This window comes from Mammaliicoccus sp. K-M42 (assembly GCF_022386375.1).
GTDB lineage: Bacteria > Bacillota > Bacilli > Staphylococcales > Staphylococcaceae > Mammaliicoccus > Mammaliicoccus fleurettii.
This window is the reverse complement of record NZ_JAJNIS010000012.1, coordinates 1-57,671: the sequence shown is the minus strand read 5'-3', so window position 1 is coordinate 57,671 and position 57,671 is coordinate 1. Positions and strand designations below refer to the sequence as shown.

Annotated in this window: 50 protein-coding genes, 2 pseudogenes and 1 riboswitch (1 of these 53 running past the window's edge); of the genes and pseudogenes, 32 read left to right on the top strand and 20 right to left on the bottom strand. The window is 32.7% G+C overall.

The window, feature by feature from the left end; translation table 11 throughout:
- Together LQ668_RS08070 and LQ668_RS08065 are read left to right on the top strand one after the other, a co-directional pair.
- Positions 1-962 carry the 3' portion of a DUF2075 domain-containing protein gene (locus LQ668_RS08070; RefSeq protein WP_239775965.1) on the top strand. 766 nt of this gene lie to the left of the window's left edge, so only the last 962 of its 1,728 coding nucleotides appear in the window; its start codon lies beyond the left edge, outside the window; the stop codon is at positions 960-962.
- A 5-nt stretch (positions 963-967) separates the two neighbouring features.
- Positions 968-1,306: a nucleotide pyrophosphohydrolase gene (locus LQ668_RS08065; protein ID WP_208143482.1), complete on the top strand. Its 339-nt coding sequence runs from the start codon at positions 968-970 to the stop codon at positions 1,304-1,306.
- Between the two features lie 162 nt (positions 1,307-1,468).
- On the opposite strand, the gene LQ668_RS08060 is transcribed toward LQ668_RS08065, so the two are convergent.
- Complete coding sequence (locus tag LQ668_RS08060) at positions 1,469-1,573, bottom strand: type I toxin-antitoxin system Fst family toxin (RefSeq protein ID WP_142242930.1); 105 nt, start codon at positions 1,571-1,573, stop codon at positions 1,469-1,471.
- A 328-nt stretch (positions 1,574-1,901) separates the two neighbouring features.
- Between LQ668_RS08060 and LQ668_RS08055 the strand changes: the two genes are divergently transcribed.
- The 18 genes from LQ668_RS08055 (at position 1,902) to LQ668_RS07970 (ending at position 19,096) form a co-directional block, all read left to right on the top strand.
- A complete protein-coding gene (locus tag LQ668_RS08055) occupies positions 1,902-2,423 on the top strand; it encodes a hypothetical protein (RefSeq protein ID WP_239775964.1) in 522 nt (173 codons plus the stop codon).
- A 16-nt stretch (positions 2,424-2,439) separates the two neighbouring features.
- Positions 2,440-5,028 carry an AAA family ATPase gene (locus LQ668_RS12445; protein WP_239775963.1) on the top strand — a complete coding sequence of 863 codons (2,589 nt, stop codon included), beginning with the start codon at positions 2,440-2,442 and terminating at the stop codon, positions 5,026-5,028.
- Between the two features lie 123 nt (positions 5,029-5,151).
- Entirely contained in the window at positions 5,152-5,805 is a 654-nt protein-coding gene (locus LQ668_RS08045) for a DUF2848 family protein (protein ID WP_107509313.1), read from the top strand.
- Positions 5,805-6,587 carry a carbon-nitrogen family hydrolase gene (locus tag LQ668_RS08040; RefSeq protein ID WP_107509324.1) on the top strand — a complete coding sequence of 261 codons (783 nt, stop codon included), beginning with the start codon at positions 5,805-5,807 and terminating at the stop codon, positions 6,585-6,587. Before LQ668_RS08045 ends, LQ668_RS08040 begins: the two co-directional genes overlap by 1 nt.
- Positions 6,588-6,618: 31 nt before the next feature.
- The gene (locus LQ668_RS08035) at positions 6,619-7,605 is read left to right on the top strand and encodes a TRAP transporter substrate-binding protein (protein ID WP_119634499.1); all 987 of its coding nucleotides are present in this window, start codon (positions 6,619-6,621) and stop codon (positions 7,603-7,605) included.
- A gap of 11 nt (positions 7,606-7,616) precedes the next feature.
- Complete coding sequence (locus LQ668_RS08030; RefSeq protein WP_237687710.1) at positions 7,617-8,081, top strand: TRAP transporter small permease; 465 nt, start codon at positions 7,617-7,619, stop codon at positions 8,079-8,081.
- Positions 8,078-9,355: a TRAP transporter large permease gene (locus tag LQ668_RS08025; RefSeq protein ID WP_239732776.1), complete on the top strand. Its 1,278-nt coding sequence runs from the start codon at positions 8,078-8,080 to the stop codon at positions 9,353-9,355. Before LQ668_RS08030 ends, LQ668_RS08025 begins: the two co-directional genes overlap by 4 nt.
- 21 nt (positions 9,356-9,376) lie before the next feature.
- Positions 9,377-10,030 carry a GntR family transcriptional regulator gene (locus LQ668_RS08020; RefSeq protein ID WP_107509310.1) on the top strand — a complete coding sequence of 218 codons (654 nt, stop codon included), beginning with the start codon at positions 9,377-9,379 and terminating at the stop codon, positions 10,028-10,030.
- Between the two features lie 304 nt (positions 10,031-10,334).
- On the top strand, positions 10,335-11,090 hold the full coding sequence (locus tag LQ668_RS08015; protein WP_107509309.1) for a DeoR/GlpR family DNA-binding transcription regulator: 756 nt from the start codon (positions 10,335-10,337) through the stop codon (positions 11,088-11,090).
- 186 nt (positions 11,091-11,276) lie between these two features.
- On the top strand, positions 11,277-11,705 hold the full coding sequence (gene lacA, locus LQ668_RS08010) for a galactose-6-phosphate isomerase subunit LacA (RefSeq protein ID WP_119634498.1): 429 nt from the start codon (positions 11,277-11,279) through the stop codon (positions 11,703-11,705).
- Between the two features lie 17 nt (positions 11,706-11,722).
- On the top strand, positions 11,723-12,238 hold the full coding sequence (lacB, locus tag LQ668_RS08005; RefSeq protein WP_107509307.1) for a galactose-6-phosphate isomerase subunit LacB: 516 nt from the start codon (positions 11,723-11,725) through the stop codon (positions 12,236-12,238).
- A 12-nt stretch (positions 12,239-12,250) separates the two neighbouring features.
- Positions 12,251-13,183 (top strand): tagatose-6-phosphate kinase, encoded by a 933-nt coding sequence (locus tag LQ668_RS08000; RefSeq protein WP_107509306.1) that lies wholly within the window; start codon positions 12,251-12,253, stop codon positions 13,181-13,183.
- Between the two features lie 4 nt (positions 13,184-13,187).
- Positions 13,188-14,168, top strand: a complete 981-nt coding sequence (gene lacD, locus LQ668_RS07995) for a tagatose-bisphosphate aldolase (protein WP_107509305.1) — start codon at positions 13,188-13,190, stop codon at positions 14,166-14,168.
- Between the two features lie 24 nt (positions 14,169-14,192).
- The gene (locus LQ668_RS07990) at positions 14,193-14,507 is read left to right on the top strand and encodes a PTS lactose/cellobiose transporter subunit IIA (protein ID WP_107509304.1); all 315 of its coding nucleotides are present in this window, start codon (positions 14,193-14,195) and stop codon (positions 14,505-14,507) included.
- Between the two features lie 2 nt (positions 14,508-14,509).
- The gene (locus LQ668_RS07985; protein WP_107509303.1) at positions 14,510-16,243 is read left to right on the top strand and encodes a lactose-specific PTS transporter subunit EIIC; all 1,734 of its coding nucleotides are present in this window, start codon (positions 14,510-14,512) and stop codon (positions 16,241-16,243) included.
- 18 nt (positions 16,244-16,261) lie between these two features.
- Entirely contained in the window at positions 16,262-17,665 is a 1,404-nt protein-coding gene (lacG, locus tag LQ668_RS07980) for a 6-phospho-beta-galactosidase (protein ID WP_107509302.1), read from the top strand.
- Positions 17,666-17,918: 253 nt separating this feature from the next.
- On the top strand, positions 17,919-18,344 hold the full coding sequence (locus LQ668_RS07975; protein ID WP_239775962.1) for a MarR family winged helix-turn-helix transcriptional regulator: 426 nt from the start codon (positions 17,919-17,921) through the stop codon (positions 18,342-18,344).
- Positions 18,345-18,361: 17 nt separating this feature from the next.
- Positions 18,362-19,096: an SDR family NAD(P)-dependent oxidoreductase gene (locus LQ668_RS07970; protein ID WP_107509301.1), complete on the top strand. Its 735-nt coding sequence runs from the start codon at positions 18,362-18,364 to the stop codon at positions 19,094-19,096.
- A gap of 168 nt (positions 19,097-19,264) precedes the next feature.
- On the opposite strand, the gene trhO is transcribed toward LQ668_RS07970, so the two are convergent.
- The 4 genes from trhO to LQ668_RS07950 all read right to left on the bottom strand — a co-directional run bounded on the left by trhO (position 19,265) and on the right by LQ668_RS07950 (position 21,974).
- The gene (gene trhO / locus LQ668_RS07965; RefSeq protein ID WP_078357453.1) at positions 19,265-20,212 is read right to left on the bottom strand and encodes an oxygen-dependent tRNA uridine(34) hydroxylase TrhO; all 948 of its coding nucleotides are present in this window, start codon (positions 20,210-20,212) and stop codon (positions 19,265-19,267) included.
- 215 nt (positions 20,213-20,427) lie between these two features.
- Positions 20,428-20,889, bottom strand: a complete 462-nt coding sequence (locus tag LQ668_RS07960) for a MarR family winged helix-turn-helix transcriptional regulator (RefSeq protein ID WP_107509300.1) — start codon at positions 20,887-20,889, stop codon at positions 20,428-20,430.
- Positions 20,890-21,031: 142 nt separating this feature from the next.
- Positions 21,032-21,364: an SPIN family peroxidase inhibitor gene (gene spn / locus LQ668_RS07955; protein ID WP_107509299.1), complete on the bottom strand. Its 333-nt coding sequence runs from the start codon at positions 21,362-21,364 to the stop codon at positions 21,032-21,034.
- 133 nt (positions 21,365-21,497) lie between these two features.
- Positions 21,498-21,974 carry a GNAT family N-acetyltransferase gene (locus tag LQ668_RS07950; RefSeq protein WP_157946488.1) on the bottom strand — a complete coding sequence of 159 codons (477 nt, stop codon included), beginning with the start codon at positions 21,972-21,974 and terminating at the stop codon, positions 21,498-21,500.
- Positions 21,975-22,116: 142 nt separating this feature from the next.
- Between LQ668_RS07950 and LQ668_RS07945 the strand changes: the two genes are divergently transcribed.
- A complete protein-coding gene (locus LQ668_RS07945) occupies positions 22,117-22,587 on the top strand; it encodes a peptide-methionine (S)-S-oxide reductase (protein ID WP_107509297.1) in 471 nt (156 codons plus the stop codon).
- Positions 22,588-22,736: 149 nt separating this feature from the next.
- Here LQ668_RS07945 and LQ668_RS07940 read toward each other — a convergent pair whose 3' ends face one another.
- From LQ668_RS07940 to fni, 5 genes are all read right to left on the bottom strand, one after another.
- Complete coding sequence (locus LQ668_RS07940; protein WP_107509296.1) at positions 22,737-23,813, bottom strand: phosphomevalonate kinase; 1,077 nt, start codon at positions 23,811-23,813, stop codon at positions 22,737-22,739.
- Between the two features lie 12 nt (positions 23,814-23,825).
- Positions 23,826-24,809, bottom strand: a complete 984-nt coding sequence (gene mvaD, locus LQ668_RS07935) for a diphosphomevalonate decarboxylase (protein WP_107509295.1) — start codon at positions 24,807-24,809, stop codon at positions 23,826-23,828.
- A 5-nt stretch (positions 24,810-24,814) separates the two neighbouring features.
- Positions 24,815-25,738: a mevalonate kinase gene (mvk, locus tag LQ668_RS07930; RefSeq protein WP_107509294.1), complete on the bottom strand. Its 924-nt coding sequence runs from the start codon at positions 25,736-25,738 to the stop codon at positions 24,815-24,817.
- 119 nt (positions 25,739-25,857) lie between these two features.
- Positions 25,858-26,832 carry an SMP-30/gluconolactonase/LRE family protein gene (locus LQ668_RS07925; RefSeq protein WP_107509293.1) on the bottom strand — a complete coding sequence of 325 codons (975 nt, stop codon included), beginning with the start codon at positions 26,830-26,832 and terminating at the stop codon, positions 25,858-25,860.
- A gap of 553 nt (positions 26,833-27,385) precedes the next feature.
- On the bottom strand, positions 27,386-28,426 hold the full coding sequence (fni, locus tag LQ668_RS07920; protein WP_107509292.1) for a type 2 isopentenyl-diphosphate Delta-isomerase: 1,041 nt from the start codon (positions 28,424-28,426) through the stop codon (positions 27,386-27,388).
- Positions 28,427-28,618: 192 nt separating this feature from the next.
- On the opposite strand from fni, the gene LQ668_RS07915 reads away from it, so the two are divergent.
- Positions 28,619-29,545, top strand: a complete 927-nt coding sequence (locus LQ668_RS07915; protein WP_170167702.1) for an osmoprotectant ABC transporter substrate-binding protein — start codon at positions 28,619-28,621, stop codon at positions 29,543-29,545.
- A gap of 108 nt (positions 29,546-29,653) precedes the next feature.
- Here the strand turns inward: LQ668_RS07915 and LQ668_RS07910 are convergent, their stop codons facing one another.
- The gene (locus LQ668_RS07910; RefSeq protein WP_107509291.1) at positions 29,654-30,898 is read right to left on the bottom strand and encodes a Glu/Leu/Phe/Val family dehydrogenase; all 1,245 of its coding nucleotides are present in this window, start codon (positions 30,896-30,898) and stop codon (positions 29,654-29,656) included.
- Between the two features lie 400 nt (positions 30,899-31,298).
- On the opposite strand from LQ668_RS07910, the gene LQ668_RS07905 reads away from it, so the two are divergent.
- Complete coding sequence (locus tag LQ668_RS07905; RefSeq protein ID WP_107509290.1) at positions 31,299-32,222, top strand: AEC family transporter; 924 nt, start codon at positions 31,299-31,301, stop codon at positions 32,220-32,222.
- Here LQ668_RS07905 and LQ668_RS07900 read toward each other — a convergent pair.
- From LQ668_RS07900 to LQ668_RS07885, 5 genes and pseudogenes are all read right to left on the bottom strand, one after another.
- Positions 32,219-33,526 (bottom strand): NtaA/DmoA family FMN-dependent monooxygenase, encoded by a 1,308-nt coding sequence (locus LQ668_RS07900; RefSeq protein ID WP_239775961.1) that lies wholly within the window; start codon positions 33,524-33,526, stop codon positions 32,219-32,221. The genes LQ668_RS07905 and LQ668_RS07900 overlap by 4 nt on opposite strands.
- Positions 33,527-33,556: 30 nt before the next feature.
- Positions 33,557-34,309 carry a 3-oxoacyl-ACP reductase gene (locus LQ668_RS07895; RefSeq protein ID WP_107509288.1) on the bottom strand — a complete coding sequence of 251 codons (753 nt, stop codon included), beginning with the start codon at positions 34,307-34,309 and terminating at the stop codon, positions 33,557-33,559.
- A gap of 109 nt (positions 34,310-34,418) precedes the next feature.
- Positions 34,419-34,518, bottom strand: a riboswitch (TPP riboswitch).
- An 83-nt stretch (positions 34,519-34,601) separates the two neighbouring features.
- A pseudogene (locus tag LQ668_RS12485) lies at positions 34,602-35,039 on the bottom strand (PTS sugar transporter subunit IIA); the annotation flags it as partial.
- Between the two features lie 138 nt (positions 35,040-35,177).
- A pseudogene (locus tag LQ668_RS07890) lies at positions 35,178-36,566 on the bottom strand (PTS fructose transporter subunit IIC); the annotation flags it as partial.
- A gap of 79 nt (positions 36,567-36,645) precedes the next feature.
- Entirely contained in the window at positions 36,646-38,517 is a 1,872-nt protein-coding gene (locus LQ668_RS07885) for a BglG family transcription antiterminator (protein ID WP_239775970.1), read from the bottom strand.
- 180 nt (positions 38,518-38,697) lie between these two features.
- On the opposite strand from LQ668_RS07885, the gene LQ668_RS07880 reads away from it, so the two are divergent.
- A complete protein-coding gene (locus LQ668_RS07880; RefSeq protein WP_025907599.1) occupies positions 38,698-38,994 on the top strand; it encodes a DUF3219 family protein in 297 nt (98 codons plus the stop codon).
- A gap of 5 nt (positions 38,995-38,999) precedes the next feature.
- Positions 39,000-39,965, top strand: coding sequence for an LLM class flavin-dependent oxidoreductase (locus tag LQ668_RS07875; protein ID WP_107509322.1), 966 nt, complete (start codon positions 39,000-39,002; stop codon positions 39,963-39,965).
- Between the two features lie 185 nt (positions 39,966-40,150).
- Here LQ668_RS07875 and LQ668_RS07870 read toward each other — a convergent pair whose 3' ends face one another.
- Both LQ668_RS07870 and LQ668_RS07865 read right to left on the bottom strand, forming a co-directional pair.
- A complete protein-coding gene (locus tag LQ668_RS07870; RefSeq protein WP_107509285.1) occupies positions 40,151-41,953 on the bottom strand; it encodes an acyltransferase family protein in 1,803 nt (600 codons plus the stop codon).
- 197 nt (positions 41,954-42,150) lie between these two features.
- Positions 42,151-42,453 (bottom strand): hypothetical protein, encoded by a 303-nt coding sequence (locus LQ668_RS07865; protein WP_025907628.1) that lies wholly within the window; start codon positions 42,451-42,453, stop codon positions 42,151-42,153.
- Positions 42,454-42,770: 317 nt separating this feature from the next.
- On the opposite strand from LQ668_RS07865, the gene mqo reads away from it, so the two are divergent.
- The 6 genes from mqo to LQ668_RS07835 all read left to right on the top strand — a co-directional run bounded on the left by mqo (position 42,771) and on the right by LQ668_RS07835 (position 52,748).
- A complete protein-coding gene (gene mqo / locus LQ668_RS07860) occupies positions 42,771-44,255 on the top strand; it encodes a malate dehydrogenase (quinone) (protein WP_107509283.1) in 1,485 nt (494 codons plus the stop codon).
- Between the two features lie 583 nt (positions 44,256-44,838).
- Positions 44,839-46,416, top strand: coding sequence for a fatty acid degradation protein FadX (gene fadX / locus LQ668_RS07855; protein WP_107509282.1), 1,578 nt, complete (start codon positions 44,839-44,841; stop codon positions 46,414-46,416).
- A gap of 14 nt (positions 46,417-46,430) precedes the next feature.
- Positions 46,431-47,930 carry a long-chain-fatty-acid--CoA ligase FadD gene (gene fadD, locus LQ668_RS07850; protein ID WP_107509281.1) on the top strand — a complete coding sequence of 500 codons (1,500 nt, stop codon included), beginning with the start codon at positions 46,431-46,433 and terminating at the stop codon, positions 47,928-47,930.
- An 80-nt stretch (positions 47,931-48,010) separates the two neighbouring features.
- A complete protein-coding gene (fadE, locus tag LQ668_RS07845; protein WP_025907634.1) occupies positions 48,011-49,216 on the top strand; it encodes an acyl-CoA dehydrogenase FadE in 1,206 nt (401 codons plus the stop codon).
- A 54-nt stretch (positions 49,217-49,270) separates the two neighbouring features.
- On the top strand, positions 49,271-51,529 hold the full coding sequence (fadB, locus tag LQ668_RS07840; RefSeq protein ID WP_239775960.1) for a 3-hydroxyacyl-CoA dehydrogenase/crotonase FadB: 2,259 nt from the start codon (positions 49,271-49,273) through the stop codon (positions 51,527-51,529).
- Between the two features lie 31 nt (positions 51,530-51,560).
- The gene (locus tag LQ668_RS07835; protein WP_107509279.1) at positions 51,561-52,748 is read left to right on the top strand and encodes a thiolase family protein; all 1,188 of its coding nucleotides are present in this window, start codon (positions 51,561-51,563) and stop codon (positions 52,746-52,748) included.
- Between the two features lie 585 nt (positions 52,749-53,333).
- Here LQ668_RS07835 and mbcS read toward each other — a convergent pair.
- Positions 53,334-54,914, bottom strand: a complete 1,581-nt coding sequence (gene mbcS, locus LQ668_RS07830) for an acyl-CoA synthetase MbcS (protein ID WP_078357422.1) — start codon at positions 54,912-54,914, stop codon at positions 53,334-53,336.
- A 232-nt stretch (positions 54,915-55,146) separates the two neighbouring features.
- Here mbcS and LQ668_RS07825 point away from each other — a divergent pair, with 232 nt between their 5' ends.
- On the top strand, positions 55,147-56,799 hold the full coding sequence (locus tag LQ668_RS07825; protein ID WP_119634085.1) for a Na/Pi cotransporter family protein: 1,653 nt from the start codon (positions 55,147-55,149) through the stop codon (positions 56,797-56,799).
- A 158-nt stretch (positions 56,800-56,957) separates the two neighbouring features.
- Here the strand turns inward: LQ668_RS07825 and LQ668_RS07820 are convergent.
- On the bottom strand, positions 56,958-57,671 hold a 714-nt coding region (locus LQ668_RS07820), incomplete at its 5' end, for a transposase (RefSeq protein ID WP_239775959.1).

Here is a 57,671-nt window from a genome sequence, read left to right as displayed (position 1 = left end):
ATCAACAAATTGCTTTAAAGTTAGGATTAACTAATAAGAAGAATAGCATCATCAAAAAACCAACTAGTTTTATTTTAAATAATGAACCTAGTAATAAGGCAGATATTGTCATTGTGGACGAGGCTCATTTACTATTAACACAAGGTAAAATGTCTTATAAAGGTGAAGGTCATTTAAAGGATTTAATAGAAAGAGCAAAAGTTGTTGTAGCTGTTTTTGATAAGAAACAAATATTAAGTAGAGAACAAGTTTGGGAATTTGATACGTTAGATAAACTAATAACTAGTGCAAGAGAAAAAGATAATCATATTAAATTAAAAAACCAATTAAGAATTAATAGTGGTATAGAGACAATTAATTGGATAAGAACTATAATAGACAAGCAAATTGTTAACCCAATACCTATAGATAGTAAAGGTTATGAAATAAAAATATTTGATAGTCCCAATGATTTACAAAATAAAATACGCAATAAAGCAACCAAAACTGATTCAGGAATCTCTAGAATGATTGCAACTTTCGATTGGAAATACAATGGAACTAAAAAACCTGAGAATAAACCTTATTGGGATGTAGTCATTGGAGACTGGTCTATGCCATGGAATAAACAAATCAAAGCTGAAAAAGGTGAAAAAGATTTACCATGGGTAGAGCGAGAAAATACTATAAATGAAGTTGGTTCCACATATACAATACAAGGATTAGATTTAAATTACGCAGGTCTAATTATAGGTCCATCAGTAAAATATAGAAATGGAAAAATTATTTTTGATAAAAATAGTAGTGAAAATAAGAAAGCTATTCAAAATAGAAAGTTATCAGATGACACATTACAGAATTTTGCGGAAGAATTATTAAAGAATGAATTAAATGTATTAATGACTCGTGGTGTTAATGGTTTATACATATATGCTGTAGACGATGAGCTAAGAGAAGCACTCAAAAATGCTGCAAAAGGATGATAAATATGGAAGACAATAATAAGATACTAGATAAGGTAAATAAATTCAGAGATGAACGTAATTGGAGACAGTTTCACAATGAAAAGGATTTAGCATTATCAATCTCTTTAGAAGCTTCAGAACTATTAGAACTTTTTCAATGGAAGACATCAGAAGAAGTTATAGCTAATAAACCTGAGCGCTTAGCAGAAGAATTAGCTGATGTATTAATATATAGTTACATGTTGGCTGATAATTTGAATTTCGATATAAATGATATTATTGAACAGAAATTAGAAAAGAATGCACAAAAATATCCAATAGAAAAAAGTAAGAATAGCAATTCTAAATATGATGAAATTTGAAGATATCTTATAAATAAAAAATCAATAAAAACTTAATTAGAAACTTAAATATTATTTACATTTTCTAGGAGATTTTGTATAATAACTATAGAGCATAATTTCCGAGACATACATCAAACCCCCTTACTATTTGTGGTAGTAAGGGGGTTTATTTGATGCTGGTTATTTGTCGTCTTTTGTCTTACGTTTATCTAACCAGTATGATAATAGCATAAGTGTCGCACCTACGATTATAGGTGAGACTATGTTAGAAAGCATAATCTCCATAGACATCACCTCCTCCACAGAAATCTGTGTCTATGAAGTGTGATTGACGACATTTATATTTTAGTTTAATTGTTGTTTAGAGAATACTTTATTTTTGATTTTTTATATTAGATTTATGCAAGTGAGGATAGGTAAACGATTGGGTAATGGTTAGGTTATTAAAGTAAGCTAATTTACTCTCAAAATTGCAAAGTGTTGAAATTTGACACAAAAAGGGATTTTGGACTTTTTATAGATTCTTATTTAGTATATAATTAACAGTAATAGTATTTTAAAAATTATAAATATATATTTGTTATTATTTATTAAAAATGTTTGGAGTGTAACTATGTCTGAAGGAAATCATAAGAGACAATTTGGTGCTAAAAGTAGTGGTAAGGCTAAAAAGATAAATAATGAAGAGGCATTTCATAATAGTGACGATAAGAACGAGGGTTCTCAGAGTCAAAGAACGCATCATGAATTTGGTGCTTCTGATAAGAATAAGAGTTCGTTTATTGAGAATTTCAAAAAAATGTTTTTATTGTATGACAAGAATGAATGGATTAAAAGGTACTTAATTTCGTTAATTATTACTCTGTTATTTATTACGATGATGGGGGATAGTCTTTGGATTGTGGTGCTACTTAATTTTCTACTATTTCCTTTTATTATTAGTGTTGTTGATGATTTTATAGGAAAACTCACTCAAAAAACAAGCTTTGCTGAACAATTACAAAGCTCTGGTTGTTTTGTTGCTATTATTAGAGTGGTTATAAAATATGTCTTTTTATATTTTGTATGGGGATATTCGTTTATTTTAGGTTTGGTTTCATTAGTTTATATGTATTTTACAGCAAGAAAAATGTAATAAAGGAGTTTTATTAGTGAAAAAACCTATTTTAGTTGGAAAAGGCTTTTTTAAAAAATCGATTGAAGAATTTGCTGAGCTACCGATAGGCAATGAGGCTGTTATTGTATTTGATGCTATGAAAGACTCTTATTATTTCCCGAGTGGGCTTGGTTTTAAGAACGGTAAGTATAAACTTAAAAGCAATGCTGCTCCTGAAGAAGTAACTTTAGAGGTACCGATTAGTCTAGAAAATGCGATTGTTACGATTGAGAACATGACAATTGATGTTAGCCATCTTGTGGAAGTAGTTGCTGTAAATTCTTTCAACAGTCAACTTATCTTAAACAATGTCATTATCAAACCTAATAATGATTGCAATGGTCTAGTATTGGAAGGTTTAAGAAGTGGAAGTATTTTTCAGAATGTGACAATTACAAAAGCTAATAACAACTTATTTAGTGCAGTAATCAAAAATGGTGCATCTGTTAATATTTCAGATTCATTAATTGAGAATTTTGCTGTTATAGGCGGAAATGCAATAGTTAATAATACATTATTAGTGGATACTGCATCGGTATATGAGAAGGGCGTGTTACGTTCTGGAAATCTATTTATCGAAAATGAAATTGAAGATACATATGAAATAATCGCTCAAGATAAAAGTAAAGTATTTCTTGATCAATTAACTGTCATTAAAGGAAATGGGTTTGTAAAGTTAGACGATAGTACTTTTGAATTAAAGGCTGTTGATTTAGAAGTAGAGTTTGAGAATGGTAGAGAGCTGATTGTTCATAGTGACAATACCTCTCAAGTTCAAGGTTCTGATTTTGAAGTGTTAAATTTAGATGAACAGAAACAAGCAAACGTTAGACAAATGGATGGAGAGGCTCAAGAATCTTATTATGAAGATGATGAGGAGTTAGAAAGAGCATTTGAATTAGATCCTGAAGATGAAGAATATGAAGAAGTACAGTTTGATAGTGAGGAAATAATATCTGCTTTGGAAGAACTAGAAAGTTTAATTGGTCTGGAAAATGTAAAGAAAACGACTGAAAAATTCATCAATGTTGCTAAAATAAATAAAATTAAACAAGAAAAAAACATTGCGACAAGTATGCCATCATTACATTCTATCTTTATAGGAAATCCAGGAACAGGTAAAACTACTGTAGCAAGATTGATTGCGAGAGCATTGTATGAAGAAGGCGTTGTGCTATCTGAAAACTATGTAGAAGTGAGTAAGCAAGATCTAGTATCTGAATTCGTTGGCAAAACGACCCAACAAACTTTAGAAGTGTTAGAAAGTGCTGAAAATGGGGTCTTGTTTATAGATGAAGCATACACATTAAGTCAGAATAGTGGTAGTAACCAAGTTGGACAAGAAGCTATCGATACAATATTGAAGTACATGGAAGATCATCGTGACAGTATTATGATTATATTTGCAGGCTATACCAATGAAATGAATTTATTCTTAAAATCTAATCCAGGTTTAGAATCAAGAATCCCAAATGTATTTGACTTTGAAAATTACAGTTTAGATGCATTATTGGACATAGGTGTATTGGATTTGAGAAATAAAAGTTATGAATTTAATGAAGAAGAATATCGTCGTGTACTAAGAAATGAATATAGACGATCTTTTGATGATAGTAATGCTAGATGGGTACGTAACTTTAATGAAAAATTAACAACGTCACAGATGCATCGACTTTCTATTGAAAGTAACTTTGATGATGATAGTTTAATGACAATTGAAAGTGATGATTATAAAATATTTAATCAAGCTGATGATGAAACAAAACAAAATAATCTCGAAAAGTATTTAGAAGAATTAGACAATCTTGTTGGTTTGAATGCTGTTAAAGAAAAAGTAAAATCGATAATAAATGATGTTAAATTTGATCAATTGTTAGAAGAACGTGGTAGTAAAGTTGAAAAATCTAATAACCATATGATTTTTACAGGTGCACCTGGGACAGGCAAGACAACAGTTGCAAGATTGATTGCTCAAATTTTTAAAGAGTTAGGTTTATTAAGTAAAGGACACTTAGTAGAAACTGAACGTAGTAAACTTATCGGAAGTTATATAGGACAAACTGAAGAGAAGACAACCCAAGTTGTAGACAGTTCAATGGGTGGTGTACTATTTATAGATGAAGCGTATCAATTATTGCCTAAAGACGGAAGTAGTAATGACTTTGGTGTATTAGCAATTGAAACTCTAATAACAGAATTAGAAAATAAACGAGATAAATTCTTAGCTATTTTTGCAGGTTATGAAGGAGATATGAAACGATTCTTAGATGCGAATGAAGGATTGAAGTCTCGTGTACCAACTAAAATTCATTTTGAAGATTATACAGGTGAAGAAGTTGCAGAAATTGTTTATAGAAGGTTAAGTTCAGAGTGGAAGTTTAACGATCAAATATTAAGCGTACAAGTTGAACAAAAATATAATCAATTAGAACAGTCACAAAAATCAAATGGCAGATGGGCACGAAACTTTGTTGAAAAGTTATTAAGTGTACATAAAAGCGATTTCTTAAACGACTCAGATAGCCATAAGGACATACACACAATTAAAGACTCTACAATAATTAAGACGATAGATCAATTTTGATAATGAGTCCCTTACTTTTCCAATAGTAAGGGGCTTTTTTTATAAGTTTTTTTAACCTAAAGTTGTAAATATATACCCTAATATGTATACTGTATAATGTATACATTAAAAAGGGGTGTTAATATGGAATTTAAATTAGGTGCGCAAGGTATAGATTTATCTTTCGATCATGCATATTGTATTGGTTATTCTGGTAGGGATGTTGAGAAGACAAAGGCACATATTAATGAGCTGAAAGAACTTGGTGTTCCTGAACCGGATTCGATTCCTGAGATTTATCATTTAGATCCTTATTTATTTAGACAAGATAATGATATTTCTATTATTGGTGATCGTTCGAGTGGTGAAGCGGAAATTGTTGTCATTTTTGATGGGGATAAACGATATGTAACTTTAGGTAGTGACCATACTGATAGAGAGTTAGAGACTGTGAGTATTCATAAGTCTAAGCAATTATGTGCAAAGCCTATTGCTGATAGTGTATGGGAATTTGAAGATGTTGAGGGGCATTGGGATGATTTAGAGTTGAGGTCTTATGTTTATGATGATGATAAATGGACTTTGTACCAAGAGGATAAAGTGAGTGGTATTTTACCTTATGACAAGTTAATGGATGCTTTGAATGAATTTGGTGTTCATTTAAATAGCACAGTTGTTTATTGTGGGACTGTTCCTTTAGTTGATGGTTTCAAATATCCTGATAAATTTAAAGCTGAACTTGTTGATGCTAATCGGAATAAGTCTATTCAATTGGAATATGGGGTGAGTAAATTATGATGAATATTCAACTTTATCAATTTGAGGTTGTGCTTGGCGATGTTGAAAAGAATGAAGCTAAAATTGAACATTTTTTCAAAAATGATTTAAGAAGTGATACGGATATTGTTGTATTACCTGAAATGTGGAACAACGGTTATGATTTAGAACATTTAAATGAAAAAGCTGATCATAACCTGGGAAATACGACGAAATTCATATCGAATTTAGCGAGAGCATTTAACGTTAATGTTGTAGCTGGCTCGGTTTCAAATAAGAAGGATGAAGGGGTTTATAATACGCTAATTGTATTTAACAATCAAGGTGATTTAATTTATGACTACGATAAGATTCATTTAGTTCCGATGCTTGATGAACCTAAGTATTTAGCACCAGGAAAATTGTTGCCTGAAACATTTGAATTATGTCAGAACAAAATGAGTGGCATTATTTGCTACGATTTAAGATTTCCAGAGCCTATACGACAATTAGCTATTGAAGGCAGTAAAGTGGTTTTTGTAGTAGCTGAGTGGCCCGAGTCTAGGTTATATCATTGGAGACATTTAAATATTGCTAGAGCAATTGAAAATGAATCATATATTGTGGCGTGTAACTCATGTGGAAATGATGGTAACACGGAATATGCTGGTCATTCTATGGTGATTGCTCCAAATGGTGATGTATTATCAGAAGCTGATAATCAAGAAACAACGTTTAATGTAGAAATCGATTTAGATAAAGTTGATGAAATGCGCAATCAAATACCTGTATTTAAAAATAGAAGAACTGATTTATATTCGTAAACGGAGACAGATTATAAGGGGATGACGTTTAATGAAAAAGTTTATTTCACTATCCTTATTGCTTCTTCTAATCTTAAGTGGTTGTCAAAATTCTACTGAAAAAGTGAATGGAAGTGAACAAAAAACCATAAGATTAGCACATACAGGATCTGATACTCATCAATATAATATTGCTTCTCAAAAGTTTAAAGAGTTAGTAGAAGAGAAGTCTGATGGGAAAATGAAAGTGAATGTATATGGGAATGGAAGCTTAGGAAACGAAGATGAGTTAGTAGATCAAACGATGACTGGTACTATACAAATGACAACAGTTGCAGCGGATAGTAGTTTATCCAATACAATGCCTGAAATGAATTTGTTTGGTATTCCTTATTTATTTGATAGTAAAAAGGATGTTTATTCGAAACTAGACGGTAAGCCGGGTAAAGATTTATTAGCATTAGCTAAAAAGAAAGACATGAAAGGGCTTGGTTATTGGGAAGTTGGTTTTAGACATTTTACTAATAAAAAGCGAGAAATCAAACATCCAGAAGATATGAAAAATCTGAAACTAAGAGTCCAATCTGCAAAAGTATGGAATGAACATTTAAAAACACTTGATGCTATTCCAACACCAATCAGTTTTAGTGAACTGTACTCAGCATTAGATCAAGGGGTGGTAGATGGACAAGAAAATCCTTTACCGACGATTTATTCTCAGAAATTATTTGAAGTACAAAAATATATATCTTTAACAAATCATACTTATACACCTGCTGTTGTGCTTATGAATGACGATTATTATAACCAACTATCTAAAAAAGAGAAAAAGATAGTGGACGAAAGTGTGAAAGAAGCAACTGATTATCAAAGAAAATATATTGCAAGTCAAGAGAAGAAAATTAAGAAGCAATTGAAGGATGAAGGTATGATTATTACGAATGTTAATAGGGATGAATTTAAAAATAAAACTAAAAATGTAGATTCTCAAATTACAGACCAAGTACCTAAATCCATAGTTCGTCAATTTAGCAAATAAGGGGGCTAATTATGAATAAACTGGATATACTAGAGAAGAAGTTTATAAATATTTTGACACATATCATGACGTTTTTCATGATTTTATCAATTGCTATGATTTTGTTGCAAGTACTAACTCGATTCATATTTAAGACTTCTATATTTTGGTCACAAGAAGTGTTAATGCTATTTTTTGTTTATAGTATTTTGTTTGGGGCAGTAATCTTAATGTATAAACAAGAGCATTTACAAGTAGATTTATTTGAAGAAATGCCAGCTAAAATTAATAACATACTTAGCTATTTTGTGAAAACAGTGATTACATTAGTGCTATTAATATTAGTTTATTACAGCATTTTACAAGTATATTTGAGTATAGATGCTAATCAAGTAATGACATCAATACCAATAGGTAGATGGATTATGTATATTCCGATGCCTTTATGTTTTCTACTCATGATTTATTTCACATGGAAGACAGGTGATGAATCATGATACTATTTTTAATTATTTTGCTATTTGTACTCATACTTTTAAGAACGCCTATTGCCTTCTCATTAATGGCTGTTTCAATAATTGGTATAGGCTGGACAGGTATTGAGTTTCTAGAAATTATACCGAGAAAAATGTACTTCGGGATTAATAACTTTTCACTGTTAGCTATCCCTCTATTTGTACTAGCTGGAGAGATTATGTCTAAAGGGGGCATGTCCCAAAGAATTGTGAATTTTTCTAAGTTGTTAATTGGCCCATTACCTGGTGGATTAGCGATGGTAGTTATTATTTCGAGTGTATTCTTTGCTGCTTTAACAGGTACAGCGATTGCTGCAGCAGCTGCAATTGGTGGAATGCTTTTACCTTTAATGAAGAAGGAAGGATATGATGAAGGATTTTCTTCTGCATTAGTTGCATCAGCTTCTACAGTAGGGCCGATTATACCACCAAGTATTATATTTATTTTATTTGGTGTAATGGCTAATCAATCTATAAGTGATTTATTTATAGGCGGAATAGTTCCAGGAATTTTAATGGGTGTAGGATTAATGATTTATAGTTATTTTGTAGGTAAAAAGAATAACTACAAATCTATGGATAGCTTTCCACCTATTAAAGATATTCTTCTAGGATTTAAAGATGCGATTTTAGCATTATTAATGCCTGCAATTATAATTGGCGGTATTATTAGTGGCTTGTTTACAGCTACTGAATCTGGCGTAATAGCGGTCCTATATGCCATACTTATAAGTACATTAGTTTATAAAGAGCTTACTTTTAAAAAATTATATGATGCTTTGGTTAGCAGTACAAAGACATCAATTGGTATAATATTCTTAATAGGAAGTGCAGCAGTATTTATTTGGTTTGTATCATTTAACAATGTGCCAGAACAGATACAAAACATGCTAGGAATATTTGCTGAGAATCCATTATTGCTCTTACTTGTTATTAATATAGTATTGTTAATTGCTGGTACATTTATAGATACGATAAGTGCAGTAACCATCTTCACACCAATATTCTTGCCGTTAATATTAGCTACGAATATTGATCCGATTCATTTTGGAGTGGTTATGGCAGTGAATCTATCAATTGGAATGATTACACCGCCAGTAGGTGTCTGTCTATTTGTTGTTTCATCTATAGGTAAAGTGGATATTAAGAAAATTATTAAATCTATTATTCCACAATTAGCTATTTTAATCGTTGTACTTGTAATTATCACGTATGTGCCATGGCTAATTACTTATCCAGTTTCATTATTTAAATAAATTTTCTAAGGAGGTGTATGTATGTATAATTCACTAAAAAAAGTTAATAGAAATTCAATTAAACAAGAAATCTACGATCAAGTTAAATACTCCTTATTCAATAATGAATTGCCACTAAATGAGTTCATTACTGAAGTTGAATTATCTAATTTACTTGATGTGTCTCGTACACCTGTTAGAGAAGCAATGAATGAATTGGTGTTGGAACAACTCTTGATATTTAAGCCTAGAAAAGGTTATAAAGTAAACACATTTACAAATCATGAAATTGATCAAATATTTTTATTGAGAGAATCTTTGGAAATCGCATGTGTACCTTTTTTAGTAAAAGTAATTACTGATAAACACATACTTGATATGCAAACCATTATAGAACATCAATCAATAGCAGCAGAAAAGAATGATTATTATACTTTCATGTTATTAGATAAAGAATTCCACACATATTTAATGGAAATAATAGAATTTAAATTATTTCTAAAAAGTTATAACGTTCAACATGACTTATCTATATTGATTGGGACACAAGGATTGAAAAGCCAGGGAAGAATGTTAGATGTCCTCGATGAACATAATGAAATACTTAAAGCACTCTCAACAAAAAATACTGACGCTATTATAACTTCAATGAAATCACATCTAGAGAAATCAATGAGAGCATTTAAAGTGAAATAAATTTATAAGTTCAACTAAATCATAACCGTTCCAGTGATATTGATATTTTAAAATTAAAAGAGCAGAAATTCATTGTTAAATTTCTGCTCTTTTTTTCATTCACAATTATATATTTACCCTCCCATATTGAGGTGTTTTTCTTTAATACCGTCGTTCTATTTAACTTTTGAAATTGTTTTATAAAAGTAATTAATTTATTAAAAATTAACATAATCAAACAAAGCCTGATATATTAGTATGTAAATGTTTCTTTTTCAAACAATTTTATTGTAAAATCAACAATATTATAAGGGGGCTATATGCATTGAATAAATATGATAGATTAGATGAAATAACGGATTTAGTAAATAGAAAAGGATCAATAAGAATTGCTGAAATAGTTGAAGAGCTCAATGTTTCTGATATGACAATAAGACGAGATTTAGCTGAATTAGATGGACAGGGTATACTAACCAAAATACATGGCGGTGCAAGAAGTAATTCGGCTTTTCAATTTAAAGAAATGTCACATAAAGAGAAGCATACACAATATATTGAAGAGAAAAAACAAATAGCTAAGAAGGCAGCCACAATTATTGAAGAAGGAAACACAGTATTTCTAGGACCAGGTACTACTGTAGAATTTTTAGCAGAAGAAATTTATAATAAAAATTTATCAGTCATAACAAACTGTTTGCCTGTATTTAATATTCTATTTAAAAAGAAAAGTGAATATTTCAAAGTCTATTTAATAGGTGGAGAAATGAGAGAAATTACTGAATCGTTTACAGGGGACATGACAAACAGTGCATTAGAAACAATGAGATTTAGTAAAATGTTCTTCAGCGCTAACGGCGTAAAAGGAATAGACGTAATGACATCTTCACATGAAGAAGCATACACTCAAAAATTAGCGCTTAGAAATTCTCTAGAGAAATATTTGCTCGTTGACTCATCAAAAATAGGAAAAGAAGATTTCGTTTCATTTTGTGATTTGAAATCATTAAATGGTGTCATAACTGATGGTAAAGACGAAGACAAAAATAAAATAATAGCAGATTATACAGAAGTCATTATATAAACAAGAATTAAACGATAAAAGACAAAATCTAAACAGATTTTGTCTTTTTATATATTATTTAAATAAAATCGAACAATAAATGTTGATTATATGTTCATTTATGTTTATAATCTAAATATAATCATTTTGTAAGCGTTTATATTGTTTAAAGCAACATGAAATAAACAAATAGAAAGGGAGATTTGAATGAATGTCGTAATTGGTTCAGATGAGCATGGGAAAAATCTAAAATCACGTATCAAAGAATATTTATTGAAAAACAATTATAAAGTTGTCGATGCTACAGAAGGTAATGATGTTGACTTCGTAGATGCGACCTTAGCTGTTGTTAAAGAAGTTCAAACAAATGAAGAAAATTTAGGTATTGCTATAGATGCATACGGAGCAGGCAGTTTCATGGTAGCAACAAAAATTAAAGGCATGATTGCTGCTGAAGTTTCCGAAGAAAGATCAGCATATATGACAAGGGAACATAATAATTCGAGAATGATTACGATAGGTTCAGAAATTGTTGGAGAACAACTCGCAATTAACATCGTTCAAGAGTTTATTAACGCTAAATATGATGGTGGAAGACATCAAATTCGTGTCGATATGTTAAATAAAATGTGCTAAATGAGGAGGAAATATAGATGAAGATTGCAATCGGTTGTGATCATATTGTTACAGATACAAAAATGGCAGTTTCACAATTTTTAAAAACGCTTGGTCATGAAGTGATTGATTGTGGTACTTATGATTTTGCGAGAACACATTATCCTATTTACGGAAAAAAGGTCGGAGAAGCAGTAACAACTGGAGAAGCAGATTTGGGTGTATGTATATGTGGGACTGGCGTTGGTATAAATAATGCTGTTAATAAAGTTCCAGGTGTACGTTCTGCTCTAGTAAGAGATATGACTTCTGCTATTTATGCTAAAGAAGAATTAAATGCGAACGTGATTGGATTTGGAGGCAAAATCATTGGTGAATTATTAATGTGCGATATTATTGAAGGTTTTATTGAAGCTGAATATAAACCTACAGAAGAGAATAAAAAGCTTATTTCTAAAATTAAATATTTAGAAGGTCAAAGTGAAAGCCAAACAGACGCTCATTTCTTTGATGAATTTTTAGAGAAGTGGGATAAAGGTGAATATCATGATTAAAGGAATATTATTATGATTTTAACGATTACGATGAATCCTTCGGTAGACATATCATATCAATTGGATAATTTATCAATCAATCATGTTAATAGAACAAATAAATTGAATAAAACCGCTGGTGGAAAAGGTTTAAATGTAACGAGAGTTTTAAACCAGTTAAATGAACAAGTTGTGGCTTCTGGTTTAAAAGGTGGTAAACTCGGAGAATTTCTTGAACAATCTTTGAATGATCATAATATAGCAAATCATTTTTTTGAAATTCAAGGCAATACAAGAAATTGTATCGCTATATTACACGAAGGAAACCAAACAGAAATACTTGAAGGTGGACCTACTATTAGTACTGAAGAAATAGAAAGCTTTAATGAACATTTTGAAGAACTCGTGAGTAAATCTGACATTGCTGTGATATCCGGAAGTTTACCTAAAGGTGTGGAACCAAATTTTTATTCAAGTTTAATAAAGACCTGTGATAAACACTCGGTTCCAGCAATTTTAGACTGTTCTAATAAAGCGCTTACAGAAGTATTGAGAGGTCAATATAAACCATTGTTGATTAAACCGAATATCGATGAAATCGCTGAATTACTTGGAGAACAAATAAATGAAAATATTGATTCATTGAAACAAGCAGTATCGAATCCAATATTTAAAAATATCGAATGGGTTGTTGTGTCTTTAGGTTCAAATGGTGTATTCGCTAAACATAAAGATAAATATTACAAAGTGGACATACCTAAAATCCAAGTTGTGAATCCTGTTGGTTCAGGCGATTCAATGATAGCTGGTTTTGCGTCTGCTTTGATGAATAAAGCAACGAATGAAGCATTACTTAAAAAGGCAAATACTCTAGGTATGTTAAACGCACAAGAAACAGTTACGGGTTATATCAATTTAAAGAACTACGATGACCTTTATAACAAAATCAAAATTATTGAGGTGTGAACAAATGAATAAAATAGATCATAAATTTGAACAATTAAGGCGTTTAAGCGATGAGAAAGGTATCATATCAGCTTTAGCGTTCGATCAACGAGGTGCTTTAAAACGTATGATGGCCAAGTATCAAGATACAGAACCAACATTAGAACAAATAGAAAATTTAAAGTCATTGGTTTCTGAAACTTTGACAGAATACGCTTCGTCCATATTGCTGGACCCCGAATACGGTTTACCAGCTTCTAAAGCACGTAATGACGAGTCAGGATTATTATTAGCCTATGAAAAAACGGGCTATGATGTGAACTCTAAAGGACGATTACCTGATTGTCTAGAAGATTGGTCAGTTAAAAGAATTAAAGAGCATGGTGCAGATGCTGTTAAATTTCTTCTATATTATGATGTTGATGATTCTGAAAGTATCAATCTTAAGAAGAAGGCATACATAGAAAGAATTGGTTCCGAGTGTGTAGCTGAAAATATGCCATTCTTCTTAGAAGTATTAACTTATGACGATAACATTCCTGATAATGGAAGTGTTGAATTCGCTAAAGTAAAGCCTAGAAAAGTTAATGGTGCTATGAAAGTATTCTCAGAAGAGAGATTTAATGTCGATGTATTAAAAGTCGAAGTCCCTGTAAACATGGCGTACGTTGAAGGATTTGGTGAAAGTGAAATGGTATATACGAAAGAAGAAGCTATGCAATATTTTAAAGAGCAAGAAGCTTCTACAAATCTACCATATATTTATTTGAGTGCAGGTGTATCAGCAAAATTATTTCAAGATACTTTGGAATTTGCACATGCATCTGGCGCTAAATTCAATGGTGTCCTTTGTGGACGGGCAACTTGGGCAGGAGTCGTACCTATTTACATAGAAAAAGGGGAAGAAGCGGCTAGAAAATGGTTGCAGACAGAAGGGTTTAACAATATTAACGCATTAAATAAGGTGCTTAAACAAACAGCTGTTTCAGTTAGGGAGAAATTATAACAAGGGATTAAAGGAGTGTTAACCATGAATCGTGAAGAAACAACAATGTTAGGTTTTGAAATAGTAGCTTATGCAGGAGATGCTAGATCAAAATTACTCATCGCTTTAAATGCAGCACAACAAGGGGACTTTAATGAAGCAGAACAATTAATAGAAGAGGCTAATCAACATATTGTAAGCGCACATAATGCACAAACAGAATTATTAACTAAAGAAGCTTCTGGCGAAGACATTGCATATAGTGTAACGATGATGCATGGCCAAGACCACCTTATGACTACGCTGCTTCTGAAAGATATGATGAAGCATATCGTTGAACTTTACAAAAGAGGGAGTTAATAATTATGGAAGCAATTATCGCGCAAATTGAAAAAGCTAAACCACTTTTTGAAAAAATTTCTCGTAATATTTATTTAAGGGCTATTCGTGATGGTTTTATTTCAGCAATGCCGGTCATTCTATTTTCAAGTATTTTCTTATTAATAGCATATGTACCAAACGTATTTGGATTCACTTGGAGCAAGAGTTCTGAAGCGGCACTTATGAAACCTTATCAATACACAATGGGTATTGTTGCGTTATTAGTTGCAGGTACAACTGCTAAATCGTTAACCGATTCATATAACCGAAGATTAGAAAATACAAATCAAATTAACTTTATATCTACTATGATAGCGTCGATTTGTGGCTTTTTATTTTTAGCTTCTGATTCGATTAAAGATGGTGGATTTACGAGTGAATTTTTAGGTACTAAAGGTTTACTAACAGCATTTCTATCTGCATTTGTCACAGTAATCATATATCACATCTGTGTTAAGAAAAACGTTACAATCAAAATGCCTGAAGAAGTACCACCAAATATTTCCCAAGTATTTAAAGATATTATTCCATTCGCTTTAGTTATTTTAGTGTTATATGGATTTGATTTATTAAGTAGAGCGATATTAGGAGCAAATGTTGCGCACGCTATTATTGAATTCTTGGCACCATTATTTACAGCAGCTGATGGGTATGTCGGTATTACGATTATATTTGGAGCATTTGCATTATTTTGGTTTGTTGGTATTCACGGTCCTTCAATAGTAGAACCGGCAATAGCGGCAATAACGTATGCCAATATTGAAACGAACTATCAATTATTAAGTTCTGGTGCACACGCAGACAAGATTATAACGTCTGGGACTCAAATGTTTATTGTAACTATGGGTGGGACGGGGGCTACCTTAGTCGTTCCGTTCATGTTTATGTGGCTTACTAAATCTAAACGCAATAAAGCGATTGGTAGAGCATCTGTAGTACCTACATTCTTTGGTGTAAATGAACCTATTCTCTTCGGTGCACCATTAGTTTTGAATCCTGTGTTCTTCATTCCATTTATATTAGCACCAATTGCAAACGTATGGATTTTTAAAATATTTGTTGATGTAATAGGCATGAATAGCTTCAGTGTCAATCTTCCTTGGACAACGCCAGCACCAATTGGAATAGTGATGGGTACAGGTTTAGGTGTATGGTCATTTATTTTAGCAATTACGTTAGTGATTGTAGATATTATGATTTATTATCCATTCTTGAGGGTCTATGACAGACAAATTGTTGAAGAAGAAATTTCCGGACTTAAAAAATCTGAAAATTTGCAAAATAAAGTTAAAGAAAATTTTGATACAAGTAAGGCTGAAAGTATTATAAGTAATTCTCGCAACAATGAAATTAAAAAAGAAGATAGAAAAGTAAGTAATGATCATTTATGCAACAAAGAATCAAAAAGCGTATTAGTATTATGCGCAGGTGGTGGTACGAGTGGATTGCTTGCTAACGCTTTAAATAAAGCAGCTAAAGAATTTGGAGAACCAATTACTGCAGCAGCTGGAGGTTATGGCGCTCATATGGATATTATGAAAGATTATGATCTAATCGTTCTTGCACCACAAGTTGCTTCAAATTATGAGGATATTAAACAAGATGCCGATAGATTAGGTGTTAAATTAGCAAAAACTGAAGGTGCAGAATACATTAAATTAACACGTGATGGTAAAGGTGCTTTAGCGTTTGTAAGAAATCAACTCAAAATATAGAAGGGAATAGATATAGATATGAAAGACTTACCAGAAGATTTTATTTTTGGTGGTGCAACGGCAGCATATCAAGCTGAAGGTGCAACTCAAACAGATGGAAAAGGTAGAGTAGCTTGGGATACTTATTTAGAAGAAAATTATTGGTACACAGCAGAGCCAGCTAGTGATTTTTATAATCAATACCCAATAGATTTAGAGCTTAGTGAAAAATTTGGTATTAATGGAATAAGAATTTCGATAGCATGGTCAAGGATTTTTCCAGATGGTTACGGAAATGTGAATGCTAAAGGTGTTGAATTCTATCATAATTTATTTAAAGAATGTCATAAAAGAGATGTAGAACCGTTTGTAACGCTACATCATTTTGATACACCAGAAAAGTTACATTCTGATGGAGATTTTTTAAATCGTCAAAATATTGATTACTTCGTTGAATATGCTGATTTTTGCTTTAATGAATTTGAAGAAGTGAATTATTGGACTACATTTAATGAAATTGGACCTATCGGAGACGGGCAGTATTTAGTAGGTAAATTTCCACCAGGTATTAAATATGATTTCGCAAAAGTATTTCAGTCTCACCACAACATGATGATAGCACACGCAAGAGCAATTAAATTATTTAAAGACAAAGGGTATAAAGGAGAAATTGGTATTGTTCATGCACTTCCTACTAAATATCCATATGATCCAAATAATCCAGAAGATGTGAGAGCGGCAGAACTTGAAGACATTATCCATAATAAATTTATTTTAGATGCCACATATTTGGGTAAATATTCCGATAAAACAATGCAAGGGGTTCAGCACATTTTGGAAGTCAATGGAGGAGAACTTGATATTCGTGATGAAGATTTAAGAATATTAAATGATTCAAAAGATTTAAATGACTTCTTAGGCATCAATTATTATATGAGTGATTGGATGAGCGCATTTGATGGAGAAACTGAAATTACGCACAATTCTAAAGGTAATAAAGGTGGGTCTAAATATCAGCTTAAAGGTATAGGGCAACGTGAATTTGACATCGATGTGCCACGTACAGATTGGGATTGGATGATATATCCTAAAGGACTTTATGACCAAATTATGAGAGTGAAGGCAGACTATCCAAACTATAAGAAGATTTATATAACGGAAAATGGACTAGGATATAAAGATGAATTTGAAAATAATACAGTTAATGATGATGCGCGTATAGATTATGTTAAGAAACACTTAGAAATTATATCAGACGCTATAGCAGACGGTGCGAATGTTCAAGGATATTTTATCTGGTCGTTAATGGATGTGTTCTCATGGTCAAATGGTTATGAAAAAAGATATGGATTATTCTATGTAGATTTTGATACACAAGAAAGGTATCCAAAGAAAAGTGCATATTGGTATAAGAAGTTATCAGAAACAAAAATAATTGAATAAAACTTTTAAAAAGCTTATCTAGCGGGATATAACCAAAAGATAAGCTTTTTTATTTGAGCAAGCAAGTTGCAGTGCTGATAAGGGTAGCCATATAGACAAAACTCGGGAGAAATGTTCATACGAATAGCTTTACATCAATAATTTTACTTTTAAATATTTTAGTGTTAAACCTTTTAATGCTAAATATTTTACAGCTAAACTATTTAGTCGTATAATATAATTAACAAATCAAACAAGAGCTAAGGAGGACATGATGGATACTAAATTTTTTGAATTGCTACATACGCTAGAATTATTGAAAGATAAGACGATAACAATATTTATGAACCGTTTTAAAAATGTTAATATCTCTCAAATCATTTTACTATCAAAGCTTAAAGAAGATGGACCTCAAAAGTCTTCAACAATTGCTAAAAAAATTGGTTATACGCCTGGTGCTATTACAGGTATGACAAATAAATTAATCAAAGAAGAATATATTTTAAGAGTTCCTCAAGAGTATGATCGTAGAGTAACGCTCATTTCGATTACGGATAAAGGTATTAAGTTACTTGAAGAAGCTCAAAAGCAAGAAGAAATTTTAAGGAATGATATATATTCAACATTGAATGATGAAGAAACCGAACAACTTCTTAAAATACAGAAAAAGTTATTAGAACAAGTTGATCGTTTAAAATAAAAGGAAGGGTGTTAATTATGGAAAGACTAGAAAATAAAGTTGTTATAATCACGGGAGCAGCACAAGGCATGGGGAAAATACATGCAGAAAAAGCATTAGAACAAGGAGCAAAAGTTATCATTACAGATATTAATGAAGAAAGCGGTCATCAGACTGAATCTGAATTAAAAGGAGAAGTTATGTTTATTAAACATAATGTATCTGACGAAAATGATTGGAAAAATGTTGTTCAACAAACTATGGATAAATGGGGACGTATTGATGTATTAGTGAATAATGCGGGAATTACGTACAATACGCCTTTGGAAGAATTGACTACAGATGATTATATGAAGATTGTACAGATTAACCAATTATCAGTATTTTTAGGAATGAAGACAGTAGCGCCTATTATGAAAGAACAACATAAAGGTTCTATTATAAATATTTCTTCTATGAATGGTTTAGTTGGTGGTGCAATTGGATACACAGATACTAAGTTTGCTGTAAGAGGTATGACTAAAGCAGCTTCTAGAGAATTATCACCATATAATATTCGAGTAAACTCTGTACATCCTGGTGTAATTCAAACACCAATGTTGGAACAAGAAGGCGTAAAAGAAGCGGTAGAAGAATTCAAAAAGACAATACCAATGAGACGTGTAGCACAAGCAGAAGAAGTTTCAAACATGGTAACTTTCTTAGCTTCAGATGACTCAAGCTATTCTACTGGTGCTGAATTTGTAATAGATGGTGGACTTACTGCTCTATAGTAGATGTTTTGTAGTCGGCTAACGAGCAAGAAAAAGTAAACAAGCGCGTTAGAAATTCTAACGATCAAGACTAACGAAACATGCGCGTTAGACAACAATAAATTATACTTTATAGAATAAACAATAGAGGCTGAGACAATTTAAAATTTGTCTCAGCCTCTTATCCTTCTATACTAATTCTTTAAAGTTTTCTAAGCGTTTTGCTTTTTCTTCTTCACTGATGTCATGTGCTTTTACATATCGGTTGCTTTCGTGTTCTGCACATTCGTGTGAACATGCACCTAAATATTTATGTTCGTTCTCTTCATTTACTAAGAATTGACGGTTACATTCTGGATTACTACAGTTAATATATCTTTCACATGGTGTTCCATCGAACCATTCTTTACCAACTACAGTTTTTTCTACTTGATTCACATCTACACTAATACGTTCGTCAAATACATACATTTTTCCATCCCAGTATTCACCTTTAGTTTCTGGATCTTTACCGTAAGTTGCAATACCACCTTCTAACTGGCTTACATCTTCGAATCCTTCTTTAAGTAAGAATCCTGAGAATTTTTCACAACGGATACCGCCTGTACAGTAAGTGACAATTTTTTTATCCATAAATTGTTCTTTGTTCTCTTTGATCCAATCTGGTAAATCTCTGAATCTTGTAATATTCGGACGAACTGCGCCACGGAAATGACCTAAGTCATATTCATAATCATTTCTAGCATCGATAACAATTGTATCATCTGCTAATAATGCTTCTTTAAATTCTTTAGGTGATAAATAATTACCAGTTAATTCTATTGGGTTTACATCATCTTCTAAATCTAAAGCTACGATTTCAGCTCTTGGACGTACGTGCATTTTTTTGAAAGCATGACCTTCAGCTTCATCAACTTTAAAAGTGATGCCTTCAAATCTTTCGTCTGCTTTCATTTGTTCCATGTATTTGTCTGTATCAGCTTTCGTACCTGAAAGTGTACCGTTAATACCTTCAGTTGCTACTAAAATACGACCTTTAAGTTCTAAGTCTTTACAAAATTCTAAGTGCTCTGTTGCAAAAGTTTCGGGGTCAGTAATTGTTGTATATTTATAAAACAATAATACTCTATAATCCATTTTCTTATCTCCTCTATTTTTCTTTATTAATTTATATAAAAGTCTATTTGATATTATCTTTGTTGAAGTGTGGAACAATATTTATATGAGTGCACATTTTTGTCCTCATTATATTGTATCAAAAAAGTTGCATTTTTCAATTGTTTGATTTTGTAAAATAATATGAAATCGTTTTTATTTAGAAAATGAAACTAGAAATAGAGATGGAATGACATTTAATCTTTTAAGTTTTTAGAAAGAACACTGAAATGAGTATCTAATTTATTTAAAGTTATCATAAAATTTTCGAGTTCTTCTTCAGGTAATATATTTAATAATTGATCAAGATTTGTAATACAAATTTGGCTAATTTCGTTTATTTTACTTTGACCAGTATCCGTAATATAAACACGTATTTTTCTGTTATCAATAGCATCTATTTTCTTCTCAACATATCCACTCTGAATTTGTTGGTTCAGCAATCTACTTAAATTCCCTTTATCCATATCAACAGATTCAGCTAACTCTGCTAAAGTCATTCCTTCATTTTCACTTATAACATATAATAAGTTACAAAAATTCAATGAATAACCATTTTCATTAGCAACATGGGCACATAGAAATTTAAAATTAGCATTTACTCTTAAAAGTTTCGTTTTAAAATCTTGTAATTTTTCATTATTATCTAACGTTTCCATATTAAATCCTCCATTTAATGAATTTTATGGAATAGATTTTACCAAATTTTTATTAGTAGGAAAAGTTTTGGAAGGGAAATAGTTTAGTATGTACAAATAAGAATTAAAAAAAGCAGGGACGTGTACTTGTCCCTGCTTTTTATTATTTCCAACCTGTGTGATTTCTGTACTTATTAAATTCAGATACATCTAAATTTTGTTTTTCAGCAGTTTGTATAACTTGCCCTACATTTTTAAAACCTAACATTTTAAAATAATCAATAAGTTGGTTTTTAGTTAAAGCATCTGTATCCTTATTCAAAAGCGCTGCTAAATTTTGATTGGTATGGAAGGGTAAGCGAGTATCATCATGTAAAGTGAGTCCATTTTGAGAATGAGTTCTCGCATCAGCATGATTCGCTTCAGTAATATTAGCTGCCCCAAAACCTAAAATAACAGTTGCTAAAGTAACAGGAATTAACTTTTTAATATTCATATAATCATCTCCAAATCGTTTGATGAGTTGATTATAATATAAAAAAATATAAAAATGAGGCAGTTAAAAGTTATTTAATATTAGTTAAGAAATAGTTAAGGATTAGGAGGTAGGTAGTAGATAAGTTGCTTTACTATAAGCTTTTTTCCATCAATAGTTGAATATCCCCATCATTATCTACTTCTACTTTCACGTCTTTGAAGCCGAGACTAGTATATAATTGATAGGCAATTTGATTTGGTTTGTCTACGAGTAAAGCTATGTGTTTGATATGTGACATATGTTCAACTAAGTATGAGTCTAAGCGTTCTAAACTTTTCCTAGCATAACCTTTTCTAAGGTGACGTTCGTCGGTTGATAAAGATCTTATAAATATCGTTGATTCTGCTGGGGTCGAAAAGTAATTTGTAAACTCACAATCTTCATGTAAGACGTAGAATACAACTAAATCATTTTGGTTGGATAATCCCAATATACAATGTCTATTAGGGTTTTGTTTTGCTAATCTTATGTTATCAAGTGGTGCATTAGTGAATTCTAATTGTGAAGAATTGATTTGAAAGTTTTCTATTTTTTCATAGTATGCGTCATCATAAGCTACGAGTTTCATATAACACCTCGTTCTCCAATTTATTGTGAAACAGCTAAATTTTAAAATTGAGTTAATGTATTGTAACATAACAAATGAAATTCAGTGTATTTATATTACTTTCTTGTATAATGAATGTATCTTATTTTTAGGAGCGTTAATGATGGAAACAATATATGTAGCTGGTGGTTGTTTATGGGGAGTGCAAGCTTTTTTGAAGACTTTACCAGGTGTAATAGAGACTGAAGCAGGTAGGGCAAATGGCAGTAGTAGTACAATTGAAGGTGAGTATGATGGCTATGCAGAATGTGTAAAGGTTAACTTTAATCCTGAAAGTGTAACAGTTGATGATATGATGAGTTATTTATTTGAAATTATTTATCCTTATAGTGTGAACAAACAAGGTGAAGATGTTGGTTTGAAATATAGAACAGGCATTTATAGTGAGCAACCAGAACATTTAGAAACTGCTCGTCAATTTATTAAAAATCGATACGATGCAAAAAAAATTGCAGTAGAAGTTAAGATCTTGATGAATTATGTAAAAAGTGCAGAAGAACATCAAGACAGATTAGATAAATTTCCTAATGATTATTGTCATATCCCAAAAACATTAATGAATAAATATAAATAAAGCACAGTCATAAAACGATGACTGTGCTTAGTTTTTGATTAGGAAGAGATGAGTTTTAGTTGAAGATGTAGATTAATTTATTCTATATCGAAAGAACCCCTTTGCTCAACGTGTTTATTCGTTCAGCAAAGGGGTTCTTTTATTATATTTTATTGTCCGTGATAAATGCTGAAATTGAGTGGTTTGATGTTGTTCTTAGACCATTCTTCAAATATTTTTCTTTTGTTTTTATCATTTTCAACGATTGTTATGCCACAGTCACCGCCACCTGCGCCAGATGTTTTACTTGCGCCGCCATATTTTTCGCCGATTTCACATAATTTTTTTAAATGTGGTGTTTCGATGTCTATTGTAGCGAATGAATCTAAATATTGGATGACTGTGCGATTTTTTCTAATTGTTTCTTGTACGCCTTGAATATTATTTGTTTTAAAAGCTTTTATAAGTTGTTCGACAAATGTTTGCGATTGGTCAAGAAATTGTCCATATATTGTTGGGTCGGCTTTCAAGCGTTTAACTTCACTTACTAAATGGTGTGAAGAGGCTGGTGAACCTGTCCATCCGATTAGTACTTCCATATGTTCTGGTGCTTGAAGTGGTTCTATGTGTAAACCTGGCCAGTTTTTAAATAGAACATCCAATACAGATGTTTCTTCGATTTGTTGTTTTACCCAATCGTGGTCAAATGTACTATATACTAACCAACCTGTATAAACACTAACAGCAATATCACCGCATGAGCTCAAACTTTGTAATTTCATGTTTGCGATAACGGCTAGTTTATAGATGTACAAGTTGGATAATTGCATATTGTAAAATTCATTCAACGCTTTTATAACGGATACTAATACTGCTGCGCTAGAACCCAATCCATATTTATGTCCTGATGAATCATCAAGATTACTATCTATTGTAAGATTGTAATGTCTTAAAGTGACGTTTGAGCTTTTAGCAAACTGTTCAAACACTTCAATAGCTTGTGTAATATATTTAAGTTGATCTGCTGCATCTGTATCAGAAATGATTATTTTATCTTGTTCTCTTTTAAAAGTAATCGGTTCATGATGTAAAGTCTTAGAATGGATAAATCCTGAAGTTGAATGAGTATCTTCAATAGTTGCCGTCACAAATCGGTCAACTGCGATTAATACAGATTTATATCCAGGTTCTGTAACTGCATATTCTCCAGCGATATACAGCTTTCCTGGTGCTTTGACTTGAATCATTTTATCTCTTCCTTATTCCATAATTTCAATACCTGTGTGAGTAATGTCACTCGCAATAACTTGTTCTTCATTAAAAGATTCAAGTAAAGCGTCTATTATATATTGTTGGTTGTTCTTTTCAACTAAAATTTTAACATTTGGTCCAGCATCCATTGTGAAATAGCATGGATATCCAGCTTTTCTACATTTGTGGACAATTTCCATAACTTCATAACTTTCAGGAACTAAGTAAGAAAAAGGTGGTTGTGCACCTAAGTTTGTAGAATGCATACGTAATCCATTTTCTTCTATGACTTCACCTAAATGTTTGAAGTCTTTCTGTTTAATTGCTTGCTTTACAGATGCAATATCTTCATCTACATGATCTAACCAATATTGATAGAATCGAGATGTATCGCGTGTGTGAGACATACCTGAACGGCTAGAGACTTTTTTAGATTGGTTATTAATAACGACAAATATCATAGATAAATCGTCTTCCCAACCATCTGATTCTATTGAATGTGCATATGATGTTTCATCATCGATTCCTTTTTCCCATTCAGCAAATCCGCCGAAAATACTTCTTGAAGCAGAACCGGAACCTCTTCGTGCTAATCTAGATAAATCTTTATCTGACATGTTTAAATCTAACGCTTCATTACAAGCAGCTGCTAAGGCTGCATATGCACTTGCAGAAGATGCAAGACCAGCAGCAGTAGGTACATAATTGACGCTTTCGATGTGTGCATGTAATGATGATTGACTACGTTCTCTAACGATATCCATAAAACGATAAATTTTCTTAGATTGTTCTTCGCTAACTTCTTGTCCATTTAATATTAAAGTATCTTTTTTATAATCAGGACTAAATGTTACTTTAGTTTCTGTATAAAATTTATCTAGTGTAACGGATAAACTATTATTCATGGGAATGATTAAGTCCTCATTGGCTTTTCCCCAATATTTAATTAAAGCAATATTTGTATGTGCACGGGCTTTGCCACTAATATTCAATCTCGTTAACCTCCTAAGTTTTCAATCCAAGTATGATGTGCACCGAATTTTTCAGCACTTGTTGCCACTTTTTCAGCTATTTCAAGGTTTTGTGCGAGGACAATCATACTACCGCCGCGACCACCGCCAGTGAGTTTACCAGCAGTTGCTCCTTGTGTTTTGCTTATTTCAAGTAATGCTTCGATATTATCGTGACTGACAGTAAGCTTTCGTAAATTATCTTGAGCTAGCTCAAACACATGTGCTAATTGGTTGAAATCATGACGTTCAATTGCTTCGTTTGCTTCATATACGAGATTGCCAATATGTTCGATAAATCGCATATATTGCTCATTATGATCACATAAGTTATGGACGTCTTCTACTGCTTTCTTTGTAGAGCCTCTAACACCAGTGTCTATTACAACCATATATCCTTTTAATGCTAAAGGATTTAAAGTTGTTACTTTTCCTTGATGGAACCATACAGGTTTATTAGAAACAATTGTTTGAGTATCGATGCCACTCGGTTTGCCGTGAGCGATTTGTTCTGCCCAATTCGCTTCTTCTATTAATAATTCGTCGGTAAGTGGCTTATTTATATAATCATAACTTGCTCTTACAAAGGCGATAGCCATAGCAGCACTGGAACCTAATCCTCTTGAAGGGGGAAGATTCGTTTCAAAAGTAACATTTATAGAGTCTTCTATATGATGTTTTTCGACAAAGCGAGTCGTAACAGCTTTTATATGTTCAGGCGCTTGTTGTAACGGACCTTCATATACATCGCTATTAATGTATGAAGCGTCATCTTTACTAAGAGACTTAATTGTTACCTTCACTTTACCTGTTGTAAATGGAATTGCTATTGCTGGTTGTCCAAAAGTAACAGCATGCTCTCCTATTAAAATGACTTTACCATTTGCTTCCCCGTATCCTATTTGTGCCATATTTTCAATCACCTTTAATATTTCCTATTTTATTTTTGTTAAACAACACTATATTATTATAAAGCTCTGTCACCATATATTCAAAAACTTTAACTAATTAATGTATATAAATTACACTTTTAATGAAATTGATAACTATTATGTCCTTTTGCGAAGCCTTTTGCTGTAAATAACCAAGAATCGCCACCACGTTCTATATCGTTAGCACAAATGATTAATTGATTTGTACCTGGGATAAACGCAGGGTGTGTAGATCTTAACATGTGACCTTGATCTCGACCTGGCATTAATATTTGTCCAATAGGGTAACCATTTTTGTTGAATACAAGAACTCTCCCTTGACCGTACATAGCGACATAAAGGTTGTCATCACTGTCTATACAACAAGAATCCGGACCTTCATGACCAGTAAAATGATAAGGAATTGATGCGCCAAATGGTTCAATCGTAACACCATCTTCTTCTAAAGAAATACGATGTAATCTATTGGCGTTTGTTTCAGTAACCCAAAGGATACGTTCATCTGTACTTAGTGCAATGCCGTTTGCTACAGCCATGTTTTGAATGATAGGTGTAATCGTTTGATGATCTGGTGAAACATAATAAACACCGCCAAGAGGGTTAGTAGAGTAACCTCTAAAATCAGTGAAATAGAAACCACCTTTACTATCAAATACTAAATCATCAATACAATATTCAGTATCTATGTCTGAAACAATACTTTGAGGATTATTACCGTTCGAATCAGTGGATATAACACCACCAGAATTTTTGAAATCACCTAAGTAAGACAAATATAAGCTTCCATCCTTATGTATTTTAACAGAAGCTGGGTTTGTTTTCTCAGATTTGAATACAGTATTCACTTTTTTCTCAGGTAAGTCTACTCTAAAAATGGTTCCTCCAAATACTTCACATAAAAAAAGATTATGATCTCTATCAAAACACAAGCCTTCTAATTGAAGACCTTCGTCAGAAATTTTTAGCCAAGGGTCGGCAGTAACAGTTTGTATATGTTGTTCACTCTCAAGAAGTGGAACAGCACTTTTCGAGGTTTCTGTGTAATATAAAGATGGAATATCTTGATTAGTCATATTCAACTCTCCTTCAATTTATACTCTATAAAAAAGCGAGCGTGCACTTTAAAGATACGATTAAGATATATGTTTAATATTATCACTTTATATCTTACATTGAAAATGAATATTATATCGTAAAAAAGTCTTATATACAGGAGATAGTGGGGGTGTATAGGATAAATACATAAATATAAGAGGAGAAAAGCTGAGTAAAATTATGATATATTGGAAGACTTTGATTAAATAGAGAGTTAATCGAAGAGATGGAGAAAGTTGTAGATTAATTCGTTAGTTAATCGAAGAGAAGGCTAAAGTTGTAGATTAATTCGTTAGTTAATCGAAGAGAAGGCTAAAGTTGTAGATTAATTCAGTAGTTAATCGAAGAGAAGGCTAAAGTGGTAGATTAATTCGTTAGTTAATCGAAGAGATGGTGTAAGTTGTAGATTAATTCAGTAGTTAATCGAAGAGTTGGGCTAAGTTGTAGATTAATTCCACAATTAATCTAAGACATTTCACAAATGAAAAGCAGCTTTTCCTGATTTAGAAAAAGCTGCTACGTTTTTTGAAATTATATTACTTTTGAGCGTTGTTCTAGATATGTTTGTAAATCTGGTGACAATACATAACCGACTGATCTTAAATCTGATACTTTAGATGCATTCAACAAGTTTGCTATTACGTGCATTTGTTCTATGAATTGTTTCATATGTTCTATTGTATCTTCTACTCCATACTCGTCTAGATATTTAAGTACGTATCCAGATAGGCCGACTGCTTCTGCACCTAATACTAATGATTTTATAGCATCTAATGGGTTCTTAACACCGCCACTTGCTAGTACATGGATATCTGTGTTTAATAATTTAGCTTCTAGTAAACTTTGTACTGTACTTTGTCCCCATTGATTTAAGAAGGCCATGTCTTTTAATGGTCTTCTTTGGTTCTCAATATCTGCAAAGTTAGTTCCACCTCTACCGCTTATATCAACATATTGAATTCCTATATTTTTTACTTTTTTTATTGTTTCGGCGCTCATACCAAAGCCTACTTCTTTAATAATGACTGGTATATCAATGTTTTCTTGGATTTCTTGAATGTTTGTTAACCAATTTTCAAATTCAGTATCACCTTCAGGCATAATTAATTCTTGTGGTGCGTTAACATGAATTTGTAAGGCATCTGCATTTAATAATTCAATTGATTTTTTTGCTTTAGCGTATTCGATATCTGCTCCAACGTTACTAAAAATTAGTCCATCAGGATTCTCATCTCGTACAACTGTAAAGCTAGATTCAGCATTAGAATCTTTTAAAGCTGAATGTGTAGAACCGACTGCCATTGGAATATCACATGCTTTCGCAATTTGTGCTAATTCCTTATTTATTGTTGCTGCTCTTTCACTTCCACCTGTCATCGCATTGATATAAATAGGATATTTGAAAGTGAAGTGAGGGAATTGTACAGATAAGTCGATTTGATTTTTATTTATTGAAGGAATGGATTGATGAATTAACTGTACTTTATCAAAATCAGTACCTGCATATTGATAAGTATCTAAAGCTAATTGAATATGTTCATTCTTTCTTTTACTTCTTAGTGAGTCGTCCATTCATTTATCCTCCGTGCATCTAAATGTTTAATGATTTATTTTATCTCATACACATTATAGCAGTTGTCATATTGAATATAAACTAAACAATATCATTCTAGACACCGTGTAGACTGCCGTTCATATAGACTAGAAAAACAGAATTAGCTATTTGTGTTAATATAAATAGTAAATACTATAGATATATAACTTATGGAGGAGAACGTTATTAAACTTCAAAAATTCACTTTAATTATGATTTGTACATTATTATTAAGTGGGTGTTCATTGCCGGGGTTAGGCGGAGCATCGGCTGACAGTGTTAAAATAACTGCGCTTGCGACAAGCGAATCTCAAATTATGGCACATATGATTCGACTACAAATTGAACATGATACAAATGGGGAAGTTAAACCGGTTATTGTAAATAATCTTGGCTCTGCAGCCATTGAACATAATGCAATTTTAAATGATGATGCTCAAATATCTGCTACAAGATATACAGGTACTGATTTAGTAGGTGCGCTTGATTCTGATCCTATTACAAATACTAAAAAAGCTGAAAAAGCAGTTAAGACAGGTTTTCAAAATAAATTTGACCAAACATTTTTTGATTCATATGGATTTGAAAATACTTTTGCTTTTACTGTAACTAAAGAAACAGCTAAAAAATATAATTTGAAAAAGGTATCAGATCTAGAAAAACATAAAGATGAACTAAGAGTTGCAAGTGATGCGACATGGATAAAGCGTAAAGGTGACGGCTATCCAGCATTTACAAAAGCTTATGGATTTGAATTTGAACATATAAGATCAATGCAAATTGGACTCGTATATGATGCATTGAAGAATAAGAGTATCGATGCAGCACTTGGTTATACGACAGACGGAAGAATTGCTGCCTATGATTTAGTGACTTTAGAAGATGATCGTCATTTCTTCCCACCTTATGATGCAAGTCCATTAGCAACAAATGAATATTTAAAAGAAAATCCGAAATCTAAAAAATCAATCGAAAAATTACTTGATAAAGTTTCTACGAAAAAAATGCAAGAACTGAATTTTAAAGCTGATGGTGAAAAAGAAGAACCAGCTATTATTGCAGAAAAGTTCCTAAAAAAACATAATTATTTCGAATAAATGTAAAAGCAGAAGTAAGTCAGAAATCCCATCCGGTTAACTAATGCGAATCTAATGATAAGAGGCTGTGACAATAATTTGTCCCAGCCTCTTACTTTATATATAATGCTAAGCCCAACCTCTGAAACGGGTTGCTTCGGCAGTTCGTCTAACTCCTACGACATAGGCAGATAATCTCATATCTAAATGTCGACTTTGAGATATTTCATACACTTTATCAAAAGCTTCAACCATCTTTTCTTTTAATAAATCATTGACTTCTTTTTCAGTCCAATAAAGACCTTGATTGTTCTGAACCCATTCAAAGTAGGAAACAGTTACGCCACCAGCACTAGCTAATACGTCTGGAATTAATAATACACCATTCTCAGTAAGGATGCGTGTAGCTTCCTGTGTAGTAGGGCCGTTAGCAGCTTCAGCTACAATAGTTGCTTTAATATCACCGGCATTTTGAGTAGTGATTTGGTTAGCTAACGCTGCTGGTACTAAAATATCACAATCAATTTCAAATAATTCACTATTTGTAATAAGATTATCAAATAAAGGTGTGATTCTACCATGTTCTTTACGCAGTTCTAATAAATGATCAATATCTAAACCATCAGGATCATATAATGCACCGCGACTTTCAGAAATACAGACAATTTTCGCACCCTTATCATGTAGAATTTTAGCGATAAAGCTACCAGCATTACCAAATCCTTGAATGACAACACGTGAATCTTTTATTTTAATATTTTTACGTTTAGCCGCTTCTTCGATTGTAATAACAGCACCTAATGCAGTCGCTTGTTCACGTCCAAGTGAACCACCTAATGCAATCGGTTTACCTGTGATAAAGTTTGGCGCATTTACTTTATGCATCAAACTATATTCATCCATCATCCACGACATAATTTGAGCATCCGTGTACACATCAGGTGCCGGAATGTCTTTAGAAGGTCCAACAATTTGAGATATTGCTCTGACAAAACCTCTAGATAATCGTTCAAGTTCTGTCTTGCTCATATTATGAGGATCACATTGAATGGCCCCTTTACCACCACCATAAGGTAAATTAACGATGCCACATTTCAAAGTCATCCACATAGATAAAGCTTTGACTTCATTTTCGTCGACATCTGGATGGAAACGAACGCCACCTTTAGTCGGTCCTACTGAACTATTATGTTGAGAACGATAGCCTGTAAAAGTTTGTACTGAACCATCATCCATTTTTACTGGTATGCGAACTTTTAAGAATCTAGCAGGTTCCTTAATAAGCTCGTAAAGGCCTTCATCATAACCTAATTTATATAATGCTTCTTCAATAATATTCTGTGTTGAAGTAACAAGATTACTTTTTTCACTCATGATTGACTCTCCTTCGTATGTATAAAAACTATATTTTAAAAAAACATATTAAAACTAATCATAGTACTTATGAAAATATTTTTCAATAAAATAAACAGAATTTACTAAAAAATTCGAAAATTTTATAATTTTTATTTGTATAGTAAATATCCTTTAAAAGAGAAGTAATGCCTTTTAATTGGGATTAAATGGGAAATGTGCTATAGTAAATTTATGAGCTGTTTCAAATATAACGAGTAAAGATTTATTATAGTGTGAAACGAGGCTAGGACAAGTTAAATGTCCTAGCCTCGTTTTTGTTATAACGTACTCGCTGAAAATACCCCCTCCAACAAGTTGTTAACAATGTTATGATAAATGTAATCAATAGCATTTGTTACTTGAAAGAGGGGGTGTTTTTTTGGCTGAAATGTTCAATATTTTACTTACTGTTGTTGTACCTATCTTTCTAATGACAGGATTAGGTTATGTTCTACAAAAGCGTGTTAAGTTAGACTTGAGAACGTTAGCTAAATTGAATATTAACGTGTTCGTTCCAGGGTTTATTTTTGCGAAGTTCTACAACGCTGACTTAGCTGTTAATTTACTGTTTTCTATTGTTATCTTCTTTATTATTTACATCGTGATGTTATATATCGTTGCTTTCGCATTGGCAAAAATACAGAATTTAGATAAAGGTAAAGAGACGACATTGACGAACAGCGTGCTCTTTTTTAACTCTGGTAATTATGGTGCACCATTAAATGATATTGTTTTTAAGAGTGATCCACTAGCAATGTCAGCGCAAGTGATTGTGTTAACTTTACAAAATATCTTTACGTTTACATATGGTGTCTTTGCGATTCAATCTGTTCAATTAGGTAAACTTAAAGCACTCATTAATTATTTTAAGATGCCGATTATTTATGCGCTTTTACTAGCAATCATCTTAAACTACAATCATATTCCAATTCCTGAATTTATGTGGACAACAGTTAGTTATTTGTCTGACGCCATGATTGCAGTTGCTTTAATTCTATTAGGTGCTCAAATTGCGAACATTAAAATTAACTTCAGATGGTCGTCATCGTATATTTATATATTTGTTCGACTGATAGTTGGTCCAGCGATTGCACTTGTTATTATAAAATGCATGGGGTTGGATGGTATTATTGCACAAACTTTATTTATTGCTTCAGCTATGCCGACATCTGTAAATAGTTCGGTTATTGCTCAAGAATATGATAATTATCCAGAATTGGCGGCAGAACTTGTCTTTATGTCTACTTTATTCAGCTCGATTTCTGTAGTTATCGTCATTTATTTATCTCATATTATTTTTTAATGTAAATTTAAATATTCTCTAAAAGTATTTCCTGAGTAATATTCACGATAAAGTCCACGACGTTGTAACTCTGGAATAATAAATTTCACAAAGTCTTCTAAACTATATGGAAGAGTAGGGGGCATTAAATTAAAGCCGTCAGCTACGCCTAATTTAAACCAACGTTCCATTTCATCTACAATTTCAACAGGTGTCCCTATTAAAGTAAGATGCCCACCGCCAGCATTGAGATAACCTAATAATGCTCTTACTGTAGGTTGGGTGTCTTCAATAATTTCTAAAATAGTTTCATATCTGCCTACTGGACCATCGAATGATTCTACTGGAGGCAATTCCGGAACGGGTTCATCTAATGACCATTTTGTACAGTCTTGTCTTACAAAAGTGCTAAGTTGTTTTATAGCATTTTCTATTGGAAGTCGTTTATCTAATTTTTCTTTTTTAAGCAAAGCTTCTTCATGCGTTTCAGCCACATAAGTTACTAATCCAGGGAATACTTTAATGTATTTATTCGGAGTGTTACTTTGCTGAATCGCGTTGTTTAATTTGGTTCTATAGGCTTTTGCTTGTTTCAAATTCCAAGAAACAGAATAGACAGCATCAGCATGTTTGACTGCTAAAGCAATTCCTTGTTTAGAAGCGCCTGCTTGCATAGCGACAGGTTTACCTTGTGGACTGCTTGGTGTCGATAAAGGTCCATTGACTTGAAAATGCTCTCCAGAATGATTAAAAGAATGAATATGTTCGTGTTTAATCAATTGATTTGTTGTTCGCGAATGTATGAAATCTTTTTTATGCCAAGAAGTGAACAATTTATCCATTAAATCAGCAAACTCATAAGCTTGTTGATACCTTTTATCGTGTGGTGTGAGAGCAGACATACTATGATTTTGTGCTTCTAAGTCGGACATAGATGTAACTAAGTTCCAACCGACGCGTCCATTAGTAGCATGATCAAGCGTTAAAAGTTGTCTAGCTGCAGTATAAGGATTTGAGAAAGAACTTGATATAGTTGAAACTAATCCAATATGTTTTGTTGCTTGAGATATAGCAGTTAAATTCACGATTGGGTCTAGCCAAAATGCTGGCATTTCACTGTCTGCAATAGCAGGGAACGATTGATTATCAGCAAAAAACACTGCATCTAATAATCCTTTTTCTGAAAGCTGAGCCAATGATTGATAGTATGAAATATCTCCAATTTGCTCGATATATGAATCTTCCATAAGCCATGCAGCTTGATGATGTCCACATCCATATAATAAGACACCGATGTTTAGTTGTTCATGATTGAATTTTTTCATTCATATTCTCCTTAATTCTCGTTTGAAATGCTAGTTCATCGTTAAACCACCATCAACAGTATAGTTTTGCCCTGTTATGCCGGTTGCTTTATCTGACGCTAAAAAACTCACCATATTTGCAACATCTTGTGGAGTTGTAACTTTTTTTAGAGGCGTAGACTGGGCAATTAAATCAAACACATCAGGTGTTGTAACTGAACTTGCATCGGTCGTTTTTAGTAAGCCACCAGATACTACATTTGCAGTAATACCATATTGGCCTAATTCTGCTGCAATATTGCGTGTGAAACCGATTAATCCGGCTTTTGCAGTTGTATATTCATGATATGGCACAACGGGATTTTGGAATAGGTTTGTTCCAATACTAATAACAGCTCCATGTTTTCTTTCAATAAATTGAGGCGCCACACTTTGAACGATATTAAAAGCAGCTTTTAAAGTACCATCAATTTGTTGTTGATAATCTTCCCAAGAAAGATCCATAAAAGGTTGTTGCTTAACAGGATCAAATTTAAAGTTAACGAGTGCATTATTAACAACAACATCAATTTGTCCAAAGTGTTTTGTTCCTTCTGATATTAATTGATTAACTTCTTTACGGTTTGTAACGTTTGCTTTAATAGCAATAGCACGTTCATTCCCAAGTTCAGCAACAAGATGTTCAGCGGATTCTTTACTGTTGTTGTAATTGATGATAACTTGATGACCTTCATTTACTAATGTACGTGCAATTGTTGCACCTAAACCTCTACTACTTCCTGTAACTAATACTGTTCTAGTCATTTAAATCACTCCTAATCAAAATTTAAATAAAAAAATACACAACCATCTCGTAAGAAAGTTGTGTAAAATTAGAAAGCTATTTATAAAAGGGCATATTCGTCCCTACAAATTCATTTCACCAACACTTTCCTACGCTAGTATGAACTAGTTCAGGTTCGAAGGGTTTGAGTAAATACTCATCTCAGTTTAAAACACCCCTAGTGCATCTATTTAATTATTTTCAATGTATAGTTTTTAGGTAATTATGTCAAGTTAGTCTAAGAGATGCAAGATTCATACTGAGTGCTTCAAATTATATTTCTTTCAATATATTATATATTTTATCAGTACTATCTGCATTTATTAATTGTTCTCGTGTTTCGTCGTCCATCAGTGTACGGGATAATCTTTGTAGTAGTTTTAAGTGTGTATCACTACTGTCATTTGGTACGGCGATTAGGAAGATGATTTTTGGTTGTGTATGATCTAAACTTTCCCAATCTACACCGTTTTTATTATTGAGTACTGCTACAACTGGTTGTTTAACGACATTTGATTTAGCGTGCGGGATGGCTACATTCATACCTATTGCAGTCGTTGATTCTGACTCACGTTTAAGTACGCCTTCTTTCAAAATTTGTTCATCTTCAATATAGTTATGATGTTTTAAGTTTTGAATAAGTTTATCTATAGCTTCATCTCTAGACATGTTACGATTTTCTATTGTTATAACATTCTTATCAAATACTTCGAACGTTTCTGTAATTTCTTCTTTTTTTTCAGTGTTTGATGTTGTTTCTTCTTTATGATCATCATCTTCAGTTCCCATGAAAGAAGATGTAAGGTTATTGTCTGAATCTGCAGTATCAGTTGTGACTAATGATGTTTCTTTTTTCTTTAAAAGTAATGTTACAAGCATTGTCACGATGCTTCCGACAATAACAGCTATAAAGAACCATAATATTTTATCTATACCACCAAGTACAGCTACGATTGGTCCACCATGGGCTACTCTGTCTCCAACGCCACCTATAGATGCTATAACGGCAGCGACCATTGCGCCAACCATATTTGCTGGAATAATTCGTAATGGATCTTGGGCTGCAAATGGGATAGCACCTTCAGTAATACCGAAAAGTCCCATTGTGAATGAAGCTTTACCCATTTCAATTTCACCTTTATTAAATTTACGTTTATTAAAGAATGTTGCTAGTCCTAATCCAATTGGTGGCGTACATACTGCTACTGCAACCATACCCATAACTGCATAGTTACCTTCAGCAATTAAAGCTGATCCGAATAAGAAAGCAACTTTGTTTACTGGACCACCCATATCGAATGCAATCATAGCTCCGATAATAAGCGCTAAGATAATACTATTAGTACCTTGCATACCTTTTAACCATGTTGTTAAGCCTTCAAAAATACTCGCAATCGGCGCACCAATAACAAATATGAAAATAAGTCCTACAATAATTGAAGAAATAATAGGAATAATGATAATTGGCATAATAGGTGCCATTGCTTTAGGAATTTTAATGTTTTTAATCCATTTAGCAATATAGCCTGCTAAGAAACCAGCGACAATACCACCTAAGAATCCTGCACCAGCTTCACTTCCGTAAAAGCTACCATCAGCAGCAATTGCGCCACCAATCATACCTGGTACTAAACCTGGTTTATCAGCAATACTAACTGCAATGTAACCAGCTAGAATTGGGACCATAAAACTAAATGCTAAACTACCGATATTTTCAATAGATTTCCAGAATGAATCATCAGGTATTTTAAGACCTTCAGGTGTTGTATGTCCTCCTAAAGTTAAAGCAATGGCCATTAATAAACCACCAACTACGATAAATGGCACCATGAATGAAACACCATTCATTAAATGTTGGTAGACCATTTGTAGACCACTTTTTTGATCTTCGTCATCATCTGTTTGTTTATTGCCACCTTTTTCATGATGAATATGTGCATCTTGATCGATGATGCGTTGAATTAATAATTTAGGGTTGTGAATACCTTCTCTAACACTTTCGTTAATTAATCGTTTCCCGTCAAATCTTGATAAATCGACTTGTCTGTCAGCAGCTATAATAATACCATCCGCTTCTCTAATTTCTTTTGATGTCAGAACATTTTCTGCACCGACACCACCTTGTGTTTCTACTTTAATATCTATGCCCATTTCTTTTGCGGCTTGTTCTAATTTTTCTTGAGCCATATAAGTATGTGCAATCCCGTTTGGACAAGATGTAATTGCTAAAATTTTCATAACGTCAGCTCCTTCTTAATTCAATTGTAAACGCATTCAATGAAACATAAAAAAGAATAATTGCCGTTAGTAGTGGCAATTATTCTTTAAAACGATCAATGATATATTGTTTGAATGGTTCATCTTCTAATTTTAGTAAATGCTTAACATCTTGTTCTGTTAATGCAGCGATACTGTGTATAATTTTCTTCATTACTTGTTTATCTTTGTCTGCAATAGATAAGAAGAATACTAAATGAACTTTATGTTGTTTCCATGATATATCTTGGCGGAGCCTAAACATTAATACATGTGACTTAAAGACTTTAGTAGGGTCTCCATGTGGAATAGCAATGCCATTTCCAATATAAGTTGATGAGAACTTCTCTCTTTCTAATGCACTTTCAATATACCCACTTGATATAGCATGTTGTTGATTAAGCAAACGTTCCGCATGTTGGAATATATCAACAGTAGAATGTATGTCTGTTTCGATTGGTACCGATAGAAAGTCGATAGGCAATAATGCATCGTTGTTTAAAACAGGGTTTTGCTTCTGATTTAAAATGGTTTGAAATTTATGAGCATCTTCTTCTGAAAATAAAGGCGATACTTGAACAACTTGTACGTTACTTGGTATATGTTTCATATCAATTTCGTGTGTTGTAACGAGTATATCCGTATTAGAAAATGGGTAAGTTGAAACGTCTTCAAGTTTAATCGTATCCGTAATATTAATTTTATGGTTTAATTTTTGAATTTTTGCTTCTAATAAGCTTGAAATGCCCAGTCCATAATAACAAGTAATGACAACATTAAATTGATCTTGTACATTACGATCTATTGATGATTGAAAATGCAATGCTAAAAAGGCTATCTCATCTTCACTTAAATTGAGTTGTGCATCTTCTTCCAGTAAATGAACCGTTTCATATAAAGCGTTGAACACAAACGGGTATTGCTGTTTAATATCCTCTGTAAGCGGATTGTTAATATAAACGTTCTTAACAATGCGCAAATATGTTCTGCTGAAATGTGAATAAACATTTTCACGAAGTACAGCATCTTGCATAAAATCTATACCGACTTTGGCATTCATTTGATAAATTAAACGTTCAATATAACTTTGAATAAATATTTGTTTGAAGCCTAGGTCATATTTGTCAAAATAATAGCTAATAAAAAATGAAAATAGCTTCGCTGTTTCATCGCTTAAAGTGTATTTAAGCTGTCTATTAATATCTTCTATAATTGCCCGAGAAATGGCCAATGCCTCTTGATTAATATCCCATTGTTCAGTTGTATCGTGGATTCTTTTGAAAATAATGATCAGGTGTACGAGCAACTGTTTAATATGCACTTTTGAAGTTTGAATATGGTGATGCTCTAAGTGTTGTTCCATAATATGAATCATTAATTCGCTATGCGCTTTTGGAATTTCATTCAAAATAAAGTCCTCTACTTTAACATTGTTTGTAGAGAGCTGGTTTAAATGAAGAATAGCATTGCGAATATCCATTTCATTGCCACTTACCGTTACGCCTTTTCTTTTAACAAGGTTAATTGCAACGTCATAAGACTCACACCAAGCTTGAATTTGATTTAAATGATCGATGAGTTCATTCTTCGTTAAAGCATAGTCATCAGATAATTGCTCAAGCGTAACAGATTGTTTATACATTAATAATTGATAAGCCATCTTGATGAGCGTTTGACCGTTCTTTTCCGTATATTGATTCAGAATGGTTTCTATCTCTTCAGTTTGATACAACTCGTGATTTAATTGATAACCACGCCCTTTAATACTGATAATGACATCTTTAATTTCACTATTAATATATTTAATATCGCTTCTTACAGTTCTATTTGAAACATTCAAATAGTCAGCTATTTCAGTCCCGTTTAAATAACTATCACGATTTAAAAGTAATAGCTTCATTAATTTCACATGTCTTTCTAACAATAATCCCACCACATTTCAAGTCCACATTTAGATTCATATTATATTGTAAGCGTTTAATGAATGCGTGACAAATAAATGATTAGATACTCACTCAAGTATTCATGCGCTATAAACAGAATGCATGTATTATATCTTTCGACATATTATACTGAACTTAGATATTAAATATAAATTTTGAAGGTGACATAAATGGTTGAACATATATATTTAGATGAAACGGATATTCCATTAACACATTTTGAAGACGAAACTGTAGATGGGTTATATAAAGTAACGATTGAATTTAATGTAACGAGCGAAGCGTATCACGATATTGCTGTTTTGTTATATAGAGGGCATTTTGATGTTGAAGTTCCGGCTAAAAATAAGCAATTTAAAGGTGAAATCTACAATTATTCAACGTCTTTAACAAATTTATATGAGGAAAATCAAGTTGCGGTGTACCGTCTTGTCCTTATAGAAATACCTGAGGAACAAAAAGGATGAACAATATGAAGTTAAGTATACTTGATCAATCACCGATTGCACCTGGTCAAACAGCACATGATGCTTTTAAAGATTCGTTGGCATTAGCACAATTAGGAGAGGCTTTAGGTTATGAAAGGTATTGGCTAACTGAACATCACGGTTTGTCTAACCTTGCAAGTTCAGCACCAGAAGTATTACTTTCTTATATTGGTGCGCATACAAACCATATAAGAATTGGCGCAGGTGCCATATTATTACCACACTATAGACCTTATAAAGTTGCAGAACAGTTTAATACTTTGGCTACGTTATTTCCAAATAGAGTAGATTTAGGTATAGGTAGAGCACCCGGTGGCTCAGCGGAAGCAACTAATGCATTATCGACGCAGTTTTTAAAGCAAGTGTGGGCTTTACCAGAACTGTTAGAAGAATTATTGATGTTCTTGGAAGGGCAATTTCCTTTAAATCACGAATATCATAAAGTAAACGTGTTACCTCAACCTGATGTACCACCAATACCTTGGTTATTAGGAACAAGTGAGAAAAGTGCTTTACTTGCTGCTAAAAATGGCATGCCATATGTGTTCGGTGCTTTTATGAGTGATCAAGATGGTCGTGCAATTGTTGATCGTTACCGTGAACACTTTGAACAAAGAAATCAAGAAACGCCTAAAGTGATTGTTACGGTATCTGTTATATGTGCAGAGACTAATCAAGAAGCTGAAACACTTGCGATAGAAAGTTTAATACCTAAAGCACAAGGTGAAGATAAAAAGGAAAAAGTACAAACATTTGATGCGTTAAGTGACCGAGAAAAAGAAATGCTTTATGATATGAAAGACAATATGATCATAGGTGATGTCGAAACCGTTCAATCAAGACTTCAAGCGATTCAAGCAGAATATAAATGTGATGAAATCATGGTTAGTACAAATACAATAACGCATGAGGATAGAATGCAATCTTATAGATTATTAGCACAAATATAATTACTTGTTTCAGAACTCAAATATGATATTAAAGGGTGATTTCGTATGATTTTATTAATAGGAAAAATCATCATCTCAGTCGGTCTCATAGTCGGTTCAATTATAGAAGAAACAATAAGAGCTAAACGAAAAAAACAGTCTAGAACGAAATAGGGTTCTAGACTGTTTTTTGTTAATTTCAAATATCATGATTTCACATGTTTATTTATTTCGGATACGAGTGCTTGTACGCCTTTATATTCTAAATGCACGCCGTCATATGCGAAGTATTCTGAATGGTCTTTTGCTTTTTGATACCAATTGACTAATTGAACATTCTTATGTGAATCTGCTGCTTTCGAAAGTTTTTCGTTGACACTTTGTTCCCAATCTCTTGGTACGTGTGTGTTAACGACGTAAACATGGGCATTACCGAACATTTTAATGAGCTTCGTCAAATCATCATATGAAAAATCGCCATTCGTTCCAAGTTCAAGTACTACTTGTTGATTAGCTTTGTTAAATGTACTGTATTTCTCTTGAACGAGTGGAATAGCATCATTTAAATTACGGCCGACTTTACAATCTATTATTGCATCTGGATATGCTTTATGTATTTCTTCGCCGATATCAACCATGACGGAATCACCGATAAATAACATCTTTTCTTGATGTTTCCCTTTATGATTAATGGTTTGTTCGCTATTAACATTAATTTTAGGAATAGGTAATATCAAACTATTCCTATCATCGTGATTTGAAACTTTAAACGTCGTCTTGGCATGATGATGTTGCGTTTGTTGTAAATAATCAAAATGTCCTGAAAGTATTGTTAACGTAAGACTAACTAATACTAAAGTAATGCTACTTTTAGCAATGAGTGATTTTAATTGAGCTTTTCCAGGTTTAAAATAGGCTAACCCTCGTACTCTAATGGGTACTTCAACATAGCGATATGAACATTCAGCTAACAGTAACGTTAATATGATTTCAATCAATATCATGTAAAAGGGGATTTGCCCTTGAACGAAATGCTTATTGGTAAATGTTATGACAGGATAATGCCATAAATATAAACTATAGGATCTCTGTCCAATCCATAACAATAATCGATTACCTAATGCTTTAGATAATAACGTACTAGGATGAACGGCACTCGCAATGGCAGGTAAAGAACTTAAAGATATAAGATAAATACCACCAAAGTATAACCAATTGTCATTGGATGAAACAGTCAACATAAAATAAATTAATAGCGCAATTGAAATACAACCTATCGTTTCGATTCCAATCTTTAACGGCGTTATAATTTGCTGTTTCAATCTAAAAGGCGGCCATATGTATGCTAGTAATACACCTAATAACAAAGTTTGTAATCTAGTGTCTGTTCCAAAATACACTCTTGAATTATCAACATTCGGTTCAGCAATTAAAATCATTAACAATAATGAAATAAGAGAAGATATAAATACAACTAAAACGAAATGTCTTTTCAACTTTTTAATGCGAAGTAAAATCATTAATAAAATTGGCCAAAATACGTAAAATTGTTCCTCAATTGCTAAACTCCATAAATGTTTAAGTGGCATCACTTTAAAGCTATCAAAGTAACTAACATGATGAAAAATATACCACCAATTGGATACATAAAATAAAGCAGCAAACGTATCTTGTTTCACATTTTTAATAATACTCGGTTCAAATAATAGCGTATATATGAGTACAATACTTAATAAAAATAAGACTGCCGGCAGTAACCTTTTAATACGTTTCTTCCAAAAATGTAAGAGGTCAATCGTGCCTGTATGTTGATATTCATGGATTAATAAGCTCGTGATTAAATAGCCAGAAATGATAAAAAAAGTATCCACACCTAAAAAACCACCCGATAACCACTTAGGATTAAGGTGATAAATGATGATAGCTATAACCGCAATTGCACGTAAGCCATCTAAACCATATAAATAACGAATTGAGTGTGACTTTATCTCTTTCATTTGACCATTCATTTCACATTGACTCCTCAATAAATTGTAAAAATTTCCAATAAGAAATATTGTACCATAATTTACCAAAGATATACAAAAAAGGATAGTAGATAGAAGGAGGCTAACGATCAAGAGTCGAAAACAAGATCGTTAGCCGGCAAAATAAATAAAAAACTGGACCATATCAATCATGGTCCAGTCTTATATTATAAATCCACTTAACACATTCGTTTCAATAACTCAGTTTTAATAATATTTTGTGCTTCTTTGTAATTCTCTGCAGTATGTTCCTGTGCATTGACAATAAGTAAGTCGATTAATTCAGAATCACTTTTTTGACTAACTTCATCTTCGAATTGGAAAATGTTTTCCTCTGTTTCCCTATGGCTCGCGTTTGGCTTAATAATTTGATAGTAATTATCAGCGCCTAATCCACCTTCTTCAATCATAACTGAAATCTCTGAAGATCTTTGTTCATTCTGTCGGTTCACTTTTATAAGATTTTTACCTTCAACAGTCATTTGAAAAACCTCCTTGATTACTCATAATGAATATCCAAAATTCAAAGCAAGAGACAAATACCTATTTAATATTAGTGTATTATTACACAAGAGAAATTACAACTAGAAAGCTCAAATAAAAATTTTTAATGTATTATTACAACACATCGTATGACCAGAACACCTCATGATTTACTTTTACACAATATTGATTTAGAATTGGTATATAAAGAATTAAGATATCTCTTAAAGAAAGTTGCAATTCTTTCAGACCTTTATATTTATGTATACCCAATTCATGAATATAATACATCTTAAATTTTAGAAAGGTGATCAAAATGGATAATAACCAACCAAAAGACGTTATTCTCATTGGTGCTGGTATTTTAAGTACGACATTTGGTTCTTTTTTGAAAAATATTGAACCAGATTGGAATATTAAGTTATTCGAAAGATTAGAACAACCAGCAATTGAAAGTTCAAATGAAAAAAATAATGCTGGTACAGGTCATGCTGCGCTATGCGAATTAAACTACACAGTTGAGCAAGAGGACGGTTCAATTGATGTTGAAAGAGCGAAAGAAATCAACGAGCAATTCGAAATTTCTAAGCAATTTTGGTCATACTTAGTTAAGAGCAAAGCTATCGAGAATCCACAAGAATTCATTAGACCATTACCACACATTAGTTTCGTAATGGGTATTCGAAATGTAGATTTCTTAAAACGTCGTTATGATGCATTAAAATCTCTACCTATGTTTGAAGGCTTAGCTTATACAGAAGATCATAAAGTATTAGCTGAATGGATGCCTTTAATGATGCAAGGTCGTAATTCAAACGAACCACTTGCAGCAAGTAAAATTGACGAAGGTACAGATGTTAACTTCGGTGAATTAACACGTAAATTAGTTAAAAATATCGAAAAACACGAAAATGCACAAGTTCATTTCCGTCATGAAGTAGTGGACTTTAAACAACTTTCTAATAGTAAATGGGAAGTTAAAGTTCGTAACTTAGAAACTGGTAAAGTAGAAACTCATGTTGCTGATTATATCTTTATCGGTGCTGGTGGACATGCAATTCCATTACTACAAAAAACTAAAATTCCTGAAAGTAGACATCTTGGAGGATTCCCAATTAGTGGTGCGTTCTTAGTATGTAACAACCCTAAAGTTGTAAGTGAACATAATGCCAAAGTTTATGGTAAAGAACCACCTGGCACACCACCAATGACTGTACCTCACTTAGACAGACGTTATATTCAAGGAAAAGAAAGTTTACTATTTGGTCCATTCGCAGCAATTGGTCCAAAATTCTTGAAAAATGGATCTAACTTAGATTTATTTAAATCTATTAATACAAGTAATGTTGTGACAATGTTATCTTCAGGTGTTAAAAACTTATCACTTGTAAAATATTCAATTCAACAAGTATTACAACGTAAAGAAGATCGTATGAAAGAATTGCGTCGATTTGTACCAGATGCAAAAAACGAAGATTGGGATATTCATATCGCTGGTAAACGTGTACAAGTTATTAAAGATACAGAAGAACATGGCCGTGGATTTATTCAATTCGGTACAGAAGTTGTAAATTCAGAAGACCATACTGTAATTGCTTTATTAGGTGAATCACCAGGAGCATCAACATCAGTATCTGTAGCTTTAGAAGTAATCGAGAAAAACTTCCCTCAATATATGGATAAATGGGAATCTAAAATTAAAGAAATCATCCCTTCATATGGTGAATCTTTAATCGAAGATACTGCTTTATTGAAGAAAACTCGTAAACAAACAGCAGAAGCTTTAGAATTAAATCAATAATTTAAAAAACAGAAGCCATTCCGTTAAGGCGGAATGGCTTTTTTATGTATAAACGCACGAAGACTGGTAGATATTGTGCACGTATAAAATGAATCGTTCAATTTTTAAGAAATCCTACTTATAGAATTGTCCACTTCAACTATTCCTTCTAATTATTTTGCTGCATGTTATTGTTTCATTTATCAAATAATAAAATTTCAAATTATTTTAGTGTGAGAAGTGATGTTTTCGCTTGGTGATTGGTATTTCAATGTTGTTGATTATACGATGCATGAGTAATTTAATGGTCATAATATTTTATTGATATAATGATGTTTTTTATATGCGTGATAATTTTCAGGGTATGCGTATGTTCTGAACTACGGATAATTATTTTAAAAAATATTACAACTACGGTATGTGAGGTGGTACTAAGTGTTAGTTGTATTTATTTCGAATTTGTAATTAAAAAGATATTGTCGTATACCTTTTTACTTTTCTTTCACATTTACACTATGTTATATTTATCAATGTAAGGGCTTACATTTTATTGGGGAGGTCTTTTATGGAATGATTGTAATTATGAAAGATAGGGGATAATCGTATGCAAATTATTTCGTTCGAAGATTTGAAAGACATTGTCAAAAGTGGAGATGTTATTTCACTGGCAGCATTATCAGTGAGTAATTTACCTGTGAGTGTCTTAAAACATTTGGTTAAAGCTCATGATGAATATGGAAATCTTAATGATTTAACTTTTATGGTTGCGAATGATATTAGTGATTATCGTGGTGATGGTTATGATTTAGATTCATTTGTGAGTAGAGGTATGGTTAAAAGGCTCATTATGAGTATTATCATTGGTTCACCTAAAACGATAGAAGCGATAAAGAATAATGATGTAGAAGCATATTTTGTACCGCAAGGATTGTTAGCTACACATTATCGTAATTCGTTAGCCAAATTTCCAGATATGATTTCTAAAATAGGTTTACACACTTCCGTGGATCCTAGATTTGATGGCGGTAAAGTCAATGATGTGACTAAGGAAGATATCGTTTCTTTATTAGAAATTAATAATGAGGAATATTTACAATATAAATTTCCTAAAGTTGATATTGCATTGCTTCGTGGTACATACGCTGATAGCGAGGGGAACATTTATATGCATCATGAAGCACATCTGGGAGAAGGCTATGGTGCTGCTTTAGCGGCGCATCAAAATGGTGGAAAAGTTATTGTACAAGTTAAAGAAATTGTACAACATGGTAGCTTTAAGCCAACAGAAGTCTTTATTCCTGGAGAGCTTGTGGATTATGTATGTGTAAATGATGACCCAAAACATCATAGACAAACCATTCAAAATTATTATGACCCAGCTATTTCGGGTGAATATAAAGTAATTAGTATGCCTGAACCAATTAATGAATTGAGTACACGTAAAGTGATTTTACGACGTGCTGCCCAATTTTTAAATGTAGGTAATGTTGTGAGTATAGGGTTTGGCATTAACAATGAATTATCGAATTTATTGGTTGAGGAAAAAGTTGAAGATTTAGTTCAGCTGAATATAGATACGGGTGTATTTGGTGGAATGATAGGAAGTGGTCAAAACTTCGGATTAAATTACAATTTAGATGCGAAGATGCGACATGAAATGACATGGGACTTTATTTATAGCGGAGGCATAGATGTAGCTTATTTAAGCTTTGCTGAAGTGGATCAGTTTGGTAATGTCAATGTTTCAAAATATGGCGATAGAATGAATGGTTGTGGAGGATTCATAGATATTAGTCAAACGGTCCAAAAAATTATTTTCTCAGGAACAATGGTAGTAGGAAGTAAGGCTACTTGGAATGATAAAGGTTTAGTAATTGAAAAAGAAGGTCATGCTCAGAAATTTGTTGAACAAGTACATAATATGGACTTCAATGCATCATATGCTAAAACGTTAAATCAAGAAGTCTATTATGTAACGGAACGCGCTGTATTCCAATTAACCGATGAAGGTGTCAAATTAATTGAAATTGCAGCTGGATTAGATTTAGAGAAAGATATTCTATCCAATATAGCATTTCAACCGATAATTGCTGAAGAACTTAAAGTAACGGATCAGCAAATTTATCAAGAAAATTGGGGAGGATTGCAACAACGTATTAAAGACAATGGTTCAAACTATTAAGGGGGTAGTTTAATATGAATTACGATTGGATTAAAACGAGAGCGCAATATGACGAAGAAAAGGCAGCAGTTACCGATCCACTAAAAGGAACAGAATGGACTTATCAAGATTTAAATATTCGTGCTGAAAACTTGGCCAACCATCTTGAAGAACAAGGCATAAAAAAGGGAGATGTCGTTGGGATATTTGCACCTAATGATGTAGCGGTGATTGACTTACTATTCGCTTCATTTAAGATTGGCGCAGTATACTTCCCAATGAACTGGAGACTCAAACCGAACGAAATTGAAAGTGTTATTGAAGATTCAGGTGTGAAGTTTATATTCTATGCAAATCGTCATTTAAGTAGTTTACAAGGGATTGCAGATGACTATTTACACATGGATATCGATTCACCTGAATATGATGAACTTGTAAATCCTAAAAATCATAAACCATTCAAGACAGTAGATGTAGGTCGTGATGATTTAGCGGCATTAATGTACACAAGTGGTACAACAGGATTACCAAAGGGTGTCATGTTCACTTATGATTCATTCACATCGAATGCGATTAATACGATACTCACTTATAAAGTGAATTCAGGATTTTCATCTATTATTTCGTTACCGATGTTCCATGTATTTGGGTTTAATGATTTAGTCATTCCGTTATTGATGGCAGGTGGTTCACTCGTATTACATCGTTACTTCGAAGGTGAACAACTCAATGATTTAATGGCTAAATACAAACCGAATTACTTATCGCTTATTCCAACAATGTATTACGCCATGTTAGTAGCACCTAACTTTGATGTGAAGAACTTTGACAATATTGATTTTCTTATTCAAGGTGGTTCAGCACCGTTACCTGGTGTTCAGAAAAAATTTGCAAGCATGGGGTTAAATATTATTAATGGTTATGGCTTAACAGAAGCACCATTAGCGATGATAAATACACCTACTAATTCACTTAAAAAGCCAATGAGTATAGGGAAGCCTGTCATGTACGTAGAATCAAGATTATTTGATGAAGATTTCAATGACGTACCTGTAGGTGAAATTGGTGAATTAGCGATTAAAGGTAAACAAGTTACACCAGGTTATTGGCAAAAACAAGAAGAAACGGATAAATCTTTCCATGATGGCTATTTCTTAACAGGTGATTTAGCACGTATAGATGAAGATGGCGATATATTTATCGTAGATAGAAAAAAAGAACTGATTATTACAGGTGGAGAGAACGTCTTGCCATCTGAAGTTGAAATCGTTCTAGCTGGTCATCCACTCGTCGCACAATGTGTCGTCGTAGGTTATGAAAATGAAAAATTTGGAGAAACTGTAGCGGCTGCTGTGTTACTGAATGAACAAGACCCAGATTTCGTAGAGAAATTAGATGCTTATATGCGTGAGAACTTAGCGAGTTACAAAGTACCTAAAAATTATCTATCCGTGACGAAAATGCCATTAACTTCAACTGCTAAACCAGACAAGTTAGAAGTGAAAGAAATGATGAAGAGAAAGTTTCAACAATAAACAAAGATGACGCTAACATGAATACTAAATTTTTTTAGAGAAATATGTAAGCGCTTTAATAATATTTGGAGGTCATTTATATGTCAACAAAATTAGAAACGTTAAAAGCATTATTCCCAGAGGATGTATTGAATATTTCGAAACAATTAACAGATGGTGAAGTCAAGTTCTTAAAGCAACTTGATGATTTATTAGAAGAAAAATATCGTCCAACGATCAACGAACATTGGGTGAATGCGACAGTGCCAGAAGACTTCTTCGATGATATGGGTAAACTCAACTATTTCCAAAATCCATTATTATTTGAAGGGCGTGAAGGTGCTAAGACACCTAGTCAATTATTCCAATTTTTCATGTCTTATGTCGTAGCACGATTCGATGTATCTTTAGTGACATTATTAGGTGTCCATCAAGGATTAGGACATAATTCATTCTTATTCGGTGGTAGTAAAGAACAAGTTGCATACTATATCCCTAAATTACAATCACATGAACTAAGAACATGCTTTGCGTTAACTGAACCAGAACATGGATCAGATGTTGCAGGTGGTCTTGAAACAACTGCAAAACGTGAAGGAGATAAATGGATTTTAAATGGTGAAAAGAAATGGATAGGCGGCGCAAATTTAGCGGATGTTATTCCAGTATATGCTGTTGATGTTGAAACAGGTAAACCTAAAGGCTTTATTGTTAGACCAGAACAAGCAGGTGTAGATATTGAAGTGATTGAAAATAAAATTGCTTTAAGAATCATCCCAAATACAATTATTAAATTAGACAATGTAGAAGTTGAAGAAGATCAAAGACTTCAAAATATAAATGGTTTTAAAGATATTGCGAAAGTACTTTATTCTACACGTGCAGGTGTTGCTTATATGGCAACGGGTGCTTTAGCAGGTGCTTTACGCGCAACACTTGATTATGTAACAGAACGTAAACAGTTCGGTAAAGAAATTAGTAAATATCAACTAATCCAAGAGAAATTAGCAATGATGCAAGGGAATTTAGCACACTCAATGTCTATATGTGCTCAACTTGCTAGAATGCAAGAAAATGGTGAATATGACGAAGTTGCCACTTCAACTGCTAAGATGATGAACTCGCTTAGATTAAGAGAATCTGTCGCAATGGGTCGAGGTATCACAGGTGGTAACGGTATTTTAGCTGAATATGATATTGCGAGATTCTTCTCAGATGCAGAAGCAGTATACACATACGAAGGTACACACGAAATCAATGCACTGTTAATTGGACGTGCATTAACTGGAGATTCAGCATTTATTTAAGCTAACTGAGCAAGATGAAACACACTCAGAATATATGAATTTGGAGGACTTTTTATGACGATAAGTAAAGCGACCGTTCTAGGTGCAGGTACAATGGGTAGCCAAATTGCTGCACTATTAGTGAATGCAGGTTTAAAAGTAAAATTATTAGATATAGTAATCGATGAAAAAGACCCGAATAAAATTTCTAAAAAAGCATATGATGTGATTACAGATGCTAAAAGACCTTTATTATTCGATTTAGAATTTGCATCTAATTTATCTTACGGTAATTTCCAAGATGATTTAACAGGTGAAGATGATGCAGATATTTATATTGAAGCGGTTAAAGAAGAATTAGATATTAAACATCAAGTTTGGAAGCAAGTTACTCAAGTTGCGAAAGATAATGCGATATTCGCGACGAATACTTCAGGTATTCCAATTGAAGCAATATCTAAAGCATTTAACGATCAAGATAAAGAAAGATTTTTAGGATTACATTTCTTTAATCCACCTCGCATTATGAAACTTGTAGAGGTCATTCCGAATCGTAATACGTCAGATGCGATCGTTGAAAGAACACAAGTATTCGCTGAAGAAGTACTTGGTAAAGGGGTAGTCGTTGCGAATGACGTGCCTGGATTTGTAGCGAACAGAGTTGGTACACAAACGATGAATGACATTATGTATCGTGGCGAAGAACAAGGGTTTTCAATTATTGAAGTAGATGCTTTAACAGGTAGAGCAATTGGTAGACCGAGTACCGGAACATATGGTTTATCTGACTTAGTTGGTTTAGATATAGCCGTTACCGTTACGAGAGGACTCCAACAAGTTCCTGAAGAGCAACCTTATTTCAAAGATACTAAAGTTGCCGATACACTTGTTAAAAATGGCTCGTTAGGTAGAAAAACGAAACAAGGTTTCTATAAAAAAGAAAAAAAGACAAGACTCGTTTACGATATAGAAAGCGATACGTACGTACAACCTGAACCGCCTAAATTCGAAATTCTTACTAAATTTAGTAAAGACTTAAAATCTAATTTAGATGTTATTTTTAATGCTGAAGATGATGCAGGTAAATTCTTATGGGAAACATTAAGAAATAATTTCTACTATTCAGCGATTAATGTGCCTAAAGCTGCATCTGACTTTAAAGATGTAGACCGTGCGCTTGTATGGGGATTTAACTGGAAAAAAGGACCGTTCCAACTTTGGGACTTAATGGGTTTTGACCGTGTTAAAGATAGAATGAAACAAGAACTCGGTGAATTACCTGAATGGATCGAACAACAAAGCGGTGGCTTCTATAAAGAAGGTGAATCAATAGAACGTGTTACACCGACATCAGCTTTTATTGACCGTGAAGTTTGGAATAGAGAAGATTCTAATTTATCAGTAGCAAACAAAAATCAATTATTACTCAAAATTCAAAGTAAAAATAATATTATATCTGATGGCTTTGCGAACGACTTAATAGAATCGATTGATTTATTAGAACAAGAAGACTATACAAGCATGGTTATATATGCAGATGGTAATAATTTTAGTGTCGGTGCAAACTTGTTCTTAATGAAACAAGCACATGAAAGTCAGAAAGTAGATGAATTAGTAGGTCCGGCAATTGATAAATTACATGAAAGTTTCGGCAGAATGAAATATTCACTTAAACCTATCGTAACTGCAGTTCATGGTAGAGCTTTAGGTGGCGGTTGTGAAGTTGTCTTACATTCACCATTTATCGTTGCTGCGAGTGAAACATACATTGGATTAGTTGAAACTGGTGTAGGTCTATTACCTTCAGGTGGTGGATTAGCAGAGTTTGCAGATAGAGTACTTAGAACAAATCATAAAAATGATGATAAACAAGCATCGATTACGAAAGTATTAATGAATGTAGGTTTAGCTAAAGTATCTACAAATGCATACGAAGCTAAGAGATATGGTTATTTAAGAGATATCGATACAATCATTTTCAACAAAGAAAGACGTGTTGAAGTTGCTTTAAATAAAGCGAGATATGAATCTGAAGCAAACTATATTCCTAAACCTAAAGCTCAATATCCAGCGCTAGGCAGAGATTTTAAAGCTTTAGCACAAGCTGAACTAGATGCGCAAAGAATTGGTCACTTCATTAGTGATTATGACTACGAAATTACTTTAAAAGTTGCACATATACTTGCAGGTGGAGATTTACCTCGTAATACGTATATTAATCAACGATATATTCAAAAGCTTGAACGAGAAGGCTTTTTATCTCTACTCAAAAATGAAAAAACATATGATCGTATTACGCATATGTTAGAAAAAGGTAAACCATTACGTAACTAATGAAGTGTTGAATAAGAGAGGATGGATATCAATGCAAGAGGCATATATAGTAGCATACGGACGTTCTGCAGCAGGTAAAGCTAAACCAGGTGGTGCATTATTTCATGAAAGACCTGATGAAGTTGCAGCTCAAGTATTAAAAGGTGTACTCAATCGTGTAGGTGGTACATTTGATGGTAGTATGGTTCAAGATGTTATCGTGGGGAACTCTTTTCCTGAAGGATTACAAGGTCAAAATATCGCGCGTTCAATAGCATTACTTGCTGGATTACCAAATGAAGTGCCTGGACAAACTGTTAATCGTTATTGTTCTTCAGGCTTGCAAACCATTGCGATAGCAGCGAATGAAATTATGTCTGAGCAGGCAGATGTGCTTGTAGCAGGTGGCGTTGAATTAATGAGTGCCGTACCAATGGGTGGTAATGAGCCAACAAATAATCCAGAGTTACAAGAAGCGGATACTGGCGTTTCATACCCAATGGGATTAACAGCAGAAATGGTTGCTGAAGAATATAAAGTTTCTAGAGAAGCACAAGACAAATATGCAGTAGAAAGCCATAAAAGAGCAGCTGAAGCACAAAAATCAGGGAAATTTGAAGATGAAATTATACCTATAAACGTGCATAAAGTGAGCTATGATAAAAATGGACCATCTATAACAAAAGAAGAATTTAAACAAGACGAATTAATACGACCTGATACAAATTTAGAATCTTTATCTAAATTGAGAACCGTATTTAAAGCAGATGGTACAGTAACAGCAGGTACGTCGGCACCACTTACAGACGGTGCAGGTTTTGTAGTATTGATGTCTGGAGACAAAGTGAAAGAACTAGGAATCAAGCCTATAGCTAAATTTGTAGGGTTCAAAGCAGTAGGGGTAGATCCTAAATTAATGGGTATTGGACCAGCTTATGCAATACCAGAAGTATTAGAATTAACAAACCTATCAGTAGATGATATCGATTTAGTAGAATTAAACGAAGCATTTGCATCACAAACAGTAGCTTCAATAAATGAAGTAGGTTTAGATATTAATAAAACAAACGTTAACGGTGGTGCAATAGCATTAGGACATCCACTCGGTGCAACCGGTGCAATGTTAACAGGTAAGTTATTATCTGAAATGAGTAAACGACCAGACACTAAATACGGTATGGTTACAATGTGTATCGGAGTAGGAATGGGCGCAGCAGGTATATTTGAATATGTAAGATAATAAGTAGAAAGCATTCGATTCTTTGAATCGAATGCTTTTTTTATTTAGAGGAATTGAGTTGGGTAAGTTGTAGATTAACTCAGTAGTTAATCTAAGAGATGGAGTAAGTTGTAGATTAATTCGGAAGTTAATCTAAGACATAGGGCAAGTTGTAGATTAACTCAGTCGTTAATCTAAGAGATTGTGTAAGTTGTAGATTAATTTGGAAGTTAATCGAAGAGATGGGGTGAGTTGTAGATTAATTAAGGAGTTAATCGAAGAGATGGCATAAGTTGTAGATTAATTAAGGAGTTAATCGAAGAGATGGCATAAGTTGTAGATTAATTCAGTAGTTAATCTAAGAGATAGGGTAAGTTGTAGATTAATTCAGAAGTTAATCTAAGAGATAGGGCAAGTTGTAGATTAACTCAGAAGTTAATCGAAGAGATAGGGTAAGTTGTAGATTAACTCAGAAGTTAATCGAAGAGATAGGGTAAGTTGTAGATTAACTCGGAAGTTAACCGAAGACATATCCAATATTAATGCCATAAAATAAGAAGCTGAGACAATTAATTGTCCCAGCTTCTATTCATTTTCGTTATGATACTATTTATTATATTTTTGTTTTTCGGCTTCTCTTAATTCTATTCGTCTGATTTTGCCTGAGTTAGTTTTTGGTAATTCAGTTACGAATTCGATTGCTCTTGGATATTTATATGGTGCTACATCTTTTTTGACATAGCTTTGTAATTCTTTTACGAGTTCGTCATTGCCAGTGATATCGTTTTGCAAGATAACGAATGCTTTTACGATGTTACCTCTTATTTCATCTGGGCTTGCAACAACTGCACATTCTTGTACTTTAGGGTGTTTAGTTAAAGAATCTTCTACTTCGAACGGTCCTATTGTATATCCAGAACTAATGATGATGTCGTCTTCTCTACCCATGAACCAGAAGTAACCGTCTTCGTCTAATTGAGCGCGGTCTCCAGTTACATAATAGTCACCTCGTTTTGATTTTTCTGTACGTTCTTCATCTTTATAGTATCCTTTGAATAATGATGGTGAATCTAATGAAACGGCTATGTCGCCAACTTTTCCATTTGTTATAGGTTCACCGTCTTCATCGATAACTGCTACGTGACTACCAGGTATTGCTTTACCCATTGCTCCTGGTCTACTTTCTGTATCTTTTAAAAATGCAATAAGTAATGTGTTTTCAGTTTGGCCATATCCATCTCTTACTTTAATGTTGAAGTTACTTTGGAATTGTTCTATTACTTCTTTATTTAATGGTTCACCTGCTGATACAGCACTGTGAAGATTTTCTAATGTATAGTCAGATAAATTTGGTAACTTAGCCATTAAACGATATTCTGTTGGTGTACAGCATAATGCGTTTATTTGGTGCTTTTCTAGTAAGTCTAAATATTTTGCTGCGTTAAATTTACCGTTATATACGAATGCTTTTGCACCTGAACCTAGAATTGATAAGAAAGGACTCCAAATCCATTTTTGCCATCCAGGTGCAGCAGTTGCCCAAACAGTATCTGATTCAGTAATACTTAACCAGTGTTTTGGTGCAGTTTGTATGTGTGCATAACCCCAACCATGTGTATGGATAACAGCTTTAGGTAGTCCTGTTGTACCTGATGTATAAGATAAAATTGCGACATCATCTCTTTTTGTTTCATCAACAACTAGTTCTTCACTAGCTTCTTGTATTTCATCATCAATTGATATCCAATTTTCTTGTTTAGATCCTACAACAAATTTTGTTAATTGATTGAATTCTTTAATACCTTCAAATTCAATTGTGCATTGATCGATTACGACTACAGCATTAACTTCACCGTGTGTGATTCTATGTTGCAAATCTTTCGTACGTAACATTTCAGAACTTGGGATTATGATAATGCCAAGTTTAAGTGCTGCAATGTATATTTCATATGTTTTAATTGAACGAGGCATTAGAATGAGCACTTTATCGCCTTTTTTAAGACCGTGTTCTTTAAATATGTTTCCAACTCTATTAGCATTTTTTATAAGTTTTGAATAAGTAATAGTTTGAACTTTGCCTTCAACATCTTCAAAAACAATCGCTTCTTTAGATTCGTCGGCAGTATGTTTTTCGATTTCATTAACAATGTTGTATGTTTCTGGTGCTATTAAGTCTGAATTTTTCATGTTAATCTCCTCGTTTTTTATTATTATTTTATTTTATCAGTGAATAATCATAAATACGAATAAATGAAACTATATGAAAACACGAGTATCTAATTATTTATATTTCATAAAAATATTGCAAATGTAAGCGATTTTTTGTTAACTTAAAGGAAAGTTAATTAAATCTTTACACTAGATTTACAATTATAGGTTAATATTCACAATGGTTACAAAAACTTTAAAGAGGTGTCTTATGGAACTGTCGGCTTTAGAAATTATCTTTACATTTATTGGTGGTTTAGGTATTTTTCTATATGGTATTAAGCAAATGGGTGATGGCTTACAAGCAGCAGCGGGAGATAGATTAAGAAGTATATTAAATAGATTTACGAGCAATCCAATAATGGGTGTGCTTGCAGGTATGATTGTTACGATACTAATACAAAGTAGTTCGGGAACAACGGTTATTACTATAGGCCTAGTTAGTGCAGGATTTATGACGATGAGACAAGCTATTGGTGTTGTTATGGGTGCTAACATCGGAACAACAGTTACAGCTTTTATAATCGGTATTAATATTGGTGATTATGCTTTACCAATATTGGCATTAGGTGCATTCTTAATATTCTTTGTTCAAAAGCGTAAAGTTAAAAATATAGGTATGGTATTCTTTGGAATTGGTTCATTATTCTATGGTTTAGAATTAATGAGTGGGGCAGTGAAACCATTAGCTGATCTAGAAGGATTTAAACAAATTATGTTGGATATGTCTTCAAATCCATTTTTAGGCGTATTAGCGGGTACGTTTGTAACATTAATTATACAAAGTTCAAGTGCAACAATCGGTATTTTACAAGGATTCTATGCAAATGATTTAGTATCATTACATGGTGCATTACCGATTTTATTAGGAGATAATATTGGAACAACTATAACAGCGATATTAGCAAGTTTAGCTGGTTCTATAGCTGCAAAACGAGTTGCAGTCGTACATGTTATGTTTAATGTCATCGGAGCTGCAATATTCTTATTAATATTACCATTTTACGAAGCAGCAATGCAGTGGGTCAATCATGCATTGAACTTAAACCCTAAAATGGTTATCGCATTTGCACATGGTACATTCAATATAACGAACACGTTAATTCAATTACCATTTATTTTCGCATTAGCTTGGATTGTTACGAAAATTATTCCAGGTGAAGATGTAAATGAAAAATATAAACCAAAATATTTAGATAATAATTTAATAAATAGAGCACCAAGTATTGCATTACAAGAAGCACAAAATGAAATTCAAAACATTGGTAAAATGACAGTTTCAATGCTAGATAATGTTGGAAATTTAAATGAAAAAGCATTAAAAAAACATAAACAAAAACATGTAGCTGTTGATAACATGTACGATAATGTTAGACAGTATTTAAATAAATTATCTGAGAAAAAATTATCTGCGAAAGATGCTGAAAGATTGTCAGTCTTATATGATGTGAATAGAACAATATTAAAAGTATCAACGTTAACAGAATCATACTTAGATGAACTTCAGAAAAAACAATCATCAGATATTCATATATCAGATAAAGCAGACCAAAGTATTGATAAATTATATAATCACGTTAAAGTATCATATGAAAAAACATTCGAAGTATTTGATGTTTATGATTATATTAAAAAAGATGAAGTCGTTAAAAGAAGTGAAGATTCATATTTATTAGAACACGATTTACGTAAAAAGCACATAAAACGATTAAGTTCCGGAGAATGTTCTCCAGAAGGCAGCCTCGTTTATATAGATATGATTTCTATTCTTGAAAGAATTGGTTACCACTCAAGAAATATTTCAGAGTCTATGATTAACTTAGGCGAAGACACATATACCCAAACATCAGAAGTTAGATTATAAAATTAGATACAAAATAAGGGGCTGGGACAATTAATTGTCTCAGCCTCTTTTCCTACGATTAGTCAAGTACTAGTATTAAAAAATGGCATACTAAAATAGACCTTATGATTTTATTTTTTTTAATAAGGTGTTAATATATATTTGATTGTATGATTATTTTAATGTGGCGACATTTGATAATCGTATAACCTATTATTAGTAACTAAGTAATGGATTGTTTTTAATAAACGATTCATACAAGCTACCACGGCAGTCTTATGAGGTTTCTCATTAGGCTGCTTTTTTAGTTTATAGTAATAATCAATAATGTGATTATCATAATGTCGTTGTCCCCTAATGATATTCATCACGACCCAAAACAGTAATCTCCGAGCTTTTTTATTTCCACGTTTATTAATAGTGTCTCTATATTGAGTGTTACCAGATTGATATCTTTTGATATCAATACCGACATAGGCATTTAATTGTTTATTGGATTTAAATTTTGTGATATCTCCTAGTTCACCTATAATCATAGCCGTTGTTAGTTCTCCAATACCAGGAATTGAACGTATAACTTCGAAACATTCGAGTTGTTGAGATAATTCAACCATCTCTTTATCTAACTGTGATAATTGTTGAATCGAATTTTTTAATTGTTGAATTAACAATTGAACTTTCTTTACTAAAAAAGAAGTTTGATTGACATTTGGATAGCTCTCACGTGCTAATTTATATAGTTTTAATGCATAATTTTCTGCTTTTTGAGTAGATAGTCCTTTATCGGTGGACTCAAAAATATTTGAAGTTAGGGTATCAATATCTTCTTGTTGAACAAAATCTGGGTGTGAATAGATTTCTGCGATATTAAGGGCAATGATTGAATAACGGTT

Coding starts and splice junctions, on each gene's coding strand:
- LQ668_RS08065 (WP_208143482.1), top strand. CDS start 968: ATGGAAGACAATAATAAGATACTAGATAAGGTAAATAAATTCAGAGAT.
- LQ668_RS08060 (WP_142242930.1), bottom strand. CDS start 1,573: ATGGAGATTATGCTTTCTAACATAGTCTCACCTATAATCGTAGGTGCG.
- LQ668_RS08055 (WP_239775964.1), top strand. CDS start 1,902: ATGTCTGAAGGAAATCATAAGAGACAATTTGGTGCTAAAAGTAGTGGT.
- LQ668_RS08045 (WP_107509313.1), top strand. CDS start 5,152: ATGGAATTTAAATTAGGTGCGCAAGGTATAGATTTATCTTTCGATCAT.
- LQ668_RS08040 (WP_107509324.1), top strand. CDS start 5,805: ATGAATATTCAACTTTATCAATTTGAGGTTGTGCTTGGCGATGTTGAA.
- LQ668_RS08035 (WP_119634499.1), top strand. CDS start 6,619: ATGAAAAAGTTTATTTCACTATCCTTATTGCTTCTTCTAATCTTAAGT.
- LQ668_RS08030 (WP_237687710.1), top strand. CDS start 7,617: ATGAATAAACTGGATATACTAGAGAAGAAGTTTATAAATATTTTGACA.
- LQ668_RS08025 (WP_239732776.1), top strand. CDS start 8,078: ATGATACTATTTTTAATTATTTTGCTATTTGTACTCATACTTTTAAGA.
- LQ668_RS08020 (WP_107509310.1), top strand. CDS start 9,377: ATGTATAATTCACTAAAAAAAGTTAATAGAAATTCAATTAAACAAGAA.
- lacA (WP_119634498.1), top strand. CDS start 11,277: ATGAATGTCGTAATTGGTTCAGATGAGCATGGGAAAAATCTAAAATCA.
- lacB (WP_107509307.1), top strand. CDS start 11,723: ATGAAGATTGCAATCGGTTGTGATCATATTGTTACAGATACAAAAATG.
- LQ668_RS08000 (WP_107509306.1), top strand. CDS start 12,251: ATGATTTTAACGATTACGATGAATCCTTCGGTAGACATATCATATCAA.
- lacD (WP_107509305.1), top strand. CDS start 13,188: ATGAATAAAATAGATCATAAATTTGAACAATTAAGGCGTTTAAGCGAT.
- LQ668_RS07990 (WP_107509304.1), top strand. CDS start 14,193: ATGAATCGTGAAGAAACAACAATGTTAGGTTTTGAAATAGTAGCTTAT.
- lacG (WP_107509302.1), top strand. CDS start 16,262: ATGAAAGACTTACCAGAAGATTTTATTTTTGGTGGTGCAACGGCAGCA.
- LQ668_RS07975 (WP_239775962.1), top strand. CDS start 17,919: ATGGATACTAAATTTTTTGAATTGCTACATACGCTAGAATTATTGAAA.
- LQ668_RS07970 (WP_107509301.1), top strand. CDS start 18,362: ATGGAAAGACTAGAAAATAAAGTTGTTATAATCACGGGAGCAGCACAA.
- trhO (WP_078357453.1), bottom strand. CDS start 20,212: ATGGATTATAGAGTATTATTGTTTTATAAATATACAACAATTACTGAC.
- LQ668_RS07960 (WP_107509300.1), bottom strand. CDS start 20,889: ATGGAAACGTTAGATAATAATGAAAAATTACAAGATTTTAAAACGAAA.
- spn (WP_107509299.1), bottom strand. CDS start 21,364: ATGAATATTAAAAAGTTAATTCCTGTTACTTTAGCAACTGTTATTTTA.
- LQ668_RS07950 (WP_157946488.1), bottom strand. CDS start 21,974: ATGAAACTCGTAGCTTATGATGACGCATACTATGAAAAAATAGAAAAC.
- LQ668_RS07945 (WP_107509297.1), top strand. CDS start 22,117: ATGGAAACAATATATGTAGCTGGTGGTTGTTTATGGGGAGTGCAAGCT.
- LQ668_RS07940 (WP_107509296.1), bottom strand. CDS start 23,813: ATGATTCAAGTCAAAGCACCAGGAAAGCTGTATATCGCTGGAGAATAT.
- mvk (WP_107509294.1), bottom strand. CDS start 25,738: ATGGCACAAATAGGATACGGGGAAGCAAATGGTAAAGTCATTTTAATA.
- LQ668_RS07925 (WP_107509293.1), bottom strand. CDS start 26,832: ATGACTAATCAAGATATTCCATCTTTATATTACACAGAAACCTCGAAA.
- fni (WP_107509292.1), bottom strand. CDS start 28,426: ATGGACGACTCACTAAGAAGTAAAAGAAAGAATGAACATATTCAATTA.
- LQ668_RS07915 (WP_170167702.1), top strand. CDS start 28,619: ATGGAGGAGAACGTTATTAAACTTCAAAAATTCACTTTAATTATGATT.
- LQ668_RS07910 (WP_107509291.1), bottom strand. CDS start 30,898: ATGAGTGAAAAAAGTAATCTTGTTACTTCAACACAGAATATTATTGAA.
- LQ668_RS07900 (WP_239775961.1), bottom strand. CDS start 33,526: ATGAAAAAATTCAATCATGAACAACTAAACATCGGTGTCTTATTATAT.
- LQ668_RS07895 (WP_107509288.1), bottom strand. CDS start 34,309: ATGACTAGAACAGTATTAGTTACAGGAAGTAGTAGAGGTTTAGGTGCA.
- LQ668_RS07880 (WP_025907599.1), top strand. CDS start 38,698: ATGGTTGAACATATATATTTAGATGAAACGGATATTCCATTAACACAT.
- LQ668_RS07875 (WP_107509322.1), top strand. CDS start 39,000: ATGAAGTTAAGTATACTTGATCAATCACCGATTGCACCTGGTCAAACA.
- LQ668_RS07870 (WP_107509285.1), bottom strand. CDS start 41,953: ATGAATGGTCAAATGAAAGAGATAAAGTCACACTCAATTCGTTATTTA.
- LQ668_RS07865 (WP_025907628.1), bottom strand. CDS start 42,453: ATGACTGTTGAAGGTAAAAATCTTATAAAAGTGAACCGACAGAATGAA.
- mqo (WP_107509283.1), top strand. CDS start 42,771: ATGGATAATAACCAACCAAAAGACGTTATTCTCATTGGTGCTGGTATT.
- fadX (WP_107509282.1), top strand. CDS start 44,839: ATGCAAATTATTTCGTTCGAAGATTTGAAAGACATTGTCAAAAGTGGA.
- fadD (WP_107509281.1), top strand. CDS start 46,431: ATGAATTACGATTGGATTAAAACGAGAGCGCAATATGACGAAGAAAAG.
- fadE (WP_025907634.1), top strand. CDS start 48,011: ATGTCAACAAAATTAGAAACGTTAAAAGCATTATTCCCAGAGGATGTA.
- fadB (WP_239775960.1), top strand. CDS start 49,271: ATGACGATAAGTAAAGCGACCGTTCTAGGTGCAGGTACAATGGGTAGC.
- LQ668_RS07835 (WP_107509279.1), top strand. CDS start 51,561: ATGCAAGAGGCATATATAGTAGCATACGGACGTTCTGCAGCAGGTAAA.
- mbcS (WP_078357422.1), bottom strand. CDS start 54,914: ATGAAAAATTCAGACTTAATAGCACCAGAAACATACAACATTGTTAAT.
- LQ668_RS07825 (WP_119634085.1), top strand. CDS start 55,147: ATGGAACTGTCGGCTTTAGAAATTATCTTTACATTTATTGGTGGTTTA.